The organism is Streptomyces sp. NPDC020884 (assembly GCF_044333935.1).
In the GTDB taxonomy this organism is placed as follows: Bacteria; Actinomycetota; Actinomycetes; order Streptomycetales; family Streptomycetaceae; genus Streptomyces.
Map to the genome: position 1 here is coordinate 113,523 of NZ_JBIRRY010000007.1, position 56,898 is coordinate 170,420.

Sequence of the window (56,898 nt, forward strand, 5' to 3'; positions counted from 1 at the left end):
TGGCGGGCGATATCCGCCTTGGTCGCGACCAGTCTTCTGATGATCGGCGTACCGTCGCTCACCGCCTCGGCGGCCGACGGTCCCAACCTCGCCGCGGGCCGGGCCGCGGCGGCGAGCAGCGGTCACGCCGAGTACGGCGCGTCCAACATCACCGACGGCAACCGGTCGACGTACTGGGAGAGCGCCGGAGGCGGACTGCCCCAGTGGGTCCAGACCGACCTGGGGGCGAGCACCCGCGTCGACGAGGTGAGGCTGACGCTCCCGGCGGGCTGGGAGACCCGCACCCAGACGCTGTCCCTCCAGGGCAGCGCGGACGGCACCAGCTTCGCGACCCTGAAGAACGCCGCGACGTACACCTTCGCCCCGGGAGCCGCCAACGAGGTCACCGTCGCCTTCCCGGCCACCCTGGCCCGCTTCGTCCGGGTGAACATCACCGCCAACAGCGGCTGGTCCGCCGCCCAGCTCTCCGAACTGGAGGTCCGGGGCGCGGGTGACTCATCGGCCGACCTCGCCGCGGGCAAGACCCTCACGGCCAGCAGCGGCAGCGGCTCCCGGGCCCCGGCCAACGCCAACGACGGCAACCGGGACAGCTACTGGGCCAGTGGCGACGACCAGTTCCCGCAGTGGATCCAGGCGGACCTGGGCGCTTCGCTGGGCGTGGACCGGGTGGTCCTGCGGCTGCCCGACGGATGGGCCGCGCGCAGCCAGACGCTGCAGCTCCAGGGCAGCGCCAACGGCAAGGACTTCACCGACCTCACCGCGTCCAAGGCGTACCGGTTCGACGCGGCGGGCGGACAGTCGGCGACGATCACCTTCGACGCCACGACCACCCGGTACGTCCGCGTCCTGGTCACCGCCAACACCGGTGCGGAAGCCGCCCAGTTGGCCGAGCTGGAGGTCTACGGTCCGACCACCGGCGACACCCGGGCCCCGACCGCCCCGGCCGACCTCGCCCTCACCGAGCCCGCCACCGGACAGATCCGGCTCACCTGGAAGGCGTCGACGGACGGCAAGGGCGTCACCGGCTACGACATCTACGCCGACGGCACCCTGCTGACCAGCGTCGCGGGCGACGTCACCACGTACACCGACACCCGCCCGGCCGGGCAGGACGTCAGCTACTTCGTCCGCGCCAAGGACGCGGCGGGCAACGTCTCGGGCAACAGCAACACCGTCACCCGCGACGGCGACACCGGCGACACCCAGGCCCCCACCGCACCCTCCGCGCTGGCGTACACCGAGTCGTCCGTCGGCACCGTCAAGCTGACGTGGCAGGCGTCCACCGACAACAAGGCAGTGACGGGCTACGACGTCTACGCCAACAACGTGCTGCGCGGCAGCGTCGCGGGCGGTGCGCTGACGTACACCGACACCCAGTCGGCGTCCACCACGGTCAGCTATGTCGTGCGGGCCAAGGACGCGGCGGGCAATGTCTCCGGCGACAGCAACACCGTCACCCGCAACGGGCAGAGCGGCTCCGCGTCCAACCTCGCCGTGAACAAGCCGATCACCGCCTCCTCCGTGGTGCACACCTTCGTCGCGGAGAACGCCAACGACAACAGCACCTCCACCTACTGGGAGGGCGCGGGCGGCAGTTACCCGGGCACCCTCACCGTGAAGCTCGGCTCCAACGCCGAGACCGAGAACGTCGTCGTCAAGCTGAACCCGGACAGCAGCTGGGGCCCGCGCACCCAGCGGATCGAGGTCCTCGGCCGGGAACAGGGCGCCTCGTCCTTCGACTCCCTGGCCGCCGCGAAGGACTACGCCTTCAGCCCCGCGTCCGGCAACACGGTGACCATCCCGGTCTCCGCGCGCGTCGCCGACGTCCAGTTGAAGTTCACCGCCAACAGCGGCTCCGGGGCCGGTCAGGTCGCCGAGTTCCAGGTCCTCGGCGCTCCGGCGGCCAACCCGGACCTCCAGGTCTCCGCCATCAGCGCTGCACCCGCGGCGCCGGTCGAGACGGACGAGGTCACCCTCACCGCGACCGTCCGCAACGCCGGAGCGCTGGCGGCCCCGGCGAGCAAGGTCGAGCTGCGGCTCGGCGGCACCAAGGTCGCCACGGCCTCCGTCGGCGCACTGGCGGCGGGCGCCTCCACCGAGGTCAGCGCCTCCATCGGAGCCCGGAACGCGGGCAGTTACGCACTGAGCGCGGTCGCCGACCCGGCAGACGAGATCATCGAGCAGAACGAGACCAACAACACCTACACCAGCGCCTCCCCGCTGGTCGTGAAGCCGGTCTCCAGCTCCGACCTGGTGGCCGCGGCGGTCGCCACCTCGCCCTCGGCCGCGTCCGACGGCGACACGGTCACCTTCTCGGTCGCTCTCAAGAACCAGGGCACGGTGGCCTCGGCGGGCGGCGCCCACGGGATCACGCAGAGCCTCCTGGACAGCAAGGGCGCCACGGTGAAGACCCTCACCGGCACCCACACCGGGGCCATCGCCGCGGGCGCCACCACCGCGCCGGTCTCCCTCGGCACCTGGACCGCGGCCAACGGCTCGTACACCGTACGGACCGTGATCGCGAACGACGCCAACGAACTCCCGGTCAAGCGCGAGAACAACACCTCCACCCAGGCGCTCTTCGTCGGCCGCGGCGCCAACATGCCGTACGACATGTACGAGGCGGAGGACGGCACGACCGGCGGCGGGGCCGAGGTCGTCGGCCCGAACCGGACCGTCGGCGACGTCGCTGGCGAGGCCTCGGGACGCAAGGCCGTCACCCTCGACGACACCGGCAACTACGTCGAGTTCACCACCCGGGCCTCGACCAACACCCTGGTGACCCGGTTCTCCATCCCCGACGCCCCGGGCGGCGACGGCATCGACTCCACGCTGAACGTCTACGTGGACGGCGTCTTCCTGAAGGCGATCGACCTCACCTCCAAGTACGCCTGGCTGTACGGGAACGAGACCGCTCCCGGCAACTCCCCGGGCTCCGGGGCGCCCCGTCACATCTACGACGAGGCGAACGTGATGCTGGGCAAGACCGTCCCGGCGGGATCCAAGATCCGGCTCCAGAAGGACACCGCCAACACCAGCACGTACGCGATCGACTTCATCAACCTGGAACAGGTCGCGCCGGTCGCCAACCCGGACCCCGCCACGTACACCGTGCCGGCCGGATTCACCCACCAGGACGTCCAGAACGCCCTGGACAAGGTCCGCATGGACACCACCGGCGCGCTCGTGGGCGTCTATCTGCCGGCGGGGGAGTACAGCACGGCGAGCAAGTTCCAGGTCTACGGCAAGGCCGTGAAGGTGGTCGGAGCCGGGCCCTGGTACACCCGCTTCAACGCCCCGTCCACGCAGGACAACACCGACGTCGGCTTCCGCGCCGAGGCCAGTGCCAAGGGGTCCTCGTTCGCGAACTTCGCGTACTTCGGCAACTACACGTCCCGGATCGACGGGCCGGGCAAGGTGTTCGACTTCTCCAATGTGTCGGACATCGTGATCGACAACATCTGGAACGAGCACATGGTGTGCCTCTACTGGGGCGCCAACACCGACAACGTCACCATCAAGAACTCCCGGATCCGCAACATGTTCGCCGACGGCGTCAACATGACCAACGGGTCCACCGACAACCTCGTGACCAACAACGAGGCACGGGCCACCGGTGACGACAGCTTCGCGCTCTTCTCGGCGATCGACTCCGGGGGAGCGGACATGAAGAACAACGTCTACGAGAACCTGACCTCGATCCTCACCTGGCGCGCGGCGGGCGTCGCCGTCTACGGCGGGTACGACAACACCTTCCGCAACATCCACATCGCCGACACCCTGGTGTACTCCGGGATCACGGTCAGCTCGCTGGACTTCGGCTACCCGATGAACGGCTTCGGGACCGAGCCGACGACGCTGGAGAACATCTCGATCGTGCGCGCGGGCGGTCACTTCTGGGGATCGCAGACCTTCCCCGGGATCTGGCTGTTCTCGGCCTCCAAGGTGTTCCAGGGCATCCGCATCAACAACGTGGACATCGTCGATCCCACCTACAGCGGGATCATGTTCCAGACGAACTACGTCGGCGGACAGCCCCAGTTCCCGATCAAGGACACCGTGCTCACCGACGTCTCCATCTCGGGTGCGCGCAAGAGCGGTGACGCCTTCGACGCCAAGTCCGGCTTCGGACTGTGGGCCAACGAGATGCCGGAAGCCGGGCAGGGGCCGGCCGTCGGCGAGGTCACCTTCAACGGCCTGAAGCTCAGCGACAACGCCCAGGACGTCAAGAACACCACCTCCACCTTCAAGATCATCACTAACCCGTAGTCGGGGGAGAGGCCGTACGCACGGCAAGGGGGCGCTTCCCGATGACGAGGAGGCGTCCCTTATGCGTGCAATCCTTGCGCTGATTAGTCAATTGTTTGCATTGCTTACGCTAGTCTTGCGGCATGACGCGACGACTTGCTCAGGTTGCCAAAAAGGTTGGGGTCAGCGAGGCCACGGTGAGCCGGGTGCTCAACGGCAAGCCCGGGGTCTCCCGGACCACCCGGCAATCCGTGCTGACGGCCCTGGACGTTCTCGGCTACGAGCGTCCCACCCAACTGCGGGGCGAGCGCGCCCGGCTCGTCGGCCTCGTCCTGCCCGAACTGCAGAACCCGATCTTCCCCGCCTTCGCGGAGGTGATCGGCGGCGCCCTCGCCCAGCAGGGCCTCACCCCCGTGCTGTGCACCCAGACCAAGGGCGGGGTCTCCGAAGCCGACTATGTGGACCTGCTGCTCCAGCAGCAGGTCTCCGGCGTGGTCTTCGCCGGCGGCCTGTTCGCCCAGGCCGACGAGGCCCACGAGCACTACCACCGGCTCGCCGAGCGCCGCATCCCCGTCGTGCTGATCAACGCCCCCATAGAGGGGCTCGACTTCCCCTGCGTCTCCTGCGACGACGCGGTCGCCATCGAGCGCGCCTGGCGCCATCTGGCCTCGCTCGGCCACGAGCGCATCGGCGTGGTGATCGGCCCCTCCGACCACGTGCCCTCCCGCCGCAAGCTCGCGGCGGCCCGGTCCGTCGCGGCGGCGACCGGCGGCCCCCTGCCCGAGGCGCACGTCGAGCGCTCGATGTTCTCCCTGGAGGGCGGCCAGGCGGCGGCCTCCCGGCTGCTGGAACGGGGCGTCACCGGCATCATCTGCGCCAGCGACCCCCTGGCGCTCGGGGCCGTGCGCGCGGCCCGCCGGCGGGGCCTCGGGGTGCCCTCCGACATCTCGGTCGTCGGCTATGACGACTCGGCGTTCATGAACTGCACCGAACCCCCGCTCACCACCATCCGCCAGCCCATCGAGGCCATGGGCCGGGCCGCCGTGGAACTGCTCTGCGCGGGCATCCAGGGCGGATCGGTCCCGCCCGACGAGCTGCTCTTCGAGCCGGAGCTGGTGGTACGGGACTCCACCGCGAAGGCGCCCCGCTGAGTCCGCGGATCGCGGCGCCGCCACGGCTGCGGCACAGTGGGCACATGGACGACCTCAACGCTCTCGCCGAGGAACACCTGACCGCGGCCCGTGCTTCCGCGCACGGCCGCAGCGCCCACCTCCTGCTCCAGCAGCCCCCCTTGCGGCAGACGGTGATCGCCCTCACCGAGGGGACGGCGCTCGACGAGCACAACGCGCCGCCCGCCGCCTCGCTCCTCGTCCTGCGCGGCAGCGTCCGCCTCACCGCCGCCTCCGGTGACGCCGAACTGCCGGCCGGCAGCCTGCACCCGATCCCGCAGGAACGGCACGGGCTGTTGGCGCTCCAGGACGCCGTGGTCCTGCTCACCGCCGTCAACGACTGATCGCCGGAGCCCCCCCCCGGCCGGCCGGAGCGCGCCGGGCCGCCCGGCGGGGAGGGGGTGTGCTTCGGCCGCGACGTGGCAGGAGAGGATCGAGAAGGGTAGGCGCGTCCGGGAACGGACACCTCGCGCCGCCCGCCGCGACCGCTCACGTCCCCGGAGTACCAGCTTGACCACCCAGACCGCCTCAGCCGCGGAAAGCACCGCCCCCGCCGCCGGACGCACCGGTCCGCCCCGCCGCTGGCTCACCGCCCTGCGCCGCACCCCGGTCTCGCTGTGGGACGACGACGTCTCCGACTGGGCCGCCGCCCTGACCTACTACGCCATCCTCGCGCTGCTCCCCGCGCTCCTCGTCACCGTCTCCGTGATCGGACTGGCCAACCCCGACGCGACCGGCGCCCTGATCGCCGACATCACCGCCTTCGCCCCCGCCGAATCCGGTGAGGCGCTGCGCCGTCCGCTGGTGGCGGCGACCGAGCAGCGCACCGCGGTCTGGGTGCTCGTGGCGACCGGCAGCGTGAGCGCCGTGTGGTCCGCGTGCAGCTACCTGGCGGTGTTCCGGCGGGCGATGCACGCCATGCACCACGTCCGGGACACCCGGCCCGCGCTGCGCAAGGCCCACATCATCGTCGCCTCGGCGATCGGGCTGCTGGTCCTGCTGATGACCAGCGCGTTCGCCCTGGTGCTGACCGGCCCGCTGGCCCGCTGGCTCGGCCGCCGCCTCGGACTGCCGCATGCGGGCGAGACCCTGTGGGCGGTCCTGAAGTGGCCGGTTCTGCTCTGCCTCGTGGCCTGCCTGATCCTGGTGCTCTTCCGCACCGGTCCGCGCTCGGCGCGCGGCATCCGCCGGGGGCTGCCCGGCGGGGTGCTCGCCGCCTTCCTGTGGCTGGCCGCCTCGGCGGGATTCGCGCTGTACGCGACCCGGATCGGGAGCTACAGCAGGCTCTACGGTTCGCTCGCCGGGCTCGTCGTCTTCCTGATCTGGGTCTGGTTCGCCAACCTCGCTCTGCTGGCCGGGGCGCAGTTCAACGTCGAGCTGGAGCGGTCCGAAGAGGACCGGGAGCCCGCCACGGCAGCGGAGGAGCCCGTCGAGGCGGCCGAGGAGCCCGTCACGGCAGCGGACAAGGCCGTCACGGTCGCAGAATGAGCCGGACCGGGTCGCCCTCCTTGGTCTCCATCCGCTTCACCGCCGCCGCCGCATCGTCCAGCGGCAGGACATCGGTGATCGACCGGGAGAAGTCCAGCCGGCCGCCCTCGGCGAGCCGCACGAGCTGTGCCACATGGTGTTCCTCCGAGCCGTAGTGCCCGAGAATCCGGTGCTGGAGGTAGCTGAAGCGCGTCCCGTCGGCGACCGTCAGCGGCTGGTCGGTCAGTCCCACCAGCACCAGCCGCCCCTTCGGAGCCAGCGTGGTCAGCGCCTGCTCGCGGACCGCGGGGACACCGGCGAAGTCGAACGCCGCCGCCAGGCCCGCGCCGCCCGTCGCCCCGAGCACCTTCTCGTGGAACTGCGGATCGGCGGGGTCCAGCGCCAGGTCGGCCCCGAACTCCAGGGCCCGCCGACGGGCCGCCGGGGCGGGGTCCACCGCGAGGACCGGGTGCGCTCCCACCGCCCGCAGCAACTGCACGGCGTGCGTGCCGAGCCCGCCCGCGCCCCAGACGCCGACGGCCTGCGCCGCCCGTACGTCGCCGGTGGCGGTCACCGCCGCCCACGGTGTCGAGACCGCGTCCGGGATGATCGCCGCCTGCTCGAAGGGCAGCGAGTCGGGCAGGGCGACGAGGGTGGACGCGGTGGCGAGGGCGTACTCGGCCCACCCGCCGTCGTAGTCCACGCCCCGGGTGTGCGTCCGGCCCCGGCGCACCTCGCCCGCCTGCAGCACCACCCGCGCACCGGCCGTCCAGCCGGTGACGTCGGGCCCGGACTCCGCCACGGTCCCGGCCACCTCGTGGCCCAGGGTGACCGTGTCCCCTTCCGGATACAGCGGGCTCAGTGTGCCGTCGACGAGGTGGACGTCGGAGAGGCACACCCCCGCCGCCTCGACCTTCACCAGCACCTCGCCGGGGCCGGGCACGGGCCTGGCCACCTCCGCCACGGTCAGGGTGCGGCTGGGGAGATGCAGACGCGCGGCGCGCATGCGTTCCATGACGGGTCCTCACGGCTCGGAGCGGCGACCTATCGCAAGTCGCCTTGCTTTGCAACGTAAGCCTGACTCCGCCCGTAAAGCAAGTAGCCTTGCGATACGGTTCCGGGGTGACCACCGAGAAGAGCCCCGCGCCGCTGCGCCGCCGGGGCGAACCCATGCGGCAGGCCGTCCTGGCGGCGACGGTCGACCTGCTCGCGTCGGAAGGACTCACCGGCACCACGGTCGCGGCGGTCGCCAGGGCGGCGGGGGTGCACGAGACCTCGGTGTACCGGCGCTGGAAGACCCGCGAGAACCTGCTGCTCGACGCCCTCGGCTCGCACGCCGACGACGCGTTGCCCGCGCCCGACACGGGGGACGTGCGCGAGGACCTGGCCCGGCTGATGTCGGCGGTCTCGGACTATCTCGCCTCGCCGCGGGGCGCGGCCCTGCTCCACCTCGGAGCCTCCCTCGAAGCGGGGCCCGTCGCGGCGGAGCGCCTGCCGTACTGGGACGCCCGGCTGGAGCGGGGCGAGGACATCGTGCGGCGCGGGGTCGAGCGGGGCGAGCTGGTCCCGGACACCGATCCCCGGCTGGTGGCCGAGACCCTGGCGGGGCCCTTGTTCGCCCGGGTCCTGCTGACCGGGGCGCCGCTGGACGAGGGGCTCGCGCGCCGGATCGTGGACCTGGCGCTGGACGGCGCGCGCCCCCGTCCCTGACCCGGGTCAGCCCTTGGCGCGGTAGCCGGCGACGATCGGCATGGTCTCGCGCAGCACCCGGACGCCGTCGTTGTCCGCGTCGCCCAGCCGGTGCCCGTTCCAGGTGTCCGTCGCGCTGGAGAACCGGCTGATCCGCCGGCAGTGGTCCCCGCACGCGGAGCGGTACGCCATGATCGTGTAGCGCTTGCCGTCCTCGGTGATCCAGCCGGTGTTGTACGGGCGGTTCCGGCTCACGCTCATCGAGCCGTCCGCGTTGCCCGCCAGCGTCGTACGGTCGTGGGCGAGGCCCAGGTTGTGGCCGATCTCGTGGCTCGCCGAATCCAGCTCGATGCCGTCGACGTCGACGACCGCGTAGGCGTACTCGTCCGTGGAGGCGTCGAGCGCGGGCGAGTAGTCCGCCGTGCCGCCGCCCCGCTCCGGCCGGTCCACGACGAGCGTGACCAGGTCGGCGCCGTACCGCGCCCGCTGCTCGTGCACCTGCCGTCCGAGCCCCGCCGACGCGTGGTCCTTGAGGGCGGCGTGGGCGGTGCGGAACTCCTCCGAGCCCTGGTAGTCGGTCGCCGTGTACGGGTGGACGACGCGGATGATGCCGCAGAGCCCGCCCGCCGCCAGGGACCGGTTCATCCGCGTCGCGATCCGCTGCGCCGATGCGGGCACCCGGTGCTCGCCGCCGACCCGCTTCGCCGCCTTCGGCGTGTAGAGGGCCAGCACATCGACCACGGGGCACTGCGCCGCGCTCGCCGCTCCCGCCGCCGAACGGGCCGTGACCGTGGCCGTGGCCGGCGCGTCCGTCGAGGCCGCGCAGAGCGATGCGCCGATGCCGACGGCCAGCGCTGCCTTCAAAAGGGTCGGGCGCATGGGGAGTTGACTCCGTCCGGAGGGGGCCGGCCCAGGGCGCTGCCCGATGGCTGAGGGTGCCTCATTTCTAACATTCGGTGCCGCGGCCCGCCCGTCGTGCCCGAAAGCGTTCGGCCGGCGTCCGTTCCCTGGCCAGAGGGGTGTGGCGGTGGGCAGCTGGGCAGGTACACCTGTGCGAACTCGCACGAGCGGAACGGCAGTCGGCGGCAGAGGGGCGTGTGTGACGTGACGGAACAGAGCGAACGCGAATGGCGGTTCTCCGACGACCGGGGGCAGCGGTCGACGGCACCCCGGCCGCCCGGCCGGGTGCTCGCCTATGTCCAGGCCGGGGCCACCCTGTGGGACCTCGGCATCCGGCCGGTGGGGATCTTCGGCTCCGACCACGACGGGCCGGACCCCGACCCGGCGAAGACCGGCACACTGCCGCTGGACCAGGTCGAGTACGCCGGTGCGGGCGCCGCCCTGGACGTCGATCGGCTGCTGAGCACCGGGCCGGACCTCGTGGTGGCCGTCAGCTACGGCGGCGGTCATGTCTACGGACTGGCCCCCGAGACGGCCAAGCACCTGGAGGAGCGGGTCCCGGTGGCCGTCCTCGACGTCAGTCAGGCCCGTACGTTCGGCGAGATCGGCGACCGCTTCGCCGAGCTGGCCCACTCGCTCGGCGCCACGGCCCGGCCGGGCGCGGACCAGGAGCTGGACGCCGCCCGCGAGCGGCTGCGCTCCGTCGTCGCCGCCGCGTCCGCCGACGCGCCCCGGGTGCTGGCCCTCTCCCCGGCCGGCCCGGACCAGGCGCATGTCGCACGCCCCCGGATGTGGCCCGAGCTGCGGGTGCTCACGGAACTGGGCGTCCAGGTCGTGGAGCCCGCCGAAGGCCCGGGGGCCAACTGGTCCACGCTCGACCGGGCGGACACCTTCGCGCTGCGCCCCGAGGTGATCCTCACCGACATCCGCGCCCATGCCGCCCCACTGGAAGAGCTGCGGGGAGGCGAGGGGGTGCCGACGCCCGTCGTCCCGTGGAACCCCGAGCCCCTTTACGGGCCCCGCGACCACGCCCGGTTCCTGGGCCTGGTCGCGGACGCCCTGGAGGCGGCGCGGGTGAGCTGAACCCCGGATGGCCAGGGGGCGGGGCGGGGCTGTCGGCGACCGGGCCGGCGAGCACCGTCTCGCCCGAGGTTTCCAAAAAACATTCTGCAAAAATACTTTGGGAAAGTGTCCTTCCCGTTCTACGCTGAGGCCATGGACAGCGAAGACGGCCGCCGCGTACTCGATCCGGCACAGGACGGGGCCGCCCTCAAGGCCCTCACCCACCCCCTGCGCCTCACCCTGCTCGGGCTGCTGCGGCAGCACGGCCCGGCGACCGCCAGCGAGCTCGCGGTCAGGACGGGGGAGTCCTCGGCGTCCACCAGCTACCACCTGCGGGTGCTCGCCAAGTACGCGTTCGTCGCCGAGGCCGAGCACCGCGACAGCCGGGAACGGCGCTGGAAGTCCGTCCACGGCATGACCTCGTGGAGCAACGAGGCGATGCACCGCAGCCCCGGCGGCAGCACGATCCTCAGCGTCCTGCACCGCCGTCAGATCGAGCACCTCCAGCTGTCGCTGGACCGCCACGAGGCGGATCTGGAGAGCGGCCGGCTGAGCCGGGAGTGGCAGGAGCCCTCGGGCGTCAGCGACTCGATGCCCCGACTGACCCCCGAGTCGCTCGCCGAGCTGTGGGAGGTGCTCCGGGCGAAGACGGACGAGCTGACCGCCCGTGACGCCGGGAACCCGCGCGCCGAGCAGGTCGTCCTGTTCACCGCCGGACTGCCGCTGGCCCCGGACCCGGTGGCGGATCCGGAGCGCACGGATGCCGCCGCCGGAACCGGCCCCGCGACCGACGGCGAAACCCCGGACGCCACCGCCCCCGGCAGCGCCGAATGACCGGCGGCCCGGTCGCCGCCCCGGCCACCGCCGGGCACGGCCTGGACGGTGCGACCGCGCGCCGCCGGTTCGTCACCGTCTCGTTCCTCTTCTGGCTCCCCATCAGCATGTCCATCGCGACAGGGGTGCTCCTCTTCACCGAACGGGGCATGGGCCTCGCCGCCATCGCCGGCTTCTACGCCGTGCACTCCCTCACGGCCGCCGCGATGGAACTGCCCACCGGCGGCCTCTCCGACGTCATCGGGCGACGCCCGGTCCTGGCCATCGCCGGGCTGCTCAACCTCGCCGCCTTCACCCTCATCGGCCTCGGCGCGGCAGGCTGGGCCATCGCACTCGGCATGGGCCTGATGGGCTGCGCTCGCGCCCTGTCCAGCGGGCCCGCCGAGGCCTGGTACGTCGACACCGTGCACGCCCACGCGGGACCCGACGCCGATCTGCGCACGGGCCTGGCGCGCGGCAGCTCCGCCGCCTCGGCCGCCCTCGCGCTCGGCACCCTGCTCGGCGGCGGGCTGCCCTGGCTGCTCGGCCTCCGCCCCGGAGTGGGGGAGTGGCTGGCCGACGCGACCGGCGGACTCGTGATCCCGCTCTCCGTGCCCGCCCTGCTCGGCGCGCTGCTCGAGGGCCTCTTCGTGCTCTACGTGCTGAGTGCGCTGCCCGAACCGCCCCGGCCCCGGACCACCCTGCGCGGGGTCGTGGGCGGAGTGCCCGCCGCCATCGCCGCCGGACTCCGGCTCGGCGCCCGGGACGCCCTGATCCGGCGCATCCTGCTGACCGCGAGCGCCGCCGGGGCCGCGCTCGCGGCCGTCGAACTGCTCACCCCGGGCCGGGCCGCCGCCCTCATGGGAACGGCCGAATCCGGGGCCCTGGTCTTCGCCGGGCTCGCCTGCGCCGGATTCCTGTGCTCCGCCCTCGGCAGTCAACTCGCCCCGCTCGTCGCCCGGTTCACCGGCGGCAGCGAACGCGCGGTGCTCGCGAGCCTCGGCATGGTCACGCTGGGGCTGACCCTGCTCGGCCTCACCGCCCACTCGATGAGCGCCCTCGCCACGGCGACCGCGGTCACCGGCTACGGCCTGGTGTACCTGGGCCTCGGAGCCGCGGGCCCCAACGAGAACGACCTGCTGCACCGCCGGGTCGACGCCTCGGGCCGCGCCACCGCCCTCTCCGTCCAGTCGCTCTCCCTGCAACTGGTCGCCGCCGGAGCCGGACTGGCCGCCGGAACCCTGCCGCCCGGCCCACTGCCCTGGCTGCTGGCCGCCGTGGCCGTGCTGGCCGGAGCCCTCCTCTGGGTCCGCCGCGTCGCCCCCGCGAAACCGCTCCCGGACGCCCCGGCGGGTACCGAGACCCCGGCCCCGGCACCGGTGTCGGCTCAGCCGTAGAAACCCTGCGCGGCCGTCGCCCGGCATCGCCGGCCACCGCGTCCGCCCCGCGACTACGCTGCTGCGGATCCGCGCCCGCTCCTCCACACGTCCGGAGGCCGAGCCGGCCCACCGGGACACCCGAGTCCCCCGTTCAGGAGACCCGACCCCATGTTCGACCACAGCGCCCTGCTGGTCGTCGGTGAATGCGTCGCCGACATCGTCCGGCTGCCCGACGAGGCCGCCCGGGTCCACCCGGGCGGCAGCCCCGCCAACGTCGCGTACGGTCTGGCCCGCCTCGGCCACCGCACGGTCCTGCTCACCCAGCTCGGTCCCGACGGGAACGGACGGCTCATCCGGGAGCACCTCGCCTCCGCCGGAGTCGACGTCCGCACCGACGGCTCCACCGCCCCCACCCCGTCGGCCGCCGTCACCCTGGACGAGGCCGGGCACGCCTCGTACGCCTTCGACGTCGCCTGGACCCTCGCCCCGGTCGCCGTCGGCCCCGCTCCGGCCCATGTGCACACCGGGTCGATCGGTGCGGTGGTGGAGCCCGGATCCGCCGCGGTCCTGGACATCGTCCGTGCCGCGCGGGCGACCGCGACCGTCAGCTACGACCCCAATGTGCGGCCCGGCCTGATGGGCGACCGCGCGGCGACCGTGCGCCGGGTCGAGGAGTGCGTCGGGCTGAGCGACCTGGTCAAGGCGAGCGACGAGGACCTGGAGTGGCTCTATCCGGGGGAGGAACCGGAGCGGGTCGCGACACGCTGGCTGGGGCGCGGGCCCGCCGTCGTGCTCGTCACCCGGGGCGGCGACGGGGCCCTGGCCGTCCTGCCCGGCGGCCGGATCACCGTGGAGGCCCCGGCCGTCGCCGTCGCCGACACCGTCGGAGCGGGCGACGCGTTCATGTCCGGGGCCCTCCACGCCCTCGCCGCGCACGGCCTCCTCGGCCCGGGGGCCCGGGACCGGCTGCACACCGTGGACCGGGACACCGTCGCCGACGTCCTGCGCCACGCGGTGGCCTCCGCCGCCGTGACCGTCTCCCGGGCGGGGGCCAACCCGCCGGGCCCGGACGAGCTCGGGGAGGCACTGGGGGCCGCCTCGGCATGACCCGTTCGGCGCAGTCGAACGCACCCTCGTGAGACGTTCCGCCGTTCGTCAACCCGATGCAGTACGACAACGGGATCGGGGCAACGGGTGTCGAGGAGACGGACGGCCGACAGCGGTACGGAGCCGGGGGCGCGGGCGGGCGTCTTAGCGGCCGGGGCGCGCACGGCGGTGCTGGAGGGCGTGGCCGGCTGGGTGCCGGGAGAGCCGGTCGGCAACGACCGGCTCCCCGCGGACTGGGACGTGGACGACGCCTGGGTCCGCCGCCGCACCGGCATCAGCAGCCGGCACCGCGCCGGACCGGGCGTCGCCACCGGGGACCTCGCCTTCGAGGCGGCCTCCCGGCTGCTGGCCCGCGCCCCGGCGACGGGAGCGGTGGACGCGCTGGTCCTCGCCACGGCCACCCCCGACCACCTCTGCCCCGGCACGGCCCCCGCGCTCGCGGCCCGGCTCGGGCTCGGCACCGTACCGGCCCTGGACATCGCAGCCGTGTGCAGCGGCTTCGTCTACGGCCTCGCCGTCTGCCACGGGCTGATCGCCTCGGGCCTCTACGGGCGGGTCCTGCTGGTCGGCGCCGACGTCTACTCGACCTGGCTCGACCCGGCCGACCGCTCGGCGGGCGTCGTCTTCGGCGACGGGGCGGGCGCGGCCCTGGTGGCGGCCGGGCGCTTCGGTGATCCGGGGGAGCTGCTCGCGTTCGACCTGGGCAGTGACGGCACGGGCTACGACCTGATCACCGTCCCCGGCGGCGGGGCCCGCGCGCGGGCGGACGGAAAGCCGCCGGGCCCGGACGACGGGTTCTTCCGGATGCGGGGCGGCACCGTCTACCAGCATGCCGTCGAGCGGATGACCGGCTCCTGCCGGACACTCCTGGACCGGGTCGGCTGGGACCCGGCCGAGGTCGACCGCTTCGTGCCGCACCAGGCCAACGCCCGGATCCTGCGCGCCGTCGCGGAGCGGGTCGGCATCGCGCCGCAGCGCTGCGTCACCCATCTGGAGCGGGTCGGCAACACCGGCGCCGCCTCCATCCCGCTGGCCCTGGCCGACGCGGCGGACGGGGGCCGTCTCCATGCCGGCGACCGGGTGCTGCTCACCGCCTTCGGGGGCGGACTGACCTGGGGTTCGGCGGCACTTCGCTGGCCGGGGACCCCGGGGACCATTTCCACGGATTCTACGGAAGGAACACAGCATGTCGCTCCCCGCTGATCAGGGCACCGAGGCCGCAACCGGCACCGCCATCGCGGTGACGGGGGTCGGCCTGGTGACACCCGCAGGGGCGGACGAGCACAGCTTCTGGGAAGGGCTGTGCTCCGGGCACTCCACCGCCCGGCGGTGCGAGGAACTGGCCGGTCTGCCGGTCGACTTCGCCTGTCCGGTCGACGGCATCGACCTGGACGCGGCGGTCGGCGGCCGGTCGGTGTGGCGGATGGCCCGGTTCGTGAAGCTGGCGCTGGTGGCCGCCCGGCAGGCCGTCGCCGACGCCGGCCTCGACCCGGCGCGATGGGACGGCAGCCGGGTCGGGGTGGTGCTCGGCGTGGGCGTCGGCGGAGTCTCCGTACTCGTCGACAACGCCGCCAGGCTGGCGGCCTCGGGACCCGAGGCGGTCTCCCCGCTGCTCGTCCCGATGATGATCCCCAACGCGGCGGCGGGCGAGGTCGCCATCGCGCTCAAGGCGGGCGGCCCGAGCCTCGCCCCCGCCACCGCCTGCGCCTCCGGGGCCACCGCGATCGCCGTCGCCCGCGATCTGCTGCTCGGCGGCAGCTGCGACGTGGTGGTGGCGGGCGGCGCGGAATCGGTGCTGACCCCGCTGGTGGTCACCGCCTTCGCCCGGATGGGGGCGCTGTCCACCCGCACCGGCGACCCGGCGGCCGCGTCCCGCCCGTTCGCCGCCGACCGCGACGGCTTCGTCATCGGCGAGGGCGCCGCCATGCTCGTCCTGGAGCGCGCGGCCGGGGCCCGTGCCCGGGGCGGCCGGCCGCGTGCGCTGCTCACCGGCGCCGGGTCCAGCACGGACGCCCACCACCCCACCGCCCCGGCCCCCGACGGGCACGGCGCCCAGCGGGCGGTCCAGGCGGCGCTCGACCAGGCGGGCTGGACGCCGGGCGATGTCGACCACATCAACGCCCACGGCACCTCCACACCCCTCAACGACGCCATGGAGACCACCCTCATCTCCCGGCTCTTCCCGCACCGGCCGCCGGTGACCGCGCCCAAGGGCGTCGTCGGGCACACCCTGGCGGCGGCGGGCGCGATCGAGGCGGTGGCCACCGTCCTGACGCTGGAACGTTCCGCCATTCCGCCGATCGCCAACCTGGACGCGCTCCCCGACGCCTTCCCGCTCGACTGCGTGACGAAGGAGCCACGTCACCAGCGGGTCGAGACGGCCCTCAGCCACTCCTTCGGCTTCGGCGGCCACAATGTGGCCCTCGCCTTCCAACGCGCCTGATAAACGGGGGCATTTCGGGACGGCGGGGGGTGTCCTCGCCGTTCCTTGATCGTTACTGTGTTGTGACCATCATGATGAACGACGCGGCCCCGCCGTCCACGAACGAGCTACTCACCGCAGTGCTCTTCGGGCCGAACTTCCGCCAGGAGCACGGCTTCTGGCGGCGGCTGCTCACAACAGAACCGTTTCGCCGCCCCGGTGGCGGCACCCCCGACGAACGACTCGCGCTCTCCTACCACCGGCTGCGTATCCTCAACGACGCGCTCGACAGCGGCGCGAGGCTGGCCGCGGACCCCCGCGCGCTGGCCGCCCTGCACGAGTGGCTCGGCCCCGTCGACCCGGCGCTGACCACCGTGGCGGGCATCCACTACAACCTCTTCCTCGGCAGTCTCCTGGACCACGACGCGGGCACGCTCCGCGACCTGTCGGACTTCCTCGCCCTGCGCCGCGTGGGCACCTTCCTCTGTACGGAGGTGGCGCACGGCAACGACGCGGCGGCCATCGAGACGACCGCGACGTACGACCGCGAACGCGACGGCTTCGTGCTGCACACCCCGCACGCCGGGGCGCAGAAGTTCATGCCCAACACCAGCCCCGCCGGGGGTCCCAAGTCAGGTGTGGTGGCGGCCCGGTTGCTCGCCGACGGCGCCGACCACGGGGTCTTCCTCTTCCTCACCCCGCTCACCGACGCCCACCGTGCCCTGCCCGGCGTCCGGGTGCGGCGGCTGCCCGCCCGGATGGGTTCCCCGGTCGACCACTGCCTGACCTCCTTCGACCGTCGCTTCGTCCCGCGCGACGCCCTGCTCGCCGGACAACAGGGGCGGATCGGCGACGACGGCCGGTTCCACAGCGAAGTACCCAACCGCAGAAGGCGGTTCCTCACCTCCATCGGCCGGGTCACCCCCGGCAAGCTCTCCATGAGCGCCTGCGCGGTCGGCTCCGCCCGGGTCACCCTGGCCATCGCCGTCCGCTACGCCGGCCACCGGATGATCTCCGGATCGCGCGCCGCGCCGCGGATCCCGGTGTACGCGCACCGCACCCACCACGGGCCGCTGGCCGGAGCGATGGCCACCGTCTACGCGATGAGCCTGCTGCACCGCAGGGCCCTGGACCGCTGGGAGTCGGCTTCGGGGGCCGACCGGGACGAGGCGGAGCGGCTGGTGGCCGTCGCCAAGGGGTGGATCACCTGGCAGGCGCGTGCCGTCATCGTCGAGTGCCGCGAACGGTGCGGCGCCCAGGGGCTCCTGGAGAACAACGGCATGACCGAGCTGTTCACCGGCATCGAGGGCGCGATCACCGCCGAGGGCGACAACCTCGCCGTCCACGCCAAGGCGGCGGCCGAGATGCTGTTCAGCGCCACCGCCCGGGAAGCGGCCGAGGACGAGGGTCCCGGCGACCTGGCCGACCCCGCCTTCCTGGGGCGGCTGTTCGCGGCGGTGGAGGACCTCTGGTTCACCCGCGCCCGCGAGCGGATGAGCGCCGCTCCGCCCGGCGACCCGCTCGGCCGCTGGAACGCCGCCTCATCGGCCGCGCTGCGCGGTGTCGAGGCGTACGCCTACCGGCAGGCCGACGAGGCGTACGCCGAGGCCGTCGCCTCGCTGCCCGAGGGTGAGGCGCGCGAACGGCTGAGGGAGCTGCGCAGGCTCTTCGCGCTCCGGTGGATCGCCCGCAACGGCGGGGATCTGCTCGCCGCCGGACGGCTGACCGCCGATCAGGTCACCTTTCTCTCCGACGCGGTGGAGGAGTCGGTCGCCACGGTGGCCGCCCACACCCCCGCCCTGGTGGAGTCCTTCGCGCTCCCCGAGCGCCTGATGTCGGACTGGCCGATCGCCGGACCCGGCTACGCGGACGTCTACGACGACCCCGAGGGGCCCTGGCACCGGGGTCGCAGGGCCGGAATCCGGGGCCGCACGGCGGAGTTCCGGCGGCCCGTCTGCGGCAGCAGGAGGCGTCCGCTGCGCGAGAAGGTGGCGGCGCTCGGGACCCGCGGGGTGCTGCTGGCGTACTGGGGAACCACCTCCATGCTCTCCCGATGGTTCGAGAAGCCGCAGGTGAGCGTAGACGAATCGGTTCGCCCCAGGGCGTAACCGGAAGATCGTCATCCAGTTACTTCGGGCGGTGGGTTGCTGCGTTCAACTACCTGCCGCTCAGAAGAGAAGCCGATGAGATGCCGAGGAGAGGAATCACCATGAAGACCATCCACCCCAAGATCACCGAGGTGCTCACCGGGACGTTCAAGGTGCCCGCCGCCGAGATCCTGCCGGAGTCCACCATGGACAGCCTGGAGATGGACTCCCTCGCGGTCGCGGAGTTCGCCGTCATCATCAAGGAGACGCTGGGCGTCGACGCCGACTCCGAGAAGCTCTACAAGGACGCCACGCTGGCCGACATCTCCGCGTACATCGACGCGGCCGTCGGCAGCGCGGCGGCCGAGGCGACGGTGCCGGTGAGCAACACCCGATGAAGCGACCCGCCATCGCCGTCACGGGGCTGGGGATGATCACCCCGGTCGGCCACACCACCGACACCACCTGGGACGGAGTCCGCGCCGGGGTGTCGCCCGCGCGCACCGTCCCCGAACTGCGGGGCTGTGCGGTCGACTTCGCCTGTACGGTCTCCGGCATCGACCTCGACGACGCGGTCGGCGGCCGGACCGCGTTCCGGATGGGCCGGTACGTCAAGTTCGCCGTCCTGGCCGCCCGGGAGGCGGTCGCCGACGCCGGGCTCGACCCCGAGCACTGGGACGGCGCCCGGGTCGCCGTCGTGGTCGGCACCAGCAGCGGAGGATCCGCCGGACTCACCGAACAGGCCGTCGCCCTGGAGCGGCGCGGCCCCGAGGCCACCTCGCCCGCGGCCATCCTGCTGACCATCCCGAACATGCCCGCGGCCGAGATCGCCATCCGGATGAAGGCCACAGGGCCCAGCCTGGCCCCCTGCACGGCCTGTTCGTCCGGGGTGACCGCGCTGTCGGTGGCCCGGGACATGCTGACGCTGGGCCAGTGCGACATCGCCATCGCCGGGGCCACCGAGTCGATCGTGTTCCCGGTCGCCATGACCGGCTTCGCCCGCTCGGGCGCGGCAGCGCTGCGGGACGGCGACCCCGCCCGCCTCTGCCGCCCCTTCGCCGCCGACCGGGCCGGGATCGTCATGGGCGAGGGCGCGGCCGTCATGGTCCTGGAACGGGCCGAGGACGCCCGCGCCAGAGGTGCCGCCCCCCGGGCGCTGATCGCGGGCACGGGCGCCACCACCGACGCCCACCACCCCACCAGCCCCCACCCCTCGGGGGAGGTCGCACGGGCAGCCGTCGACGCCGCGCTGCGCGACGCGGGCTGGGGGGCCGAGGACGTCGACCACGTCAACGCGCACGGGACGTCGACCCCCCTGAACGACGCCACCGAAGCAGCCCTCATCGGCCGGGCCTACCCGCACCGGCCGCCCGTCACCGCCCCCAAGGGCGTACTGGGCCACTGCATGGGGGCGGCCGGCGCCATCGAGGCCGGCCTGACGATCCTGACCCTCCAGCACGGGATCGTGCCCCCGATCGCGAATCTGGACGCCCCCGCGCCCGGGTTCGACATCGACTGCGTCACCAAGGTCCCGCGCGCGGTCCCGGTGCGCCGGGCCGTCAGCCACTCCTTCGGCTTCGGCGGCCACAACGCGGTGATCGCCCTTCAGGCCCCGTAACCCGCAGGCCCCGTACCCCTCAAGCCTCCTGACCCGCAGGTTCAGTAACGCTCAGGCTCCGTAACCCCGGGCCCGCAACCCCGGGCTCCGCAACGCCGGGCGGAATCCGCGGGGCCGGTGCGGCGGGCCGATCCCGCGCCGTACCGGCCCCGCGCACAGCGACCCACCGCACCGCCGCTGATCTGCGGGAAGGTGCGTGATAGCTTGCCGGGGCCAGTCGAACCCCAGCGACGGGGTCAGGGAATCCGGTGCGAAACCGGAACTGACGCGCAGCGGTGAGGGGGACGGGCGGGGCCACGGCCACTGGAGCACACGCGTGCTCCGGGAAGGCGTCCCGCCCGGACGAACCCGAGTCCGAAGACCTGCTGGCGCCCGCGCCCGCACCGGGGCACGGGAACCGTACGACGGGCTCCGCGGCTGGGCCCAGAGACACCGAGGTCCTTCGTGCTGCCCACGGACACCCCCGCCCCGATACGCACCGCCGCCCTGCTCGCGGCGGGACTCCTCCTGCTGACCGCCTGCGGCGGGGGCGGGAGCGCCGGGACCGCCCCGGGCGACCGGGCCGAGGGCTTCCCGCTCACCCTCGAGAACTGCGGGCGCACCGTCACGGTGAAGGCCCCGCCCCGGCGGGCCGTCTCCGTCGACCAGGGGTCGACCGAGATCCTCCTCTCGCTCGGGCTGGCCGACCGGCTCGCCGGCACCGCCACCTGGAGCGACCCGATCATGAAGGGCCTGGAGAAGGCCAACGCCGGCGTCGAGCGGATATCGGAGAACCGCCCCTCCTCGGAGAAGGTTCTCGACAAGGAGCCCGACCTCCTCACCGCCTCCTTCGCCTCGACCCTCGCCAAGGGCGGCGTCGCCCCGCGCGAACAGTTCGAGAAGCTCGGCGTCCCCACGTACATCTCGCCCGCCGACTGCACCGGCAAGGACAACAGCGGCGGCGGCGACGGAGCCCGTACCGCGCCGCTGACGATGGACAGCGTCTACACCGAAGTCCGCGAACTGGCCCAGGTGTTCGGCGTCCCCGAGCGCGGTGACGCCCTGGTGGGGAAGCTCCGGGCGCGGGTGGCCGGGGCCACCGACAGCGTCGACGCCTCCGGCGCGTCCCTCCTCTACTGGTTCTCCGACTCCAAGGCCCCCTATCTCGCGGGCTGTTGCGGCGCCCCCGGCGTCATCACCAAGGAACTCGGCGCGAAGAACGTCTTCGACGACACCCACGACGAATGGCCCCAGATCAGCTGGGAGACCGTCGCCGACCGCAACCCCGACGTCCTCGTCATCGGCGACCTGAGCCGCACGACGCAGACCGCCGAGAGCGCCGCGAAGAAGATCGAGTTCCTGGAGTCCAACCCGGTCACCCGGACGATGGACGCGGTCAGGAACCGCCGTTACGTGCTGCTCAGCGGTCAGGCCATGAACCCCACCATCCGGACGGTCGAGGGACTGGAGCGCGTCGCGGCCGGGCTGCGCGACTTCGGGCTCGCGGGGTGAACGGCGCGAACCGGGAGGCGAAGGAGGCCGGGAACGGGCCGGTGCGGGAGACCGGGGGCCGGGCGGTCAAGGAGGCCGCGGACGGGCCGGTGCCGCCGCCTTCCGTGCCGTCGGGCCCGGTGCGCGGCGGCGGTCCGCTCGCCGTGCTCCTGTGGGCCGGCGGGGTGCTGCTCCTGCTGCTCTCCGTCGCCGTCGCCGTGACCATCGGGCCCGCCCGGATCTCCGTCCCCGACGTCTGGTCCGCCGTCGCCGCCCACCTCGGGTTCGGCGCCTCGGACCTCAGCCCGATCCGGGACGGCATCATCTGGAACCTCCGGATGCCCCGCACCCTCCTCGCCGCCGTGTGCGGCGCGGGGCTCGCGGTGTGCGGCACGGTGATGCAGTCCCTGCTGCGCAACCCGCTCGCCGACCCCTTCGTCCTCGGCGTCTCCTCCGGAGCCTCGACCGGGGCGGTCGTGGTGGTCGTCCTCGGCGTCGGCGGGGGAGCGGTGTCGCTGTCGGCCGGGGCCTTCGCCGGGGCCATCTGCTCCTTCGCCCTGGTGCTGCTGCTCAGTCACACCCTCGGCGGCAGCACCGACCGGGTCGTCCTCTCCGGCGTCGCCGCGATGCAGCTCTTCTCCGCCCTCACCTCCTTCGTCGTGATGACCTCCGCCGACGCCGAACAGACCCGCGGGGTGCTGTTCTGGCTGCTCGGCTCGCTCAGCGGGGTGGGCTGGAGCGAGGTGGTCCTGTGCACCGCCGTCCTCGCCGTCTGCCTGGTCGTCTGCCTGGCCCACGCCCGTACGCTCGACGCCTTCGCCTTCGGGCAGGACGCCGCCGCCGCTCTCGGCGTGAACGTCGCCCGCACCCGGATCGTGCTGCTGTGCACCACCGCCCTGCTGACCGCCGCCCTGGTCAGCGCGGCCGGGGCGATCGGCTTCGTCGGCCTGGTCCTGCCGCACGCGGCCAGGGCCCTCGCCGGCTCCGGACACCGTCGGCTCCTTCCGGTCACCGCGCTCGCCGGGGCCGTGTTCCTGGTGTGGGTCGACACCCTCGCCCGGACCGTCCTGGACCCGCAGGAAGTACCGGTCGGCGTCGTCACCGCACTGATCGGCGTCCCCGCCTTCGTCCTCGTCCTGTATCGCACCCGGAGCACGCCATGAGCCCTGTGCCGCACACCGACGCCGAGGGCCTGCGCGCCGAACGGGTCGGCCGGGAGGCGGGCGGGCGGCTCATCCTCGACGGCGTGGACATCGCCCCGCCGCCCGGCTCCACCGTCGGACTCCTCGGCCCCAACGGCTCCGGCAAGTCCACCCTGCTGCGGATCCTCTCGGGACTCCTCGCCCCGGCCACCGGCGTCGTCACCCTGGACGGCGACCACCTCGCCGGCCTCGGCCGCCGCACCGTCGCCCGCCGGATCGCCGTCGTCGACCAGCACGCGGTCACCCAGGTCGATCTCAGCGTCCTGGACGTCGTCCGCCTCGGCCGCATCCCGCACCGGCGCGCCTGGTCGGCCCCGGACCGCACCGACGAGGACGCCGTCGCCGAGGCGCTGCGGCGCACCGGGCTCACGGACCGGGCCGGGCAGTCCTGGCACACCCTGTCCGGAGGCGAACGCCAACGCGTCCAGATCGCCCGCGCGCTGGCCCAGCAGCCCCGCGAACTCCTCCTGGACGAACCGACGAACCACCTCGACATCCAGCACCAGCTGGACCTGCTCGCCCTGGTCGCCGAACTCCCCGTCACCAGCGTCGTCGCGCTGCACGACCTCAACCTCGCCGCGATGTTCTGCGACCGGATCACCGTGATGAAGGCCGGCCGGGTCGTCGCCGGCGGCGTCCCCGCCGAGGTCATCACCGAAGAGCTCATCGAGGACGTCTACGGCGTCCGGGCGGTCGTCACCCCGGACGGGCCGGACGGACGCCCCTCGGTACGGTTCCTGCCGCGCCGCTGACCGCGGACGGCCCCGGACAGCCCGCCGGGCGGACTCGGAGTACGAGCCCGCCCGGCGGCCGAGGACGTGGGAGCGGCCGTGCGGCCACCTGAGGTGCTGCGGTCAGCGGCGTCGCCCCTGGCCGAACTCGCCACCGGCATCCTTGCCGGTGTCCATGTCCTTGCCGTCCGCGTAGTCGATCTTCTCCTTGCGGATCTCGGCGGAGACTTCCTTCTGCTCGGTGACCCGGTTGGTCTCCAGCCGGACCCGCTCCACCGGCACGGCCTCCTTGCGTACGGTGGCGCGCTCCGCGTGCAGGGTGACCTCGACGTCCTGCTCGCCGAAGTCCGTGGTCCCGGTGGTCTTCTCACCGGGCCGGAGCGGTTCGCGGACCACCCGGACCTCTTCGTGGGACACGGGCACGGTCCGGGTGACCTCCTCGGTCACCACGTACTTGTGCAGCCGCGCCTTGCCGCTCTCGTACTCCTCCTTGCCGACGTGCAGCTGCTCCTCGGAGCGGATCATCTCCTCCTTGCCGCTCATGTCGGCCGCCCGGCTCGTGCCCGCGCCGGCGCCCGCCAGCGGGCGTGCCGTGGTGGAGGCGTCCGTGTCGCGGTGCCTGCCCGTACCGCTGCCTGCTCCTGCCATGCCCGCTCCCGTCGTTCCCGCGCCGGCCGCCCCGGCGCTCGTTCCCGCGGTGGTCGCCTTGACGCCGGGGGCCGTTCCGGTCCCACGCGCCGTACCCGCGGCGCCTGCGGCGCCAGCGGCGCCCATCGCCCCGGTTCCGGCGGCGGTCGGCGCGTCCATGCCGGCCGACCGGTTGTCACCGCGCGTGCCGGACTTCTTGGTCAGGCCGTAGTGCCGGTACAGCTCCTCCTCCTCGGCGACGGAGAGGTGTGCGTCGGCGTCCACCCTCGGCGCGTCCTTGACGCTGTCCTTCGGATGGGCGACGTGCAGGTCGGAGCCCACTCGACGGGCTCCGGTGAGCGGGACAAAGCTCTCCTTCATGCCGAACAGGCCGGTCTTGACCGTCACCCAGTCGGGCTTGCCGGTGTCGTCGTCGACGTACACCCGGCCCACACTGCCGACCTTCTCGCCGTCGTTGTCGTACACCGTCAGACCGTCGAGTTCGCCGGAATCCGTGAAACCGTCAGCGGCTCCCATAACCGATTCCTCCTCTCGGGCACGCCCTGTGGCTGGCTCCACCGGAGGTGGCGCGTCCGGATTCCATCGCGCCTCAACCGCATGGTCGGTGCAACCGCCCGCTTGCCCGGATCGCCTGCCCCGGACGCCCGGTGCGGGGCCCCGCACCGGGCGGCGGCACCCGGCCGCCCCGGAACGCGTTAGGCCGAACGGGTGAGAGGCCGGGTCCGGCATATGATCGGCGGACCGTGGCGGCCGCAGGACGGACCACCGCCGACCCGCCGAGCCACCAGGGGTGCGCCATCTCCTCCGTACGCGTCCCGCTGCCCGCGCAACGCGGCGAACTGCGCGACCGGCACGAGGACGGACACCACCTCCACCACCTTCTCTGGCGGCTGGGACCCGGCGTCCGGGTCTGCAGCAGCGCGGTCCTCGGCGGCGGCATCGGTCCCCGGGCCTGGATCCTCAACGCCCAGGTCCCCGGTGGCTACCCACGCCGCGATCCGGACCACCACCTCGCCGAGATCGCCGCGGCGGAGGGGCTCACCGGCCCCGGCGCCGGGCTGATGACGGCCGCCGACGTCGCCGCGTACACGACCGGCCACGACGGCGGTGTCACGGCGACCGTTACCGCGGGCCTGGGCGTACGGGGCTGGGCGGCGGCCCCCGACACCGCCACCCGCACCCCTCGCCGGCCGGGGTCCCGGGAGGTCCCGGCGGCCCCGTTCCGGCCGGGCACGGTCAACATCGTCCTCACGCTCCCCGCCGCGCTCTCCGACGCCGCCCTCGTCAACGCCGTCGCCACCGCCACCGAGGCCAAGGTCCAGGCACTCCTGGACGCCGGGCTCGACTGCTCGGGCACCCCGACGGACGCCGTGTGCGTCGCCGCCCCCGAACCGGGCCCGGACGGCGGCGAACCCTTCGCCGGACCGCGCTCCGTCTGGGGCGCGCGGATCGCCCGCGCCGTGCACACCGCCGTACTGGCGGGGGCCCGCCCGGCGGCGTGAGGGAGCTCAGTCCACCGTCACCGGGTGCCGCACCACCGCGTCGAACAGATAGCCCTGGGTGTTGTGCGCGGTGGCCACCGGCTGCGTACGCCCCGAACGGTCGGTCGCCCGCGCCAGCAGCACGGCCGGTCCCCGCTCTCTCGGCACCCAGTCGGCCGTCCAGCGCACCCAGCTCCCGGCCCGCGGCTCGTCCCGCAGCCGGGCCCGCCGCCAGTGCGTCCCGCCGTCGGTGCTGACCTCCACCGCCCGCACGGGCGCCCCGCCCGACCAGGAACGCCCGGTCAGCAGCGCGCGCCGGCTGGCGCGGAACGAAGCGCCCGGGGCCAGCTCGAAGGCGCTCTTCAGGGTCTGCCGGGTCAGCGGCGCGCTTCCCTCGGGCGGATACCCCGGACCGAACAGCCGGTAGAGGCCCGTGTTCCACGGGGTGAGCAGCGGCTCGGCACTCACCTCGATGTCGCCGACCCACTTGACGTTGGCGATGCCCACCCACGACGGCACGATCAGCCGGACCGGAAAGCCGTGGTCGGGCGGCAGCGGCTCGCCGTTCATCTCGTACGCGAGCAGTACGTCGTCCAGCGCCTTCGCCGCCGGCAGCGGACGGCGCACCCGCCCCAGGTTCACCCCGTCGGTGACGACCTCCGCGTCCAGACCGCGCGGCAGGACGTCCACCGCGTGCCGTCCGATCCCCGCCCGGCGCAGCACGTCCGCCAGCCGCACCCCGCGCCAGCGCGCCGTCCCGATCGCCCCGAGCGTCCACGCGGTGCCGCTGACCGCCTGGCCCTGCTGCGAGGTGAAGAAGCTGCGCCCGTTGCCCGCGCACTCCACGAACGCGGTACGCGTCACCGACGGCAGGGCCAGCAGATCCGCGAAGGTGAAGTCCACCGGACCGCCCCGCAGCCCGTCGCCCCACACCGTCAGCTTCCAGTCGGCCCGCTCGATGCGCGGCGTGGCCGTGTGGTTGCGGACGAAGAACCGGTCGGCGGGGGTGAGCAGCCCGGTGTCCCGCAGGGCGGCGAAGTTCGTCTCCGCGTTGGTGCCGCGCAGCGTGAACAACTCCGGGGGCAGCGGCTTGACCACCCCGGGCAGCCCGCCGTCCGCCCGCACGGGTGCGGCGGCCGAGGCGGACGCGGCGGCCGAGGCCAGCGGCACGGCGGCACCGGCCGCCGCGACCAGCCTCAGCAGATCGCGGCGGTCGATCCCGGCGGAGCGTGCCCGGCCGCGGGACCACTGCCGCATCCGCATCCGGTCGTAGGCGTCTTCGGTCGGAACCGTGCTCATGGAAGCTCCTCGCAAGTCAGGTGGCGAAGGGAGAGGGGGAGGGGGAGACGGTGGGCGGCGCGGGACTCGGCTGCGGCGCCCGCGCGAGCAACTCCCTTACTAGCGTACCTACTTGGTCCGTCTCGAGAAGGAATCCGTCGTGCCCGCAGGGTGAGGCGATGGTGCGCGGAGCGCCCGCCCCCGGCAGCAGCGCGGCCAGCCGCTCCTGCTGCGCCGGAGGGTAGAGCCGGTCCGAGTCGACCCCCGCGACCAGCGCGGGCAGATCCGCCCGGCTCAGGGCACGGGCGATCCCGCCCCGGCCCCGGCCGACGTCGTGCCCGTTCATCGCCTCGGTGAGCGTCACATAGCTGCCCGCGTCGAACCGGCGCACCAGCTTGTCCGCGTGGTGGTCGAGATAGGACTCCACCCGGTAGCGCCCGCCGTGCCCCGGCACCTCCCCGGGCTGTGCCAGACCGCCGAAGCGGGAGCCGAGTTCGGCTTCGCTGCGGTAGGTGATGTGGGCGATGCGGCGCGCCTGCCCGAGACCCCGGTGTGGGCCGCCGCCCGGGGGCGCGTCGTGGTAGTCCCCGCCGTGCCACCCCGGGTCGGAGCGGATCGCGGCGACCTGCACCGAACCCCAGGCGATCTGCTCGGCGGACGCGGCGGCCGGGGCCGCCAGCACGAGCAGCGAACCGGTGCGCTCCGGCCTGCTCACGGCCCACTCCAGGGCGCGCATGCCGCCCATCGACCCGCCGACGACGGCCGCCCACCGGTCGATGCCCAGCACATCGGCGAGCATCGCCTCCGCCGTCACCTGGTCCCGCACGCTCAGGTACGGGAAGAGGGACCCCCACGGCGTGCCGTCGGGCCCGGGGGAGGAGGGGCCGGTGCTGCCCTGGCAGCCGCCCAGGACGTTGGGCGCGACGACGAACCAGCGGTCGGTGTCGAGCGCGAGGCCCGGCCCCACCAGGGCGTCCCACCAGCCGGCCGTCGGATGCCCCGGACCGGCCGGACCGGCCACATGGCTGTCGCCCGTCAGCGCGTGCAGGACCAGCACGGCGTTGGAGCCGTCCGCCGCCCGCTGCCCCCAGGTCTCGTACGCCAGGCGCACCCCCGGTAGCCGGACGCCGGACTCCAGGGGCAGCGGATCCTCGATCGCCGCCCAGCGGCGACGACCGGGCGGATCCCCCTCGCGCCGGCCTCCGGCGGCCGGCGCGAGGGGGAGCGCGCGGTGCGCGGCGCTCCGGTTCAGGACGCCGCCTTCGCCGCCCGGAAACCCGCCTCCAGGTCGGCCTTGAGGTCGGCCACGTTCTCCAGCCCCACCGACAGCCGCACCAGCCCCGGGGTGGCGCCGGTGGCGATCAACTGCTCCTCGGTGAGCTGGCTGTGCGTGGTCGAGGCCGGGTGGATGATCAGGCTCCGTACGTCCCCGATGTTGGCCAGGTGGCTGAACAGCTCGACCGCGTCCACGAACTGCCGGCCCGCCTCGGCCCCGCCCTTCAGCTCGAAGGCCAGCACGGCCCCGGCCCCGCGCGGCAGATAGCGCTGCCCGGCCTCGTACCAGCGGTTCGACTCCAGACCGGCGTAGTGCACGGTGTCCACCTCGTCGCGCCGCTCCAGCCACCGGGCGAGTTCCAGCGCGTTGGCGGTGTGCCGCTCCAGCCGCAGGCTCAGCGTCTCGATGCCCTGGAGCAGCAGGAACGCCGAGTGCGGCGAGAGGGCGGGTCCCAGGTCGCGCAGCAACTGGACCCGGAGCTTCACCGCGAAGGCGCTCGGGCCGAGGTCGGGCCAGTAGCGCAGCCCGTGGTAGCTCGGGTCGGGCTCGTGGAAGTCGGGGAAACGGTCGGCGTGCGCTCCGAAGTCGAACGTGCCGGCGTCCACGACCACGCCGCCGATCGTCGTGCCGTGCCCGCCGAGGAACTTGGTCGCCGAGTGGACCACGATGTCCGCCCCGTGCTCGATCGGCCGCAGCAGGAAGGGCGTGGGCACGGTGTTGTCGACGATGAGCGGCACCCCGGCCCCGTGCGCGGTGTCCGCGACGGCCCGGACGTCCAGTACGTCACCGCGCGGATTGCCGAGCGTCTCGGCGAAGAACGCCTTCGTGTTGGGCCGGACCGCCGCCCGCCACGCCTCCTGGTCCTCGGGGTCCTCGACGAACGTCACCTCGATGCCGAAGCGGGGAAGCGTGTGGCGGAAGAGGTTGTAGGTGCCGCCGTACAGCGACGGGGAGGACACGATGTGGTCCCCCGCCCCCGCCAGCGTCAGGATCGCCAGCGTCTCGGCGGCCTGCCCCGAGGCCAGCGCCACGGCGGCCACCCCGCCCTCGAGGGCGGCGACGCGCTGCTCCAGGACGTCCTGGGTGGGGTTGTGGATGCGGGTGTAGATGTTGCCCGGCTCGGCGAGCGCGAACACGTCGGCCGCGTGCTGCGTGTCGCGGAACACGAAGGACGTGGACTGGTAGATCGGCACGGCGCGGGCGCCGGTCGTCGGGTCCGGGACGGCGCCCGAGTGGATCTGCCTGGTCTCGAACGACCAGGCCGCGCCGGGGTCCTGCCGGTCCTGGTCCTCGGGGGTGTGGCCTGCGGTGACGGAGTCGAGGGGCTGGCTCATGTGATTCCTCGCACGGAGCGGTGACGGGCTGAGTACGGACCGTAAGCCGCGCCGGGCAGCCCCGGAAGCGTGTCGCCCGCATGGCCACGAACCTGCAATACAGTGGCAACGCACGGGCCGGCCCGGGGCATCGGGCGCCCCGGACCGGCCTGCCGTGCCGTCGTGGTTCAGCGGGGTGCGGGGACCTCCGCGATGGAACGCCCCGCCCATGCGGGCGCCTCCTCCGCGAGAGCGGCCAGCCGGTCCCGTACCGCGTCCGGGAACGGCGTCGTGCGACCCTCCCGTTGGTCCACGTGGAGGGCCAGCAGCTCGCCGGTCGCCACCGGAGCGTCGTTCGGCGCCGGTACGTCGTCGGGCGCGTCGAGCACGTACATCTCGTGGGCGAAGCGCACCTTCTTCGCATCCACGCCCAACAGGCGCGTGCGGACGGCGAGATGGGCGTCCTCGGCCACGTCGCGGAGATAGCGCAGGTGCGACTCGACGGTGTAGAGCGAGCAGCCGGTGCTCTCCCGGTAGCCGGCGTGCAGTCCGGTCTCGATCATCATCGCGTCGGTGGCGTACCCGAAGACCAGGACGTAGAACGCCTCGCTCATATGCCCGTTGTAGTCGATCCACTCGGGACGCACGGTCCAGCGCGAGAGGGGCAGACCGGTGGAGGCGTCCTGCGCGGTGTCGTCCTCGGGGTGCGTGTGCTCGCTCATCGGGTCGCCTCCTCGGCGGACCGGGGCAGGCGGCCCGTCGCCCGCAGCACGTCGATGACGCCCCGGTCCCGCTCGGCGACCAGATCCGCGATGCTCCGGCCGTCCGCCGCCTCGTCGCAGCCGGCCACCACCGCCTCGTACAGGGCGCGGTCCAGTTCGGGTGCCTCGAGCCGGGTCCAGGGCGACTTCAGCGAGGGGCCGAAATGGTCGAGCATGTGGGCCATCCCGCCCTCGCCGCCCGCGAGCGCGAACGTGAGCATCGGGCCCATCACCGCCCAGCGGAGCCCGGGTCCCTCGGTGATCGACGCGTCTATCTCCGCTACGGTCGCCTCTCCGTTGGCGACCATGTGCAGGGCCTCGCGCCACAGGGCTTCCTGGAGCCGGTTGGCGATGAAACCGGGCACCTCGCGTGCCATGGTGATCACGGACTTGCCCGCGACGGCGTAGAAGCGCGAGGCCCACTCCACCGCGGCGGGCGCGGTCCGTTCGCCGCCGACGACCTCCACCAGCGGGATGAGGTAGGGCGGGTTGAAGGGGTGCCCGACGACGAGCCGCCCGGGGTCGGCGGCCTCCGTCTGCATGTCCGTCATCGGATAGCCGGAGGTCGACGAGGCGATCACCGTACCGGCGGGCGCGGCGGCGTCCAGCCGGGCCAGCAGATCGCGCTTCAGGTCCAGCTTCTCCGGGGCGCTCTCCTGGACGAACTGGGCGTCGGCGACGGCCTCTTCGAGCGTCGCGGTGACGGTCAGCCGGTCCTGCGACGCCCCGTCGGCCAGGCCGAGCTGCTCCAGGGCGGGCCAGGCGGCGGCGATGAGCCGCCGCAGCCGGACGGCCGCGTCGGGGGCCGGATCCCAGGCGGTGACGTCGTAGCCGCGGGCGAGGAAGTGGGCGGCCCAGCCACCGCCGATCACTCCGGCCCCGACGCACGCCACACGGCGTACGGCCTCCGGGGCACAGGGGGCGGCGGGGCCGTCGGTCGCGGCGGCGGAGGGGGTGACAGTCACGGGCGACACTCCAGAAAGCAGAGGGAGGGAGGGGGGAAGGGCGCGGGAGAGGGGAGGGGCGCGGTGGTCAGGCGCGCGTGCGCAGGCCGAGCTTCTCGCGGGCCTCGTCGGGCGTGGCGACCCGGGAACCCAAGGACTCGGTGATCTGCACGGCGCGCTCCACCAGCTGGCCGTTGGTGGCCTTGACGCCCTTGCCCAGATAGAGGTTGTCCTCCAGGCCGACCCGGACGTGTCCGCCGAGCAGGATCGACTGGGCGGCCCAGGGCATCTGCATCCGGCCGAGCGCGAAGCTCGCCCACTGGGCGCCCTGCGGAAGCATGTTGACCATCGCCTGGAGGACGCCCGGGTCGGCGGGCGCGCCCCAGGGAATGCCCATGCAGAGCTGGAAGACGGTGGGATCGTCGAGCAGCCCCTCGGCGAGGAGCTGCTTGGCGAACCACAGCTGCCCGGTGTCGAAGATCTCCAGCTCCGGCCGGACCCCGAGTTCCTGGATGCGCTTCGCCCCGGTGCGCAGCATGTCGGGGGTCGAGACGTAGAGGTTGCTGCCGTCGCCGAAGTTGAGCGAACCGCAGTCCAGGGTGCAGATGTCCGGGAGCAGGTCCTCCACGTGCGGCAGCCGGTCCAGCCCGCCGACCAGGTCGGTGCCCGGGAGCTGACGTAGCGGTGCTTCCGGGTCGATGACCAGGTCCCCGCCCATTCCCGCGGTCAGGTTGATGACCACGTCGGTGCCGGTCTCCCGGATCCGCTCGACGACCTCGCGGTAGAGCCGGGGATCACGGGAGGGCGCGCCGGTCTCCGGCTCGCGGACGTGGATGTGGACCACGGCCGCCCCGGCCCCGGCGGCCTCGACGGCGGAGGCGGCGATCTGCTCGGGCGTCACCGGGACATGGGGGCTGCGGCCGACGGTGTCGCCGGCTCCGGTGAGGGCGCAGGTGATGATGACGTCCTGGTTCACGGGCATGCGAAGACGTCTCCTCTCGGGGAGTTCGGGGGTTTTGGGGGTTTCGGGGATTTTTTGGGGGCGGGGATGTGGCGGGGCGGGTGAGTTCTGCCGGTTGTCGTGCGGGTGTCAGTCGGCCGTGGGCGCGGTGAGGCAGGCGTCCACATGGGCGATCAGCGCGTCGTGCATGGACTGCGCGCCGGTGCCCGGGAGGCCGGGCTCGGTGGCCAGGACCTGAGAGGCCAGCCCGTCGATCAGCGCGGTGAGTGCGAGCGCCGTGCCGTCCGGGTCGACCGGCCGGAACACGCCCTGGTCGACGCCGCGGCGGATCACGTCGGCGACCGTCCCCCGCCACTGGCGGTAGTACTCCACGTGGAGTCGCCCGACCGTGGTGGACCGGGCGGCCTCGGCCCACAGGTCGAGCCAGACGCACCACTGCCGCCGTTGCTGTTCGGTGCGGGGCGTCTGGAGCTCGATCAGCAGGCGCAGCTCGTCCCCGGCGTGCCCGGCACCGGCCGTGGCGTCGGCACGCCGACGGGTGTCCTCGTCCATGCACCAGCGGACCGCCGCCTCGAGCAGTTCGTCACGGCCGGGGAAGTGGTAGTGGATCGCCGCGGTGCTGGTGTGGCAGGCCGTGGCGATGTCCGCGACCCGGACGGCGTGGAACCCGCGCTCGGCGATGAGCCGTACGGTCTCGCGCACGATCTGCAGAGGCCGGCCGCCCTCCGGTGCGGGCGCGGGCGGGCGGGCGGGCGGTGCAGAGCGCACGGGCGACGGCGTCGAGGCCGGGCCGGCCGTCGCACCGAGCAGCCGGCCGACGTCCACGCCGCCGATGTCCGCGATCCGGGCCAGTTCGGCGGCGGTGAAGCGGCGTGTGCCGTTCAGCGAACGGGACAGCTTCGACGGATCGATGACGATCCGCCGCGCGAACTCGCGGGCGCTCACACCCGCCGCGTCGATCACCTGCCGTACCTGTGCGGCCACCTCGTCCTGCTGCATGGTCAGCCACCGTAGCCATGTGTTGAGAAAACCTCAACACCAGGGGGCTTAACTCGCTCATGAGTAAGGCGTTGCGGTTCTGACTGATGCATCAGTCAGAACCGCAACGCCTGTACTGCCGACAGGGCACCGGCGGGACTCACTCCTGGGTGAGCATCCCGCTCCGCAGCTTCCCCAGCATCCGGGTCAGCAGCCGGGACACATGCATCTGCGATATCCCGAGCTCCGAGCCGATCTGCGCCTGGGTCATCTCCTGGCCGAAGCGCATGTCGATGATCCGGCGCTCCCGCTCGTCCAGTTCGCCCAGCAGGGGCGCGAGGGTGTGGAGATTCTCCACGGTCTCCATGGCGGGGTCCGGCTCGCCCAGCACGTCCGCGAAGGTCCGCCCGGCGCTCTGGCGGGGCCCGGCCTCCGCGGTGTCGGTCGGCATGTCCAGGGAGCCCGCCGTGTAGCCGTTGGAGGCGACGATGCCCTCCTCGACCTCGGACTCCTCGACCCCCAGGTCCTCCGCCAGCTCCTGCACCGTGGGATCCCGGTCGAGGTCGCCCGCCAGGGACTCCTTCGCCTTGGCGATGTCGACCCGCAGCTCCTGGAGCCGCCTCGGTACATGCACCGCCCAGCTCGTGTCACGGAAGAACCGCTTGATCTCGCCCACGATGTACGGCACCGCGAACGACGTGAACTCGACCTCCCGCGAGAGGTCGAAGCGGTCGATCGCCTTGATCAGCCCGATGGTGCCGACCTGGACGATGTCCTCCATGTCGCCGCTGCCGCGGTTACGGAAGCGGTTGGCGGCGAAGCGGACGAGGGACAGGTTCATCTCGATGAGGGTGTTGCGCGCGTATTGGTACTCGTGCGTGCCCTCCTCCAGGACCTGGAGGCGGTCGAAGAAGAGGCGCGAGAGCCGGCGCGCGTCCATCGGGGCGACCTTCCCGGCGTCCTCGATCCACGGAAGCTCCTCGACGGCGCCCGCCTGCTCCGTGCCGGCGGTCTGCGCGGTCTGCGCACTGTGCACGGTCATGTCGCGTCACGCTCCCTGGTCGGTAGGCCCTGAGGTCTGTTCGCCTTCCCAGGGGTACGACTCTCATGCGCAGAGGAGGGAGTTGATCTGGCCACGCGGCGCGAGTTGGCCGGAAACAGGCCTGGTTCGGCTCTGAGGTGCCGTCATGTGACGGGCGCGGGGCCCTGGAGGTGCACAGAACCGCCCCACCGGTACGGGGGAGCCCGGTGGGGCGGTCGCCACCAGAGTGCCACAGGCGGGGGGTCGTTGGGACCGGACCGGCGCGTATTGGCCTACGAATGAGTTGATTTCGCCGCTCATTCGCGCGGGCGCGCGCCGGGGCATCCGCGCACCGTCGTCCGTAGGCCGAGGTCGAACTCCCCGAGCGCGAGCAACTGGTCGAGGCTGCGGTCGAACGCATCGTGACGGCGTAACCCGTCACGATGCGTTTCCCAAGAAATACCCGGGCTGCTCTGCCGGTGGCAGAACACCGGCCGGACCGGGCTCGACGATCGCTACGGTCCTGTTTCATGAGGAAATTGACGACAATGACGACAATGACGACGGTGACGGCGCGAACGGTCGAGTATCCGGCCGACGGACTGACGATGATCGGGTACCTCGCGCTCCCGGCCGGTACCGGCCGCCGGCCCGCGGTGCTGCTCGGACCGGAGGGCATGGGGCTCAGCGACGTCGAACGCCGCCGGGCCGATACCCTCGCCGAACTGGGATATATCGCCCTGGCCTTCGACCTCCACGGCGGGCGCTATCTGGGCGACCCGGAGGAGATGCTGGCCCGTTGCCTGCCGCTGCTCGCTGATCCCGACCGGATGCGGGGCATCGGCCATGCGGCGCTCGACGTGTTGCGCACCGAGCCGCGGACCGACCCCGACCGGATCGCCGTCGTCGGCTACGGCACCGGGGGCGCCGTCGGGCTGGAACTCGGGCGCGACGGCGTCGGCCTGCGCGCGATCGGGACGGTCAACGCGACTACCACGGGCCGGCCGGGCGAGTCGGCGCACATTCGCTGCCCGGTGTGGGCCGGGGTCGGGTCGGAAGACCCGATCATGCCGCCCGCACAGCGGGACGCGTTCACCGCCGAGATGCAGGCCGCGGGCGTCGACTGGCGCCTCACGGTCTACGGCGGCGCCTTGCACGCCTTCCACCACCCGCCGGTCGACCACCCCGTGGTCCCCGGCGTCGGCTACCACCCACGGCACGCGCGGCGAGCCTGGCGCGACGTCGTCGACCTGCTCGCCGAGTGCCTGCCGGTGACGGAGGAGGATCGGGGTCATGACCCAGGTGAGCACGGTGACACCGGGCGCTGACCGTCCTCTCCCCTCGACCGAGCCGGACCGCGCGCCCCGTCGACCGAGCCGGACCGGGCGCCCCGTTGATTGCGGCAGATTGCGGCTGATTGCGGAGTCATGAACAGACTCCCCTCGCGGAATACGTGTCGGCTCCACCGGCTTTCCGTTCCTGGCGGGCGCACAGCTCCAGGCGCCGAGCACCCGCCGTCGAGGACCGCGCGACGCGAAGGACGGACGAGGAAGACCATGACCCAGAACCCCACCCGGCCCCGGCCCGACACCCCTTCCCGGCTCCATCCGCTGGACAACCCCGCCCGGTCCTCGCTCACGGGCCCGCACGCCCACTTCGCCGAGCGTCGCGGGCGCGTCCTGCGCTACCCCGTCGACGTCTCCCCGTGGCTCGCGCTTCCCGCGACCCCCGACGCCCAGGACTGGGCCGATGTCGCGGCGCTCGCGGGGGAGGACGGTTCCGTCGCGCTGACCGCGTTCCACGGGCCGCCCCCGCAGGACTGGGAGATCGGCTTCCGCGCCGAAGGCGTCCAGCTCGTCGCCGAATCGGTGGCCGCGGCGTCCGACCCGGAGGCGGTCCGGCTGGGCCCGGCGGACGTGCCGGAGATGCTCGACCTGGTGGCGCGCACCCGCCCCGGACCGTTCCTGCCGCGCACGGTCGAGATGGGCGTCTACCTGGGCATCCGCCGCAACGGTGCCCTGGTGGCGATGGCGGGGGAGCGGCTGCACCCGCCCGGCTGGACCGAGATCAGCGGTGTCTGCACGGACGAGTCCGTACGGGGGCAGGGGCTGGCGAGCCGCCTGGTCCTGGCGGTGGCGCACGGGATCCAGGAGCGCGGCGAAACCCCGTTCCTGCACGCGTCCGGGTCCAACACCGGGGCGATCCGGCTCTACACGTCGCTCGGCTTCCGGCTCCGCCGGCGTACGGAGTTCCTCTCCGCCCTCGCCCCCGCAGCCCTCCTGCCGGCCGACGCGGACCGCAGGCACTCGCTGCGCTGACCGGGAGCCCGGCGCGGGGCCCGGGAGCCCTTCCGTACGGCAGGACCTCAGGGGCCGGGGCACGGGTCGAAGGTCCCGGGCCGCAGGTCCCGTTCCGGGACCTTTGGCACCCGCTCGGGTCCTAAGCCCCCCTGCGGAGAGGCCCACGCCCCGGTCAAGCTGGAAGGGACCGGCCGAAACCGCGGGCGGCGCCGAGCGATCACCGGGAGGACAGGCCGTGGCCATGAGGCTGCCGGACATGGCACGGAAGCGAGGCGAGGCGCGGCGCGGCAAGGCCGCCGGAGCCGGCGCGGACGCGGGCATCGCGGCCGTGTCCCAGGGCCGGATCGGCAACGGGGCGCTGGTCTGCGGACTGGCGTTGCTGACCGCGCTGGTCGTGTTCCTCGACGCCACGACGGGCAACGACCTGCGGGTCGTGCCCCTCCTCGTGGTCGTCCCGGCGCTGGCCTCCGTCTACTGCAGCCTCCGCCAGACGATCTGGGTCGCGGTGTGGATCACCACGGTCGTCGTCGGCTTCCGGGCCGGCGCGGACGGCACCTTCTGGGACTTCGTCTTCGGCATCGGCTTCGCCGCCCTGGCCTGCGCCCTCGGGGTCGCCGCCTGCGCGGCCCGCATCCGGCACGCCACCGAGATGGCGCGGCTGCGGTCCGCCGCCGTCACCCTGCAACGCCAGATCCTGCGGCCGCTGCCCGTCGTGACCGACCACGTCTTCGCGTACGGGCTCTACGAGCCGATCGAGGAGGACCGCTTCGTCGGCGGCGACATCTACGAGGTCGTCGAGTCGCCCTTCGGGACCCGGGTGATCATCGGGGACGTCCAGGGCAAGGGGATCGCGGCCATCGGCGCCGGATTCGCGGCCATCGCCGCGTTCCGCGAGGCGGCGATCCGCGAACCCACGCTCACCGGGGTGGTGGAGGCGCTGGAGGACGCCGTCGTCCGGCACAACGCGTTCTCCGCCCAGACCGGTGAGGTCGAGCGCTTCGTGACCGCGCTGGTGCTCGGGTTCGACGAGGGCGGCCGGGTGGAGGCCGTGAACTGCGGTCACCTGCCGCCGCGCCTGCTGCACGACGGCCGGGCCTCGGCCGTCACGCTCCACCGGGCGTACGTTCCCCTCGGCCTCGCCGGGCTCAGCCTGGAGGCCCGTACGACCGAGTCCTTCGACTTCCCGCAGGGCGCGACGCTCCTGGTCGTCACCGACGGGGTGACCGAGGCCCGCGACGCCTCCGGCGCCTTCTATCCGCTGGACGAGCGGGTCACCCGCTGGGCCGGGCACGGGCCGCGCGAGCTGCTCGACGCGCTCCACGGCGACCTGGAGGACTTCTCCGGAGGCGTGCGGCGCGACGACGTCGCGGCACTCGCCCTGCGCCGCGCCCCCGCCGACGACAGGCACGGACCGGCTCCCGGCGAAGGCGCGGCCCCCGGCGAGGACGCAGACCCCGGCGAGGACGCCGCCCCTGGTGAGGGCGACCGGCGGCCCGCCGCGGTCTGAACTCCCTCCTGCCCGAGCGGCCCGCCCCGCACCCCTATCCCCACCCTCGATGTCCCCACGAGACGAATGTCGCGTCGGGACATTTTCAGGTGTACGGTGCATGTATGACTCCGGAACGGAACATCCCGGAACGGCGCAGTCGTAAGGCGCGCCGCACCCGCGACACCCTGGCGCAGGCCGCGTTCGACCTGGTGCTCGACCGGGGGCTGCGGAACGTGACGGTCGAGGAGATCGCGGAAGCCGCGGACGTCGACCGCCGTACGTTCAGCCGGTACTTCCCGAGCAAGGAGGCCGCCGCCCTCGACTCCCTGCGGGGTGACGGCGACCGCATCAACGCGGCGCTGCGCGCCCGCCCGGCTCCGGAGCCGCCGCTCCTCGCCTACCGCAGGGCGGTCCTCGACTGGCTCGCCGACCCCGAGGCGGAGCCCTGGCACCGCCGCCCCCGGATTTTCGACCTGCTGGTCGTCGCCGAGGAGGAGCCGACGCTCTACGCGGTCTTCCACCACATCCGGGTGGACGCCCAGGAGGACTCGGTGGCCATCGTCGCGGAGCGGCTCGACGTCGATCCGCGGCAGGACATCCGGCCCGCCGTGACCGTCGCGGCGGGGGCGGGCGCCCTGCTCGCCGCCCAGGCCGCCTGGGTGCGGGGGGGCCGGCCGGACGCGCTGCCCGCGCTGGTCACCGAGGCGTTCGACGCGCTCTCCGCCGAGCTGCTCGGCGAGCCGCGCCCCGGTCCGGAGCAGCACCGCGGCCCTACCAGCAGCACGTGCACCACCAGCACCACAGAAGAAGCAGAAGGAACAGAGGCAACCTCATGACCACCGACCGCACCGCCCGTACCACCCTCACCGACCACGCCGAGGCCGAATTCGCGGGCCGCACCGCCCTCGTCACCGGCGGCGCCTCCGGCATCGGCCTCGCCCTGGCCGGGCGGCTCGCCGCCGGCGGTGCGGCGGTCGTCGTCGCCGACTACGACGAGGAGAACGCGCGCAAGGCCGCGGCCGAACTGGAGAGCACCGGAGCCAGGGCCGCCGCCGTCGCGATGGACGTCACCGACCCGGCCTCCGTCGAGGCGGGTGTGCGGTTCGCCGTGGACACCTTCGGAGCCCTCCACCTCGCCGTGAACAACGCCGGCATCGGAGGCCCGAGCCTCCCCACCGGCGCCTACCCGGTCGAGGACTGGAACCGTGTCGTCGCCACCAACCTCAGCGGCGTCTTCCACTCCCTGCGCCACGAACTGCCCGCCATCGTCGCGGCGGGCGGTGGCGCGATCGTCAACGTCTCCTCCATCCTCGGCACCAACGGCTTCGCGGGCTCGCCCGCCTATGTCGCGGCCAAGCACGGCGTCGTCGGCCTCACCAAGACCGCCGCGCTCGAGTACGCCGCCCAGAACGTCCGGATCAACGCGGTCGGCCCCGGCTTCATCGACACCCCGCTCCTGCGGAACACCGACGCCGGCTCCCGCGAGCACCTGATCTCCCTGCACCCGGCCGGACGCCTCGGCACCGCCGAGGAGGTCGCCGAACTCGTCGCCTTCCTGCTCTCCGACAAGGCCTCGTTCATCCACGGCAGCTACCACCTGGTGGACGGCGGCTACTCCGCCCCGTGACCTGAAGTACATCGGGGACGCGAGGGCGAGAACGAGGACGACACGGGGACGAAGAGAACAAGGAAGAAGCGAGGAGACCCCATGAAAGCCGTTCAGTACCGAGCCGTCGGCGCCGCCCCCGAGGTGGTCACCGTCCCGGATCCCGAGCCCGGCCCGGGGCAGGTCCTGCTGAAGGTCACCGCCGCCGGTGTCTGCCACTCCGACATCGCCGTGATGAGCCGGCCCGCCGACCAGATTCCCTTCCCGCTGCCCCTCACCCTGGGCCACGAGGGCGTCGGCACGGTCGCCGCCCTCGGTGACGGAGTCACCGGCTTCGCCCTCGGCGACTCCGTCGCGGTGTACGGCCCCTGGGGCTGCGGCACCTGCGTGAACTGCGCCGAGGGCAGGGAGAACTACTGCCTGCGCGCCAAGGAGCTCGGCATCATGCCGCCCGGACTCGGCGCACCCGGCGCGATGGCCGAGTACATGATCGTGGACGACCCCCGCCACCTGATCCCGATCGGCGACCTCGACCCGGTGAAGACGGTGCCCCTCACCGACGCCGGACTCACCCCGTACCACGCGATCGTGCGCTCCCGGGCGAAGCTGGTGCCCGGCTCCACCGCCGTGGTCATCGGCACCGGAGGCCTCGGCCACGTCGCGATCCAACTGCTGCGCGCCATGACCGCCGCCCGGGTGATCGCCCTCGACGTCACCGAGGACAAGCTCGCCCTGGCCCGGACCGTCGGCGCGCACGAAGCCGTCCTCTCCGACAAGAAGGCGGCCGCCCGCGTCAGGGAGCTGACCGGCGGGCTCGGCGCCCATGTGGTCCTCGACTTCGTCGGAGCGCCGCCCACCGTGGCGACCGCCGGAGCCGTCGCCCGCGTCGACGGCGACGTCACCATCGTCGGCATCGGCGGCGGCGCGCTCCCGGTCGGCTTCGGGACGCTCCCGTACGGCGCCAACGTCAGCGCGCCCTACTGGGGCTCGCGCAAGGAGCTCGCCGAGGTCCTCGACCTGGCCCACGCCGGGGCGGTGGACGTCCATGTGGAGACGTACTCCCTCGACGAGGCCCCGCTCGCCTACGAGCGCCTCCACGACGGCAGGATCAACGGCCGGGCCGTCATCCTCCCGGGCCGCTGACCTCCGCCCCCTCCCCGTCCGGTCCCGGTCCCGGCCCCCGCGCGGTGCGCCGGGGCCGGGACCGGACGAAAATTCCCGGTGCGCCCGGCCGGCCACCGTTAGACTGGCCGACATGGGTTCGTACCGCTTCTACTTCTTCCGCTGATTCCCGGCCCGGACGGCCGCCGCGCGCCGCGCCACGCGTTCTGCTGAGACGCCCCGGTGACGTCGCCGTCATCCCGCGCGCCCGCCGCCGTCCCCTCCGCCGTCCGGCATCCACGCCCCGCCGCGCCGCGCCTCCGTGCGCCCCGCCGCGGGCCGTCACCCAGGGAAAAGGCACCCATGCACCCCCAGCGCGACCGCGCTCAACTGGCCATGAAGGACGTCTCCAAGGCGTACGGGGACCGCTCCGTACTCGACCAGGTGACCCTCACCGTCCGGCCCGGTGAGAAGACCGCCGTCATCGGCGAGAACGGCTCCGGCAAGTCCACCCTGCTCCGGCTGCTGGCCGGGGCCGAAGCGCCGGACACCGGCGAGATCACCGTCCGGTTCCCCGGCGGCACCGGCTACCTCGCCCAGACCCTCGACCTCGACCCGGCCGACACCGTGCAGGACGCCGTCGACGCGGCCCTCGCCGAGCTGCGCGCCCTCGAACACCGCATCCGCGAGGCGGAGGCGGGCCTCTCGGACCGGAAGCCGGGGGACCCGGGACCCACCGACGCGGAACTCGCCGCGTACGGAGACCTCCTCACCGCCTACGAGGACCGCGACGGCTACCGGGCGGACGCCCGCACCGAAGCGGCCCTGCACGGCCTCGGCCTCGCCCACCTCACCCGGGACCGCGCTCTCGCGACGCTCTCCGGAGGCGAACAGTCCCGGCTGGCCCTCGCCTGCGTCCTGGCCGCCGCCCCCGAACTGCTGCTGCTCGACGAGCCGACCAACCACCTCGACGCCCGCGCCGTCGGCTGGCTGGAGGACCACCTGCGCGCCCACCGGGGCACCGTCGTGGCGATCACCCACGACCGGGCGTTCCTGGAGCGCGTCACCTCGGTGATCCTGGAGGTCGACCGGGACCTGCGCGCGGTCACCCGGTACGGGGACGGCTGGGACGGCTACCGCACCGCCAAGGCCGCCGCCCGCCGCCGCTGGGCCCAGGAGCACGAGGAGTACCTGGCGGACCTGGCGCGCACCGAGGAGCTGGTCGAGGCGGCCGGAGCGCGGCTCGCGGCCACCGGAGGGGACCCGAAGCAGGGCTTCGGCAAGCACCGCCGATCGCACGAGGCCAAGCTGTCCGGCCAGGTCAGGGCCGCCCGGACCCGGCTGGACGCCCTGCGCAGGGCCCCCGTGCCGCCCCCGCCCCGCCCGCTCGCCTTCACCGGCCGCCCGGCCCTGGCCACCGCGACCGGCACGGCGGACCGCACCGCCACGGCCGACGGACCCGGCACGGCGGACCGCGCCGCAGCCGTCACCGGCACGGCGGACCGCGCCGCAACGGTCGACGGACCCGCCACGGCAGACCGCGCCGCAGCCGTCCCCGCGACCGGCACCCGCACGGCGGACCGCGCGAGGACCCTCGTGGAGCTGGACTCCGTCTCCGTGGGCGACCGCCTCCACCTCCCCTCCCTGCGCGTGGAATCGGGAGCCCGCCTCCTGGTGACGGGCGAGAACGGGGCGGGGAAGACCACCCTCCTGCGCGTCCTGGCGGGCGACCTGACCCCCGACGCGGGCACGGTCACCCGCCACGCCCGCATCGGCTACCTCCCGCAGGAGCTGCCCGCCCGGCCGACCCGGCGCACCCTGCTCGCCACCTTCGCGGCGGGCCGCCCCGGCTTCCCCGACGAGTACGCCGACGATCTCCTCGCCCTCGGACTGTTCCGCCCCGAGGACCTCGACGTGCCCGTCGCGTCCCTCTCCGTCGGCCAGCAGCGGAGGCTGGCCCTGGCCCGGCTGGTGACCCGTCCGGCCGATCTGCTGGTGCTGGACGAGCCGACGAACCACATCGCGCTCAGCCTGGTCGAGGAGCTGGAACAGGCCCTCGACCAGTACCGGGGCGCGGTCGTCGTCGTCTCGCACGACCGCAGCTTCCGGGCCCGCTTCACCGGCGACATCCTGGACCTGCGGGCCGGCCGGCCGACTCGGGAGACGCCCGTCTACGCGTCGGGGGAGGCGGCCGCCCCGCGCACCTGAGTACGCAACCGCTCCACGAACACCCGCTGGCCGGCGACGAGCCGCTCGGCGGCCTGCTCCGGCGTGCACCAGGCGAACCGGTCCATCTCCGGGAACTCCTGCTGCACGCCGGACCCGCGCGGCCACTCCATCGTGAACGTCCCCGGCACGACGGACGCCACGTCCAGCTCCGCCTTCACGGCCCATACGGTCACCGTCTTGCCGTTGCGCTGCCGGGACTCGCCCAGCCCGATCCAGTCGCCCGCCGGGACCGGCACCCCCAGCTCCTCCGCGAACTCCCGGCGGGCCGCCGCCTCCGCGCCCTCCTCCGGTCCGTACTCGCCCTTCGGCACCGACCAGGCGGCCGTCTCCCGGCCCGCCCAGAACGGCCCGCCCATGTGACCGATCAGCACCTCGACATCCCGCTCGCCCCCGCCCTCCCTGATCCGGAAGAGCAGAAGCCCCGCACTGCGCCTGCCTGTCGACATGTCGTCAAGTCTGCTGCGACAGGGCGCGGGGCGCCACGCGGGTGCGGCGGTGCACGGCGCTGCGTGGCCGTGGGGGAGTGCAGGGTCCTGCGACGGGACCCCGCACCGACCGGCCTCACCCCGACGGCACGGCCTAGGTCTTGCGGTAGCCGTACGCCTCGGCGGCCGCCGCCTCCACCGCCGCGAGGTCGCCGCCGGCCGAGGCGGTCACCACGGCGGCCACCGCGCCCTCCACGAACGGCGCGTCCACGAGCCGGGTGTCCGCGGGCAGCTCGTCACCCTCGGCCAGCATGGCCTTCACCGTGAGGACCGCGCTCCCCAGATCGACCAGGACCGCGACGCCCGCACCCCGGTCCACCGAGGCGGCGGCCCGGCCGATCAGCTCCGCGCTCGTCCCGAGCCCGCCGTTCGGCAGCCCGCCGGCCGCGGCGACCGGCGCGGTCACCCCGCCGGCGGCGAGGCCCTGGGCCAGCTCGGCGACCGATTCGGCGACCGGCCCGCTGTGGGAGACCAGCACGATGCCCACCTGCCGCTCGCCGCTCACGCGCCCGCTCCGTCCGCTGCCGCCGCCAGGGCCTCGACCAACAGCGCCGCCGAGGTCGCGCCCGGATCCTGATGCCCGATGCTGCGCTCGCCGAGATAGCTGGCCCTGCCCTTGCGCGCCTGCAACGGCACCGTCGCCACGGCGCCCGCACGGGCCGCGTTCGCAGCGCCGTCGAACGAGGTGGCGAGGGCCTCCGCCGCCGGCAGCAGCGCGTCGAGCATCGTCTTGTCCCCGGCCTGGGCGCCGCCCAGCTGTCCCACCGCGGCGACCCCCGCCGCGAACGCCTGGGCGAACTGCTCCTGTGTCACCTCGTCATCGTCCCCGAGCGCCTTGCCCGTACGGCGCAGCAGCGTCCCGTACAGCGGGCCCGACGCCCCGCCGACGGTGGAGATGAGCTGCCGTCCGGCCAGCGTGAGCACCGCACCGGGGGTGACGGGGGCGTTCTTCTCCAGCACCGCCGTCACCGCGGTGAAGCCGCGCTGGAGGTTGCTGCCGTGATCGGCGTCCCCGATCGCCGAGTCCAGCTCCGTCAGATGGTTCGCCTCACGCTCCACGGACGCCGCGACAGCGGTCATCCAACGGCGGAAGAAGTCGGTGTCGAGCACATGATCTCCTGTTCCTCGGTCCCGCCCGGAACGGATCGTCCCGGCGGCACGGGCTGTACGGCCGGCCCGGACCGGGCCGCGTACCTGGCTACCGGATCCCGCCGACGGCTCAGCAGCCCCAGCGGAGCGCGGCCGTCCGCACGGGCGCGTCCCACAGCCGCAGCAGTTCCTCGTCGACCTGGCACAGCGTCACCGAGCAGCCTGCCATGTCCAGCGACGTCACATAGTTCCCCACGAGCGTACGAGCCACCGTGACCCCTCGCTCGGACAGCACGCGCTGGACCTCGGCGTTGAACCCGTACAGCTCCAGCAGCGGTGTCGCCCCCATGCCGTTCACCAGCGCCAGCACCGGGCCGGTGGGGCGCAGGTCCTCCAGCACCGCGTTCACGGCGAAGTCGGCGATCTCCCCGGAGGTCATCATCGGCCGCCGCTCACGCCCCGGCTCCCCATGGATCCCGATGCCCAACTCCAGCTCACCGGACGGCAGATCGAAGGTGGGGCTGCCCTTGGCCGGAGTGGTGACGGCGCCGAGCGCCACCCCGAAGCTGCGCGAGGCCCCGTTCACCTGCCGCGCGACCGCGGCCACCCGCTCCAGCGGGGCCCCCTCGTCCGCCACCGCTCCGGCGATCTTCTCGACGAACAGCGTGGCACCCGTACCGCGCCGCCCGGCGGTGAACGTACTGTCGCTCACGGCCACGTCGTCGTCCACCACCACCTGGGCGACCTGGATCCCCTCGTCCTCGGCCAGCTCGGCGGCCATCTCGAAGTTGAGCACGTCACCGGTGTAGTTCTTGACGACGAACAGCACCCCCGCCCCACTGTCGACGGCCGCCGACGCCCGCAGCATCTGGTCCGGCACGGGGGAGGTGAAGACCTCCCCGGGGCAGGCGGCCGACAACATCCCGGGCCCGACGAACCCGGCGTGCAGCGGCTCGTGCCCGGATCCGCCCCCGGAGACGATCCCCACCTTCCCGGCCACGGGCGCGTCCCGCCGGACGACGACCCGGTTCTCCACATCGACGGTCAGCTCGGGATGCGCGGCCGCGATCCCCCGCAGGGCGTCGGCGACGACGGTCTCGGGAACGTTGATGAGCATTTTCATGTCTGTCTCCTGGCGAGCGTAGGGGAGGCCTGGTCGGCGTGGCGCCCGTGAGCGATCGGGCCGGAGCCGGTGTGTGTCCCTCCACGATCCTGCCGACAAGCCGCGTTCGACGCCATCTGCGGAACGAGTTGCGGAGTTTGGTCCGGACAGTGGACGCATTCCCCACGTGCGGCAGAGCCCCTGCGCGCCGAACACCACGTGCGGCGCGCAGGGGCCTCCTGGGCCGGTTGTCCTGTCGCGGGCGAGAGCCGCTCCTCCGCGCTGGGCCGGTGCGCGTCAGTCAAGCAGGCTCCCCGTCCGCGGGACGATGGGACGCATACACGGAAGACCGGGCTTCCCGGGTGCGTGGGTGTGGTGGATCATCCCATCCGACCGCGGCGAGCTCACGAGCTTGAGTCTCCAGCAGGGGGAGACCGGAGAGTGGGGACATGAACGGCCACACGCTCTACTCGATCGGCGAGCTGGCCCGGCGGACCGGTACCACGGTGAAGACCGTCCGGTTCTACTCCGACCGCGGACTCGTGCCGCCTGCCGACCGCAGCCCGGCCGGCTATCGCCTCTACGACGACGGCGCCGTCGCACGCCTCGATCTTGTGCGAACCCTGCGCGACCTGGGAGTGGACCTCGCGTCCATCCGAAAGGTCATGGACCGGGAACTCGCGCTGTCGGAGGTCGCCGCGGCACATGCCGACGCGTTGGACGTGCAGATCCGAATCCTGCGGCTGCGGCGTGCAGTTCTGACCGCCGTGGCGAAACGCGGGGCCACCCCTGAGGAGACACATCTGATGCACACACTGGCCAAGCTCTCCGAAGGCGAACGCCGACAGCTGGTGGGCGAATTCCTCGACGCCGCGTTCGGCGGTGTGGGGACCGGCTCCATGTTCACGGGAGTCATGCGCTCGATGACTCCGGAACTGCCGGACAACCCCGATACGGAGCAGGTCCAGGCATGGGTGGAACTGGCCGAGCTGTCCCAGGATCCGGACTTTCGCGCCCTCGTACGGCAGATGGCCCGGGACCAGACCGCCGGGTACGTCCAGGGTGGCCCACCCGTGCCGCACAGCAACCTGGCTGCGATCGTCCGTGACCAGATCGCCCCGGCCGTGGCGGCGGGCATCGACCCAGCCTCACCTCAGGCCGATCCGATCGTCGCGGTCCTCATGACCCGCTGCGCCCATCTGCTCGACTGCCGAGACGACGCAGAGTCCCGGTGGCAGCTCCTGGCCCGGCTGGAGCGCGTGAACGATCCCCGCAGAGAGCGGTACTCGTCGCTGCTCGCCGTGATCAACGGCTGGCCGGGTCCGGAGAGCCTGCGGCCGGTGCTGGACTGGTCCGTCCACGCTCTGCGGGCCCGGACGCAGGGATGACGGAGATCAGTGGGGTGCGGGCTCAGGAGCGGGGTCGGGCGGCAGGAGACCGGTTCGCCTTCGCCCGTCCTTGCCCAGCACCTTCTGGAGGGCTGACCTGCCGTGATCCGCTCCGCTGCACTATGTCGACATGCGAGGTGATGACGTCCATTCGGCTGGTGAATGCGACGCGTGCCGTGGAAAGAACACTTCTCTCCGGTAGCGTCGGCGGAGATCCGGGTCACAGAAGTGACCCTTGTCGAATTCCGGCTTTGTGAGGCATTTCCCTTGACCCTGTCCATTCGCAACCAGCTCCCCGGCACCGTTACCGCTGTCACCACGGGCGAGGCCATGGCGTCGGTGAAGGTGCGCCTGGCCGGCGGCCAGGACATCACCGCTGCCATCACCGCCGACGCGGTCAGGGACCTGGAGCTGGCCGAGGGATCTGCGGTCAAGGCCCTCGTGAAGTCGACCGTGGTCGCACTCGCCACCGGCCGGGTCGAAGGGCTCTCCATCCGCAACCAGCTCGCCGGCTCCGTCACCGACGTGGCGACGGGCGGTGCCATGAGCTCCGTGAGGGTCTCCGTCGAGGGCGGCGAACTGACCGCGGCGATCACCAAGGACGCTGTCGAGGACCTGGGCCTGAAGGCCGGCACCTCCGTCGTCGCCCTGATCAAGTCGACCGAGATCTCCCTCGCTTCCGCCTGATCACCCCCGCCGCGCGAGAGGGCCGAACACCCTGCCGGGCGAAGAGAAGACCGTGGACAGCAACACGGTCCGGTTGTCCTCCTTCCCCTGGCTCCTCGCCGTCATTGTCGTCGCCCTCCTCCTCGCCCTCGGCCTCCTCCTCTTCCTCAGGCGCAAGCGACTGCGCGCCCGGCGGCGACGTCGCGCAGCGGAGCGCACCGCGCTGCGCGCACTGTGGAGGGAACTGCGGGCGGGGAGCCCGCCTGCCGATGCCACCCAGGACATCCGGGCCGACAGAACAGGACACCCGTAGCCGCACCGGTGGAATTCGGCTCGTTCAACGCCTGTTTATCGATTCTTGATGGCGGCCACCTACGATCGTCCGGCTGGTTCCGCGCCGATCCGATACGGGTGCGCTGCAGGGCACGAGCCGAATTCACCTGGGGGAACGACATGCTCCGCATTCACTTCACCGAGGTGGATCTGGCGAGGACCCGGCTCGCCTCCGCTCCTGATCCGCTCTCCGAGATCGCCGCGAGTCTGCACCGGTTCCAGTCCCGGAGGGGAAGGTGGGCCTTCGCCGGGTGGTACCGCACGACACGGCAGCAACTGCGGGAGAAGGGGCTGGAGCGCGCCCTGCGGAGTGTTCTGCTGCCCCTGTATCCAAGGGCGGCGTACTACCCGGATTTCCTCACCCCGATCGGTGGGGCGGGCGGGCTGGACGGGGGCCTGGAGTCGATTCTGGCGACGCCTCCGCAACGGGTCATGGCGGAGATGGCCATCCTCGACAGGACCGTCGGAGCACCCGCGTGGGCCGGGCAACTGGCCGGGCTGGAAGCGCGCAAGGAGTTCGTGGGCGTGCTGCGGGCGTACTACGACGTCGTCGTCGCCCCTCACAAGGAGCAGGTGCGGGCGCGCATCGAGGCCGAGCGGGCGGCCCGCTGCCGTGGGCTTCTCGACGGCGGAGTGGAGGGCATGCTCTCGGGGCTCGGGCCCATGATGCGCTGGCGCCCTCCCGTCCTGGAGGTCGCCTACCCCAGACAGGCGGAGGACCGGGACCTGTACCTGAACGGGCGTGGACTCACCCTCGTCCCTTCGTACTTCAACTGGGGCGAGCCGGTCGCCTTCGCCGACCCGGGGCTGCCGCCCGTTGTCTGGTACTCGCTGCTCCATGAGCCCGAGGTCCACTCCGTGGCCGGCGGCGCCCCCGAGCAGCCCCTGGTCAACGTGCTCGGGCGGGCCCGAGCGGTCGCCCTGCGCGCCGCGTCCACCGGCGCCACGACCGGCGAGATCGCCCGCGCTGCCGGAATATCGTCCTCCGCCGCCAGCAGACACTCCACCGCGTTGCGGGACGCGGGCCTCGTCACCACCGTGCGCCACGGCCCGGCCGTCCTGCACACCCTCACGCCCACGGGCGCGTCCCTGCTGCGCGCGGCCACCCGGAGAGAGCCGCCGGGGAACGGGTGAGCGACGAGAACAGGCCGGCGGCACATGCCGGACGAACTAAACAAGGTCCGCGCATACTCCATCCGATCTGGTGAAAACCGCAGATCAGGGCTTTGATGCACCCAGATTGCCCACCAGGATGAGGTCGCCCAGCCCACCCCTCACTCCAGGAGTACGACCATGTCCTCGACGACCGAGCCCAACGTCGGTTCGTTCACCCTCGGTGGTCTGCCGACCGCCGAACCCGCCGGGCCGATCGAGGTGCCCGAGCACGAAGAGTGGACCCTGCCGAACGGCTTCGCGTGGGTCTTTCCCGGCGAGGGCAACCGCGACGGCCTCGTCCGGCCCGTGATCATGGCCGATGGCTTCAACCTCGGCCGGAGCAAGCTCGAGGTGCTCTACCAAGGGCTGGAGAAGGGCAGTTTCCCGTTCGTCACCGAGCTGCGCCGGCGCGGCAGGGATGTGATCCTCCTCGGCTTCGAGGAGCGCAGCGCCTCCATCCTGGACAACGCGGAAGCGGTGGTGGCCGCCGTCCTGCGGGCGTCCGCCGAGCAGTTGGGCGACGCACGTCTGGTCGTCGGCGGCTTCAGCATGGGAGGCATCGTCACCCGCTACGCACTCGCCAAGATGGAGACGCAGCGGATGGACCACCGGACCGCGCTGTACTTCTCCTACGACAGCCCGCACCGCGGCGCCTCCATCCCCGTCGGCGTGCAGGCCTTCGCCCACTTCATCCCGTTCCCGAACGACTTCGCGAAGCAGATGAACAGCCCGGCCGCGCGCCAGATGCTGTGGCAGCACTACGACAAGGACACCGAGAAGATCACGGTCGCCCCGGAGCGAACGGAGTTCCTGGCCGCCCTGGAACGGGTCGGCAACTGGCCGCAGATGCCGATGAAGATCGCCGTGGCCAACGGCCGTGCCGACGGCGTCGGGCTGCCGGACGTCACGCCCGGCGAGGTCGCGCTGCGGATCGACCGGATCTACCCGGGTACCACCTTCTACACCCAGGCCCAGGGCGACGACGTGACGGCCGCCTATCTGAACCGCAGGTTCCCCAAGGCCGACAAGACCGTCGCGACCAACGGCTTCCCGGAATCGGACGGCGCACCGGGCGGGACGCTGCACACGTACAAGATCCTCGCCGACGCGATGGAGAAGCTCGGCGGCAAGGCGGACCTGCGGCACGAGGACGTGTGCTTCGTCCCCTCGGTCAGCGCGGTCGCGATCCGCGACATCGAGAAGCAGGACGACCTGTACGCGAACATCGACCGGCTGAGCCAGGAGGAGAGCGAGGTGGACGACTTCCTCTGTTCGTCCACGACCACCGCGCACACCGCCGTCTCCGCAGAGCTGTGCACCTGGATCATGGACCGGCTCCCCGGCTGATCCCCGTCCCGCCCTTCGGGTGGGGGCCGCGGCTGCCGTCCGTTCGGACCTGCGGGCGGCAGCTTCACCGCGTCACCGTGGTGCGGGGCTCACCACCCCGTCCACAGCAGGTGGTTGATCAGCAGAGCCGGAACGGCCGACGCGACCAGCCAGTACCGCACTGCCCGGCGGGGCAGCAGCGCCGCGGCGGGCAGCAGCCACAGCAGGAAGGGCTGCCAGATGCGCTCGGTCTCCGCCTTGCTCATCCCGGAGAGGTCCGCGGCGAGCAGCGCCGCCAGCGCCGCCAGGACGAGCAACGCCAGCCGCCCCTCCGGGGAGGCCGGCGCGCGGCCTCTCCGCAGCGCCCGTACGGCCCCGGGCGCGGCCACCGCGCTCCGGCGCAGCCCGGCGAGGGCGGCCAGCCCGGCCGCGAGCGTCGCGCAGGCCAGGTTGGCCCAGACCCAGTAGCCGTACGGGCGGACGCCGCCCGCACCCTGGTAGTAGCGCTCGACCAACAGGTGGTAGGCGGTCCACCAGTTGAACCCGGCGAGCGTGAAGGCCACCGGGACCACCAGCGCGCCGAGCAGGAACAGCGGCACCGGGCGGGCGGTCCGGGCGAGCACCAGCACCGTCAGCAGGACCGCCGCCATCAGGCCCAGCCCGTAACTGAGGTAGCAGGTCCACCCGAACAGCAGACCCCCGCCGACCGCAGCCACGGCCGGGAAGCGGACCCGGCGGGTGGCGGCCAGCGCGAGCAACGCCACCGACCAGGCGGCCACGGCCGCGAAGTAGCCGTCGGCGGAGACGCCCGCCCAGACGGCGGCCGGGGCGAGGACGAGGAAGGGCGCGGCGCGCCGGGCCAGGCGCTCCTCGGCCAGCACGCGCACGGTGATCAGGGCGGCCAGCACCCCCGAACTGCCCACCACGACGCAGAAGACGGCCGCCCAGGCGCCGCCGCCGAGACCGATGCGGTCCAGCCACACGAAGGTCAGCGTCGCGCCCGGCGGGTGCCCGGCGATATGGGCGGGCCAGTTGCCGGGCTCGCCGATCACGATGTGGTTCGTGAAGTCGCGCAGGGTGGCGGGAATGTCCTCGAAGCGGTCGATGACCCGCAGGTATTCGTGCTTCGTGGTGAGCCGCTTCGCGATGCCACGGTGCCAGCCGTCGATCAGCGCCATCGAGAAGACCCAGGCCATGGACCCTGCCCAGGCCGCCGCCAGCAGTCCGCGCCAGGGCAGCCGGGCGGCGAGCGGCGGGCCGAGGGCGACCACCGCGGCCGCCATGATCAGGGCGGCCGGGGTGCCGGGACCCAGGTGCGGGTCCCAGGAGGCCAGCAGGGGCGGCCACTGGGCGCGCAGACTCCCGTCCCGGGCCTGGATGGCGTGGCCGATGACCACTGCGGCGGTGACCAGCAGCACGCCCGCGGCGGCGGCGACCAGGTCCAGCCGGTCCCCGCGCAGGGGGCGGGCGTCGGTGCGGTCCGGCGGCGCGGGCGGGCCGTGCCCCGTGCCGCCGACGGTGTCCGTGGGGGTGGCGTCCTCGGTCTTCACGTTGGCACGCTATGCACACCGGGCGGCTATCGGGCGGTACGGCAGGGCCGCGTCATCGAACCGTCAGATTCCCTCTCCGGGGTCCCTCCCGGTTCCTCTCCCGGCTGCGCCGGTCCCTCTCCGGGTTTCCTCCCCGGTCCTTCCACCGGCCGTGACGTCAGAATTTCGTCATGCGTCGCATCCGCCCGGCGGCGGTGTTCCCGCCTAGCGTCTGCCTCATGCCCGAACGCCGTCGGATCCCTGCCCTCCCCGACTCCCTCCGCTCCCTGCGCACACCCGCCGACCCAGGATTCTGGCGCAGCCCCGTGCGCGGCGTGCGCTTCACCGCCGTGCTCGGCGTCGTCCTGCTCGCCGGGCTCACACTGCTGTTCGTCACCGGTCTGCTCTCGTACGCCGCCTACAACCCGGACCTGAACCGGGTCAACGACAAGACCCCGGGCAAGGGATGGCTCGGCTTCTATCTGTTCCCCTGGCCGACCGGCCCGCACTGGCTCTACCGGCTGACGCAGGGCCTGCACGTCACCGTCGGCATCGTGCTCGTGCCCGTCCTGCTCGCCAAGCTCTGGTCGGTGATCCCCCGGCTCTTCGCGCTGCCGCCCGCCCGTTCCGCGGCCCACGCCCTGGAGCGGATCTCGCTGCTGCTGCTCGTGGGCGGGGCGCTGTTCGAGTTCCTCACCGGACTGCTCAACATCCAGCTGGACTACCTCTTTCCCGGGTCCTTCTACACCCTGCACTTCTACGGGGCCTGGGTCTTCCTCGCCGGATTCATCACCCATGCGGCCCTCAAGACGCCGCAGGCCGTACGGGTGTTGCGGAGCGGCATCCCGCGCGGCGGCCCGGACCCCCTCGCCGCCCCCGACCCGCTGCCCGCCACCCTGTCCCGGCGTGGCGCGCTGGCCCTGGTGGGGGCGGGTTCGCTGCTTCTGCTGGTCACCTCGGCCGGCCGCAGCTTCGACGGGCCGCTGCGCCGGATCGCGCTGCTCACCCCGCGCGGCGGCACCGACCCGGGGCCCGGACCGAACGCCTTCCAGATCAACAAGACCGCCGCCGCCGTACGGATCACGCCCGCCGACACCGGTGAGCGCTGGCGGCTGACCGTACGGGGCCCGGCCGGGGAGTTCCGCTTCTCCCGGGCCGAACTGCTGGCCATGGAACAGCACGGTGCGGCGCTGCCGATCGCCTGCGTGGAGGGCTGGTCCACCTCGGACCAGCAGTGGCGCGGAGTACGGCTCCGCGACCTGGCCGCGCTCGCCGGATATCCGGACCGGCCGCCGGGCGTGTTCGTGGAGTCGCTCCAGCGCAGCGGCTCCTTCCGCCTGGCCGCGCTGCGCGACAACCAGGTCCGCGACGGCCGTTCGCTGCTCGCGCTGGAGGTGAACGGCGCGCCGCTGTCGCCCGACCACGGCTATCCCGCCCGGATCATCGTCCCCGCCGCGCCCGGGGTGCTGAACACCAAGTGGGTCGAGACCCTGACGTTCGGAGAGCTGTGATGTCCACCCGAGCCGTGCCGCCCGCCGACGCACCCCGTCGCTCGCGCTTCTCGCCGCGCCGGCTCTACGGCGAGGGCCCGCTCCACCTGCTCCTGCTCGCCGCCACGTTCTGCCTGGCCGGCTACGCGGGCGTACGGCTGCTGGACGGGGACACCGTCGGGGTGCTGCTCTGGTTCGCCGGGTCGGCCGTCCTGCACGACCTGGTGCTGCTGCCGGTGTACGCGGGGGCCGACCGGGCGCTGCGCGCCGCGCTCGGCCCCCGGACGGCGCTGGTGAACTTCGTCCGGGTGCCGGCGCTTCTCTCCGGTCTGCTCCTGCTGATCTGGTTCCCGCTGATCGCCCGGCGGACCGAACGGCGGTACGAGGCCGCCGCCGGCACCACCCCGGACGTCTACTGCGGCAACTGGCTGCTGATCACCGGCGCGCTGTTCGCGCTCTCCGCGCTCTGGCTGCTCGTCAGGGCGCTCCGCTCCGGTACGGGACGGCGCAGCGAGACGAACGTCCGTCCCTCCGCACCCCACTGATCAGCCGTACGCCAGCCGCACGCGCGGGCGTGCCGCAGCAGGGCCGGCGTCCCGATCCGCGCCCAGGGGAACGGCTCGGCGGCGTCGTCGTGTGCGGCGGCGGGGGCCGTCCTCCCGGCCGGTGCGCCCCGGCCGTCGTCGAGACGGACCCGGACCCGTTCGTCCACGTCGACGGGGGCGGTCTCGGCGATCAGCAGCCCGCCGGCGCCGAGCAGATCGGCCGCCCGGTCCAGCAGGGCGGCCGGGTCGCCCCCGATGCCGATGTTGCCGTCGAGAAGGAGGAGGGTGCCCCAACGGCCCTCCCCGGGCAGCGGGTCGAACACGCTGCGGAGCAGCGCCGCACCGCCCAGTCCGCGCGTGCGGGCCACCGCCGCCTCGCTGACGTCGATGCCCAGCGCCCGGTGCCCGAGCGAGGCCAGCTCGGCGACCAGCCGCCCCGGCCCGCAGCCGATGTCCAGCACCGGCCCCTCGCACCGGTGCAGGGCGGACAGGTCGGCGGAGCCCGCGCCGGAGCACCAGCGCTCCACCTCCAGGGGCAGCAGCCAGCCGTCGCTCCGGCGGAGGAACAGCGGACCGCGGCCGGTGCGCAGGGCGTTGGCGTACGGGTCGGCGCCCCAGGGGGCGGCGCGGGTCGCGCCGGATCCGGTCGGCGGGTCGCACGGGTGCGTCCCGTTCCCGGCCGGGTCCCACGAGCCCTGCGGGTCCGGGACGTCGGCGGATTCGGGGGAGTCGGCGGGGGCCGGTGCGGCCGGCCCGGACGGGGGCAGGGTCGTACTCATCGCACCCCCGCCCCGGTCAGCCGGCCGAGCGCCGCGGCGAACCGGCCGCCGGGCGCGGCCGAGGCGACCCGGTGGGCGTCGGCCGCGGTGTCCACATCGACCAGGACCGGCAGATCGCGCACCGTGAGCCCCGCCTCCACCAGCCTGCGCCGCTGCACCGCACCGGTCTCCGGGACGGACATCGGCACCCCGCGCAGCAGGGCGGGATCCGGTTCCGCCAGGCCCAGGGCCCAGAATCCGCCGTCCTCGGCCGGACCGAACCAGGCCCCGGCGCCCTCCCAGGCGTCCGGGGCGAGAGCGGGGGCGAGCAGCGCGGCGGTGATCTGCGGGGTGTCCATGCCGACCAGGAGGGCCGGCCCCGTACATCCGCCGAAGGCCGCCGCGAGCCGCTCGTCGAGGCCGCCCGCGCTCTGGGGCGTCACCTCGAAGCCCGGCGGGACCCACGGGCCCGGCCGCCCGTCGAGGACCAGGACACGCCGCCGGGCGGGCAGGGCGAGCACGGCGTCCAGGGTGTCCGCGAGGGCCGCGGCGGCGAGCTCGGCGGCCTCGACGGGGGAGAAGGGCGGGCAGAGCCGGGTCTTGACCCGTCCGGCCACCGGTTCCTTGGCGATGACCAGGATCTCCGTGGGTCCCTGACCGCCCGTGGGACGGCCTCCGTCCCGGTACGTGTTCATCGGACGGCCTCCGTCTCCGGGCGCGCGGCCCGGCGGGCCCCGCGGTCCGCCGGCGGCTCCCGCAGGACGCCCCGCATATCGCTCACCGCCTGCCAGGTCCCGCGCCAGGTGCCGGTCACCTTCGACTTCCCGGTGCGCGGCCGGTAGGGGACGTCGCTCTCGGCCACCCGCAGCCCGGCGTCCGAGGCCCGGACGACCATCTGGAGCGGATAGCCGCTGCGCCGGTCGGTGAGGTCCAGGGCGAGCAGATCGCTCCGGCGGGCCGCCCGCAGCGGGCCGAGGTCGTGCAGGCGCAGACCGGTGCGGCGGCGCAGCATCCGGGCCAGGGCGAGATTGCCGGCGCGCGCGTGCGCCGGCCAGGCGCCCCGGCCCTCGGGGCGGCGGCGGCCCAGCAGCAGATCGCACTCGCCGTCCGCGATCCGCCGCACGAATCCGGCCAGCAGCCCGGGGTCCAGTGAGCCGTCGCAGTCGCAGAAGCAGACGAACTCGGCCTCGGCGGCGAGCAGCCCGGCGTGGCAGGCCGCGCCGAACCCCCGGCGTTCCTCCGTGACGACGTGTGCGCCGAGGGACCGGGCGATTTCGGCCGAACCGTCGGTCGAGCCGTTGTCGACCACGATCGCGCGCCAGCCGTCGGGGATGCGATCGAGCACCCAGGGCAGTGCGGCCGCCTCGTCGAGGCAGGGCAGAACGATGTCGGCCTCGGGGAGGCCGGAGTGCGGAGCGGGCGGTTGCGGGGGAGTGGCAGAAGAATCGGTCACCCGGATCACCCTACGGAGGCAACTCCGACATTTAGGTCATCAGGTTCTTACGAAACATGGACATCGGCCGGATGGGGGTCCGCCGGACCCCGGACCGCCGGAAGCGGGTGCCACAGTGGAGGCCATGGAGAACACCCCGCCCGCCCGGCACCCGGCGTCCGTTCCGCAGGGGGTGCGCGGTCGGGTCCTCGTCGTGGACGACGACCCGACCGTCGCCGAGGTCGTCGTCGGCTATCTGCACCGCGCCGGTTACGCCGTCGAACAGGCCGCTGACGGGCCCGCCGCGCTGAGCCGGTTTGCGGCGCACCGGCCCGACCTCGTCGTCCTGGACCTGATGCTCCCGGCCATGGACGGGTTCGAGGTCTGCCGCCGGATGCGCGAGCAGGGGCCGGTCCCGGTCATCATGCTCACCGCCCGCGGCGACGAGGAGGACCGCATCCTCGGCCTGGAGACCGGCGCCGACGACTACGTCACCAAGCCGTTCAGCCCGCGGGAGCTGGTCCTGCGCGTCGATTCCGTACTGCGCCGCGCCCGGACCGCCGTCCCGGCGGCCGAGGCCGGACCGCTGTCCGGCGGCGGGCTGAGCCTCGATCCGGTGGCCCGGCAGGCCTACCGCGACGGCCGCGGACTGGCCCTGACACTCCGGGAGTTCGACCTGCTCGCCTTCCTTCTCCGGCACCCCGGAAAGGCGTTCGGGCGGGATGAGCTGATGCGGGAGGTCTGGGGCTGGGACTTCGGCGACCTCTCGACGGTCACCGTCCACATCCGCAGGCTGCGCGGCAAGGTCGAGACGGATCCGGCCCGTCCCCGGCTGATCCGCACCGTGTGG

The 56,898-nt window shown here is 73.3% G+C and carries 51 protein-coding genes and 1 riboswitch (2 of these 52 running past the window's edge); of the genes, 32 read left to right on the top strand and 19 right to left on the bottom strand.

Annotation, left to right across the window (positions count from 1 at the left end; genetic code table 11):
• From ACH4UK_RS22070 to ACH4UK_RS22085, 4 genes are all read left to right on the top strand, one after another.
• Positions 1-4,269: the 3' portion of a discoidin domain-containing protein gene (locus ACH4UK_RS22070; protein WP_398358712.1), read on the top strand. 21 nt of this gene lie to the left of the window's left edge; the window shows 4,269 of its 4,290 coding nt (coding positions 22-4,290); its start codon lies off the left edge, out of view; its stop codon occupies positions 4,267-4,269.
• Positions 4,270-4,391: 122 nt separating this feature from the next.
• Positions 4,392-5,399, top strand: a complete 1,008-nt coding sequence (locus tag ACH4UK_RS22075) for a LacI family DNA-binding transcriptional regulator (RefSeq protein ID WP_398358714.1) — start codon at positions 4,392-4,394, stop codon at positions 5,397-5,399.
• A gap of 44 nt (positions 5,400-5,443) precedes the next feature.
• On the top strand, positions 5,444-5,761 hold the full coding sequence (locus tag ACH4UK_RS22080) for a cupin (protein WP_398358716.1): 318 nt from the start codon (positions 5,444-5,446) through the stop codon (positions 5,759-5,761).
• A gap of 166 nt (positions 5,762-5,927) precedes the next feature.
• Positions 5,928-6,905, top strand: coding sequence for a YihY/virulence factor BrkB family protein (locus tag ACH4UK_RS22085; RefSeq protein ID WP_398358718.1), 978 nt, complete (start codon positions 5,928-5,930; stop codon positions 6,903-6,905).
• On the opposite strand, the gene ACH4UK_RS22090 is transcribed toward ACH4UK_RS22085, so the two are convergent.
• Positions 6,889-7,899, bottom strand: coding sequence for a zinc-binding dehydrogenase (locus ACH4UK_RS22090; RefSeq protein ID WP_398358720.1), 1,011 nt, complete (start codon positions 7,897-7,899; stop codon positions 6,889-6,891). The two genes, ACH4UK_RS22085 and ACH4UK_RS22090, sit on opposite strands and share 17 nt — an antisense overlap.
• 107 nt (positions 7,900-8,006) lie before the next feature.
• On the opposite strand from ACH4UK_RS22090, the gene ACH4UK_RS22095 reads away from it, so the two are divergent.
• Positions 8,007-8,594: a TetR-like C-terminal domain-containing protein gene (locus ACH4UK_RS22095; protein ID WP_398358722.1), complete on the top strand. Its 588-nt coding sequence runs from the start codon at positions 8,007-8,009 to the stop codon at positions 8,592-8,594.
• Between the two features lie 6 nt (positions 8,595-8,600).
• Here the strand turns inward: ACH4UK_RS22095 and ACH4UK_RS22100 are convergent, their stop codons facing one another.
• Entirely contained in the window at positions 8,601-9,452 is an 852-nt protein-coding gene (locus tag ACH4UK_RS22100; protein WP_398358724.1) for a M12 family metallo-peptidase, read from the bottom strand.
• A gap of 225 nt (positions 9,453-9,677) precedes the next feature.
• Here ACH4UK_RS22100 and ACH4UK_RS22105 point away from each other — a divergent pair, with 225 nt between their 5' ends.
• From ACH4UK_RS22105 to ACH4UK_RS22160, 12 genes are all read left to right on the top strand, one after another.
• Positions 9,678-10,556 (top strand): ABC transporter substrate-binding protein, encoded by an 879-nt coding sequence (locus ACH4UK_RS22105; RefSeq protein ID WP_398358725.1) that lies wholly within the window; start codon positions 9,678-9,680, stop codon positions 10,554-10,556.
• Positions 10,557-10,688: 132 nt separating this feature from the next.
• The gene (locus ACH4UK_RS22110) at positions 10,689-11,369 is read left to right on the top strand and encodes a helix-turn-helix domain-containing protein (protein ID WP_398358727.1); all 681 of its coding nucleotides are present in this window, start codon (positions 10,689-10,691) and stop codon (positions 11,367-11,369) included.
• The gene (locus ACH4UK_RS22115; RefSeq protein WP_398358729.1) at positions 11,366-12,745 is read left to right on the top strand and encodes an MFS transporter; all 1,380 of its coding nucleotides are present in this window, start codon (positions 11,366-11,368) and stop codon (positions 12,743-12,745) included. Before ACH4UK_RS22110 ends, ACH4UK_RS22115 begins: the two co-directional genes overlap by 4 nt.
• 150 nt (positions 12,746-12,895) lie before the next feature.
• Positions 12,896-13,834: a carbohydrate kinase gene (locus ACH4UK_RS22120; RefSeq protein WP_398358731.1), complete on the top strand. Its 939-nt coding sequence runs from the start codon at positions 12,896-12,898 to the stop codon at positions 13,832-13,834.
• 87 nt (positions 13,835-13,921) lie between these two features.
• On the top strand, positions 13,922-15,037 hold the full coding sequence (locus tag ACH4UK_RS22125) for a beta-ketoacyl-ACP synthase 3 (protein WP_398358733.1): 1,116 nt from the start codon (positions 13,922-13,924) through the stop codon (positions 15,035-15,037).
• Positions 15,021-16,277, top strand: coding sequence for a beta-ketoacyl-[acyl-carrier-protein] synthase family protein (locus tag ACH4UK_RS22130; RefSeq protein ID WP_398358735.1), 1,257 nt, complete (start codon positions 15,021-15,023; stop codon positions 16,275-16,277). The genes ACH4UK_RS22125 and ACH4UK_RS22130 overlap by 17 nt, the downstream gene beginning before the upstream one ends.
• A 74-nt stretch (positions 16,278-16,351) precedes the next feature.
• On the top strand, positions 16,352-18,364 hold the full coding sequence (locus ACH4UK_RS22135) for an acyl-CoA dehydrogenase (protein ID WP_398359238.1): 2,013 nt from the start codon (positions 16,352-16,354) through the stop codon (positions 18,362-18,364).
• Between the two features lie 101 nt (positions 18,365-18,465).
• Positions 18,466-18,741: an acyl carrier protein gene (locus ACH4UK_RS22140; RefSeq protein ID WP_164619385.1), complete on the top strand. Its 276-nt coding sequence runs from the start codon at positions 18,466-18,468 to the stop codon at positions 18,739-18,741.
• On the top strand, positions 18,738-19,961 hold the full coding sequence (locus ACH4UK_RS22145; RefSeq protein ID WP_398358737.1) for a beta-ketoacyl-[acyl-carrier-protein] synthase family protein: 1,224 nt from the start codon (positions 18,738-18,740) through the stop codon (positions 19,959-19,961). Before ACH4UK_RS22140 ends, ACH4UK_RS22145 begins: the two co-directional genes overlap by 4 nt.
• 197 nt (positions 19,962-20,158) lie before the next feature.
• A riboswitch (cobalamin riboswitch) is annotated at positions 20,159-20,346 on the top strand.
• Positions 20,347-20,405: 59 nt separating this feature from the next.
• Positions 20,406-21,452, top strand: a complete 1,047-nt coding sequence (locus ACH4UK_RS22150) for an ABC transporter substrate-binding protein (protein ID WP_398358739.1) — start codon at positions 20,406-20,408, stop codon at positions 21,450-21,452.
• Positions 21,453-21,541: 89 nt separating this feature from the next.
• Positions 21,542-22,594, top strand: coding sequence for a FecCD family ABC transporter permease (locus tag ACH4UK_RS22155; protein ID WP_398359239.1), 1,053 nt, complete (start codon positions 21,542-21,544; stop codon positions 22,592-22,594).
• Positions 22,591-23,385 carry an ABC transporter ATP-binding protein gene (locus tag ACH4UK_RS22160; protein ID WP_398358741.1) on the top strand — a complete coding sequence of 265 codons (795 nt, stop codon included), beginning with the start codon at positions 22,591-22,593 and terminating at the stop codon, positions 23,383-23,385. The genes ACH4UK_RS22155 and ACH4UK_RS22160 overlap by 4 nt, the downstream gene beginning before the upstream one ends.
• Before the next feature lie 102 nt (positions 23,386-23,487).
• Here the strand turns inward: ACH4UK_RS22160 and ACH4UK_RS22165 are convergent, their stop codons facing one another.
• Complete coding sequence (locus ACH4UK_RS22165; protein WP_398358743.1) at positions 23,488-24,528, bottom strand: PRC and DUF2382 domain-containing protein; 1,041 nt, start codon at positions 24,526-24,528, stop codon at positions 23,488-23,490.
• Positions 24,529-24,755: 227 nt separating this feature from the next.
• Between ACH4UK_RS22165 and ACH4UK_RS22170 the strand changes: the two genes are divergently transcribed.
• Positions 24,756-25,514 carry an adenosylcobinamide amidohydrolase gene (locus ACH4UK_RS22170; protein ID WP_398358744.1) on the top strand — a complete coding sequence of 253 codons (759 nt, stop codon included), beginning with the start codon at positions 24,756-24,758 and terminating at the stop codon, positions 25,512-25,514.
• A gap of 6 nt (positions 25,515-25,520) precedes the next feature.
• Here the strand turns inward: ACH4UK_RS22170 and ACH4UK_RS22175 are convergent, their stop codons facing one another.
• From ACH4UK_RS22175 to ACH4UK_RS22210, 8 genes are all read right to left on the bottom strand, one after another.
• A complete protein-coding gene (locus tag ACH4UK_RS22175) occupies positions 25,521-26,792 on the bottom strand; it encodes a sulfite oxidase (protein WP_398358746.1) in 1,272 nt (423 codons plus the stop codon).
• A gap of 16 nt (positions 26,793-26,808) precedes the next feature.
• The gene (locus ACH4UK_RS22180; protein ID WP_398359241.1) at positions 26,809-28,023 is read right to left on the bottom strand and encodes a homoserine O-acetyltransferase; all 1,215 of its coding nucleotides are present in this window, start codon (positions 28,021-28,023) and stop codon (positions 26,809-26,811) included.
• Entirely contained in the window at positions 28,020-29,381 is a 1,362-nt protein-coding gene (locus ACH4UK_RS22185) for a bifunctional o-acetylhomoserine/o-acetylserine sulfhydrylase (protein ID WP_398358747.1), read from the bottom strand. The genes ACH4UK_RS22180 and ACH4UK_RS22185 overlap by 4 nt, the downstream gene beginning before the upstream one ends.
• A gap of 167 nt (positions 29,382-29,548) precedes the next feature.
• The gene (locus tag ACH4UK_RS22190; RefSeq protein WP_398358749.1) at positions 29,549-30,082 is read right to left on the bottom strand and encodes a thioesterase family protein; all 534 of its coding nucleotides are present in this window, start codon (positions 30,080-30,082) and stop codon (positions 29,549-29,551) included.
• Positions 30,079-31,086, bottom strand: coding sequence for a 3-hydroxyacyl-CoA dehydrogenase NAD-binding domain-containing protein (locus ACH4UK_RS22195; protein ID WP_398358751.1), 1,008 nt, complete (start codon positions 31,084-31,086; stop codon positions 30,079-30,081). The genes ACH4UK_RS22190 and ACH4UK_RS22195 overlap by 4 nt, the downstream gene beginning before the upstream one ends.
• A 67-nt stretch (positions 31,087-31,153) precedes the next feature.
• Positions 31,154-32,047, bottom strand: a complete 894-nt coding sequence (locus ACH4UK_RS22200; protein WP_398358753.1) for a 3-keto-5-aminohexanoate cleavage protein — start codon at positions 32,045-32,047, stop codon at positions 31,154-31,156.
• Positions 32,048-32,155: 108 nt separating this feature from the next.
• Positions 32,156-33,025: a TetR family transcriptional regulator C-terminal domain-containing protein gene (locus ACH4UK_RS22205; protein WP_398358755.1), complete on the bottom strand. Its 870-nt coding sequence runs from the start codon at positions 33,023-33,025 to the stop codon at positions 32,156-32,158.
• Positions 33,026-33,164: 139 nt separating this feature from the next.
• Entirely contained in the window at positions 33,165-34,046 is an 882-nt protein-coding gene (locus ACH4UK_RS22210) for a SigB/SigF/SigG family RNA polymerase sigma factor (RefSeq protein ID WP_398358757.1), read from the bottom strand.
• Positions 34,047-34,582: 536 nt separating this feature from the next.
• On the opposite strand from ACH4UK_RS22210, the gene ACH4UK_RS22215 reads away from it, so the two are divergent.
• From ACH4UK_RS22215 to ACH4UK_RS22245, 7 genes are all read left to right on the top strand, one after another.
• Complete coding sequence (locus tag ACH4UK_RS22215) at positions 34,583-35,353, top strand: dienelactone hydrolase family protein (RefSeq protein ID WP_398358759.1); 771 nt, start codon at positions 34,583-34,585, stop codon at positions 35,351-35,353.
• 228 nt (positions 35,354-35,581) lie between these two features.
• Positions 35,582-36,343 carry a GNAT family N-acetyltransferase gene (locus ACH4UK_RS22220; RefSeq protein ID WP_398358761.1) on the top strand — a complete coding sequence of 254 codons (762 nt, stop codon included), beginning with the start codon at positions 35,582-35,584 and terminating at the stop codon, positions 36,341-36,343.
• 238 nt (positions 36,344-36,581) lie between these two features.
• On the top strand, positions 36,582-37,832 hold the full coding sequence (locus tag ACH4UK_RS22225; RefSeq protein ID WP_398358763.1) for a PP2C family protein-serine/threonine phosphatase: 1,251 nt from the start codon (positions 36,582-36,584) through the stop codon (positions 37,830-37,832).
• A gap of 104 nt (positions 37,833-37,936) precedes the next feature.
• Positions 37,937-38,650, top strand: coding sequence for a TetR family transcriptional regulator (locus tag ACH4UK_RS22230; RefSeq protein WP_398358765.1), 714 nt, complete (start codon positions 37,937-37,939; stop codon positions 38,648-38,650).
• Positions 38,647-39,441: an SDR family NAD(P)-dependent oxidoreductase gene (locus tag ACH4UK_RS22235; protein WP_398358766.1), complete on the top strand. Its 795-nt coding sequence runs from the start codon at positions 38,647-38,649 to the stop codon at positions 39,439-39,441. The genes ACH4UK_RS22230 and ACH4UK_RS22235 overlap by 4 nt, the downstream gene beginning before the upstream one ends.
• A gap of 81 nt (positions 39,442-39,522) precedes the next feature.
• Positions 39,523-40,563: an NAD(P)-dependent alcohol dehydrogenase gene (locus tag ACH4UK_RS22240; protein ID WP_398358767.1), complete on the top strand. Its 1,041-nt coding sequence runs from the start codon at positions 39,523-39,525 to the stop codon at positions 40,561-40,563.
• A gap of 321 nt (positions 40,564-40,884) precedes the next feature.
• A complete protein-coding gene (locus ACH4UK_RS22245) occupies positions 40,885-42,729 on the top strand; it encodes an ABC-F family ATP-binding cassette domain-containing protein (RefSeq protein ID WP_398358769.1) in 1,845 nt (614 codons plus the stop codon).
• Here the strand turns inward: ACH4UK_RS22245 and ACH4UK_RS22250 are convergent.
• The 4 genes from ACH4UK_RS22250 to dhaK form a co-directional block, all read right to left on the bottom strand.
• Positions 42,693-43,196: an NUDIX domain-containing protein gene (locus tag ACH4UK_RS22250; RefSeq protein WP_398358771.1), complete on the bottom strand. Its 504-nt coding sequence runs from the start codon at positions 43,194-43,196 to the stop codon at positions 42,693-42,695. The two genes, ACH4UK_RS22245 and ACH4UK_RS22250, sit on opposite strands and share 37 nt — an antisense overlap.
• Before the next feature lie 133 nt (positions 43,197-43,329).
• Positions 43,330-43,740, bottom strand: coding sequence for a PTS-dependent dihydroxyacetone kinase phosphotransferase subunit DhaM (locus ACH4UK_RS22255; protein ID WP_398358773.1), 411 nt, complete (start codon positions 43,738-43,740; stop codon positions 43,330-43,332).
• Positions 43,737-44,345, bottom strand: coding sequence for a dihydroxyacetone kinase subunit DhaL (dhaL, locus tag ACH4UK_RS22260; RefSeq protein ID WP_398358774.1), 609 nt, complete (start codon positions 44,343-44,345; stop codon positions 43,737-43,739). Before dhaL ends, ACH4UK_RS22255 begins: the two co-directional genes overlap by 4 nt.
• 109 nt (positions 44,346-44,454) lie before the next feature.
• Complete coding sequence (dhaK, locus tag ACH4UK_RS22265) at positions 44,455-45,447, bottom strand: dihydroxyacetone kinase subunit DhaK (protein WP_398358776.1); 993 nt, start codon at positions 45,445-45,447, stop codon at positions 44,455-44,457.
• A gap of 428 nt (positions 45,448-45,875) precedes the next feature.
• On the opposite strand from dhaK, the gene ACH4UK_RS22270 reads away from it, so the two are divergent.
• From ACH4UK_RS22270 to ACH4UK_RS22290, 5 genes are all read left to right on the top strand, one after another.
• Positions 45,876-46,814: a MerR family transcriptional regulator gene (locus tag ACH4UK_RS22270; protein ID WP_398358778.1), complete on the top strand. Its 939-nt coding sequence runs from the start codon at positions 45,876-45,878 to the stop codon at positions 46,812-46,814.
• 267 nt (positions 46,815-47,081) lie between these two features.
• Positions 47,082-47,501, top strand: coding sequence for a molybdopterin-binding protein (locus ACH4UK_RS22275; protein WP_398358780.1), 420 nt, complete (start codon positions 47,082-47,084; stop codon positions 47,499-47,501).
• A gap of 52 nt (positions 47,502-47,553) precedes the next feature.
• Positions 47,554-47,793, top strand: a complete 240-nt coding sequence (locus tag ACH4UK_RS22280; protein ID WP_398358782.1) for a hypothetical protein — start codon at positions 47,554-47,556, stop codon at positions 47,791-47,793.
• A gap of 140 nt (positions 47,794-47,933) precedes the next feature.
• Complete coding sequence (locus tag ACH4UK_RS22285) at positions 47,934-48,947, top strand: ArsR family transcriptional regulator (RefSeq protein WP_398358783.1); 1,014 nt, start codon at positions 47,934-47,936, stop codon at positions 48,945-48,947.
• A 159-nt stretch (positions 48,948-49,106) separates the two neighbouring features.
• Entirely contained in the window at positions 49,107-50,315 is a 1,209-nt protein-coding gene (locus ACH4UK_RS22290; RefSeq protein WP_398358784.1) for an esterase/lipase family protein, read from the top strand.
• A gap of 89 nt (positions 50,316-50,404) precedes the next feature.
• Here the strand turns inward: ACH4UK_RS22290 and ACH4UK_RS22295 are convergent, their stop codons facing one another.
• A complete protein-coding gene (locus ACH4UK_RS22295) occupies positions 50,405-51,844 on the bottom strand; it encodes a hypothetical protein (protein ID WP_398358786.1) in 1,440 nt (479 codons plus the stop codon).
• A gap of 218 nt (positions 51,845-52,062) precedes the next feature.
• Between ACH4UK_RS22295 and ACH4UK_RS22300 the strand changes: the two genes are divergently transcribed.
• Complete coding sequence (locus ACH4UK_RS22300; protein WP_398358788.1) at positions 52,063-53,334, top strand: molybdopterin-dependent oxidoreductase; 1,272 nt, start codon at positions 52,063-52,065, stop codon at positions 53,332-53,334.
• A gap of 391 nt (positions 53,335-53,725) precedes the next feature.
• On the opposite strand, the gene ACH4UK_RS22305 is transcribed toward ACH4UK_RS22300, so the two are convergent.
• From ACH4UK_RS22305 to ACH4UK_RS22315, 3 genes are read right to left on the bottom strand one after another with little or no spacing between them, the layout of a single operon-like run.
• Complete coding sequence (locus ACH4UK_RS22305) at positions 53,726-54,637, bottom strand: class I SAM-dependent methyltransferase (protein WP_398358789.1); 912 nt, start codon at positions 54,635-54,637, stop codon at positions 53,726-53,728.
• Positions 54,634-55,311: a DUF2064 domain-containing protein gene (locus tag ACH4UK_RS22310; protein ID WP_398358791.1), complete on the bottom strand. Its 678-nt coding sequence runs from the start codon at positions 55,309-55,311 to the stop codon at positions 54,634-54,636. The genes ACH4UK_RS22305 and ACH4UK_RS22310 overlap by 4 nt, the downstream gene beginning before the upstream one ends.
• Positions 55,308-56,069, bottom strand: coding sequence for a glycosyltransferase family 2 protein (locus tag ACH4UK_RS22315; protein ID WP_398358793.1), 762 nt, complete (start codon positions 56,067-56,069; stop codon positions 55,308-55,310). Before ACH4UK_RS22315 ends, ACH4UK_RS22310 begins: the two co-directional genes overlap by 4 nt.
• Before the next feature lie 124 nt (positions 56,070-56,193).
• Between ACH4UK_RS22315 and ACH4UK_RS22320 the strand changes: the two genes are divergently transcribed.
• On the top strand, positions 56,194-56,898 hold the 5' portion of the coding sequence (locus tag ACH4UK_RS22320; RefSeq protein ID WP_398358794.1) for a response regulator transcription factor. Its footprint extends 69 nt past the window's final position; only the first 705 of its 774 coding nucleotides appear in the window; it begins with the start codon at positions 56,194-56,196; its stop codon lies off the right edge, out of view.

Excerpts from the sequence above, each read along its gene's own strand:
- ACH4UK_RS22075 (WP_398358714.1), top strand. The coding sequence starts at position 4,392 with ATGACGCGACGACTTGCTCAGGTTGCCAAAAAGGTTGGGGTCAGCGAG.
- ACH4UK_RS22080 (WP_398358716.1), top strand. The coding sequence starts at position 5,444 with ATGGACGACCTCAACGCTCTCGCCGAGGAACACCTGACCGCGGCCCGT.
- ACH4UK_RS22090 (WP_398358720.1), bottom strand. The coding sequence starts at position 7,899 with ATGGAACGCATGCGCGCCGCGCGTCTGCATCTCCCCAGCCGCACCCTG.
- ACH4UK_RS22100 (WP_398358724.1), bottom strand. The coding sequence starts at position 9,452 with ATGCGCCCGACCCTTTTGAAGGCAGCGCTGGCCGTCGGCATCGGCGCA.
- ACH4UK_RS22110 (WP_398358727.1), top strand. The coding sequence starts at position 10,689 with ATGGACAGCGAAGACGGCCGCCGCGTACTCGATCCGGCACAGGACGGG.
- ACH4UK_RS22115 (WP_398358729.1), top strand. The coding sequence starts at position 11,366 with ATGACCGGCGGCCCGGTCGCCGCCCCGGCCACCGCCGGGCACGGCCTG.
- ACH4UK_RS22120 (WP_398358731.1), top strand. The coding sequence starts at position 12,896 with ATGTTCGACCACAGCGCCCTGCTGGTCGTCGGTGAATGCGTCGCCGAC.
- ACH4UK_RS22130 (WP_398358735.1), top strand. The coding sequence starts at position 15,021 with ATGTCGCTCCCCGCTGATCAGGGCACCGAGGCCGCAACCGGCACCGCC.
- ACH4UK_RS22135 (WP_398359238.1), top strand. The coding sequence starts at position 16,352 with ATGAACGACGCGGCCCCGCCGTCCACGAACGAGCTACTCACCGCAGTG.
- ACH4UK_RS22140 (WP_164619385.1), top strand. The coding sequence starts at position 18,466 with ATGAAGACCATCCACCCCAAGATCACCGAGGTGCTCACCGGGACGTTC.
- ACH4UK_RS22145 (WP_398358737.1), top strand. The coding sequence starts at position 18,738 with ATGAAGCGACCCGCCATCGCCGTCACGGGGCTGGGGATGATCACCCCG.
- ACH4UK_RS22160 (WP_398358741.1), top strand. The coding sequence starts at position 22,591 with ATGAGCCCTGTGCCGCACACCGACGCCGAGGGCCTGCGCGCCGAACGG.
- ACH4UK_RS22165 (WP_398358743.1), bottom strand. The coding sequence starts at position 24,528 with ATGGGAGCCGCTGACGGTTTCACGGATTCCGGCGAACTCGACGGTCTG.
- ACH4UK_RS22175 (WP_398358746.1), bottom strand. The coding sequence starts at position 26,792 with ATGAGCACGGTTCCGACCGAAGACGCCTACGACCGGATGCGGATGCGG.
- ACH4UK_RS22185 (WP_398358747.1), bottom strand. The coding sequence starts at position 29,381 with ATGAGCCAGCCCCTCGACTCCGTCACCGCAGGCCACACCCCCGAGGAC.
- ACH4UK_RS22190 (WP_398358749.1), bottom strand. The coding sequence starts at position 30,082 with ATGAGCGAGCACACGCACCCCGAGGACGACACCGCGCAGGACGCCTCC.
- ACH4UK_RS22200 (WP_398358753.1), bottom strand. The coding sequence starts at position 32,047 with ATGCCCGTGAACCAGGACGTCATCATCACCTGCGCCCTCACCGGAGCC.
- ACH4UK_RS22205 (WP_398358755.1), bottom strand. The coding sequence starts at position 33,025 with ATGCAGCAGGACGAGGTGGCCGCACAGGTACGGCAGGTGATCGACGCG.
- ACH4UK_RS22210 (WP_398358757.1), bottom strand. The coding sequence starts at position 34,046 with ATGACCGTGCACAGTGCGCAGACCGCGCAGACCGCCGGCACGGAGCAG.
- ACH4UK_RS22215 (WP_398358759.1), top strand. The coding sequence starts at position 34,583 with ATGACGACGGTGACGGCGCGAACGGTCGAGTATCCGGCCGACGGACTG.
- ACH4UK_RS22220 (WP_398358761.1), top strand. The coding sequence starts at position 35,582 with ATGACCCAGAACCCCACCCGGCCCCGGCCCGACACCCCTTCCCGGCTC.
- ACH4UK_RS22225 (WP_398358763.1), top strand. The coding sequence starts at position 36,582 with ATGGCACGGAAGCGAGGCGAGGCGCGGCGCGGCAAGGCCGCCGGAGCC.
- ACH4UK_RS22230 (WP_398358765.1), top strand. The coding sequence starts at position 37,937 with ATGACTCCGGAACGGAACATCCCGGAACGGCGCAGTCGTAAGGCGCGC.
- ACH4UK_RS22235 (WP_398358766.1), top strand. The coding sequence starts at position 38,647 with ATGACCACCGACCGCACCGCCCGTACCACCCTCACCGACCACGCCGAG.
- ACH4UK_RS22240 (WP_398358767.1), top strand. The coding sequence starts at position 39,523 with ATGAAAGCCGTTCAGTACCGAGCCGTCGGCGCCGCCCCCGAGGTGGTC.
- ACH4UK_RS22245 (WP_398358769.1), top strand. The coding sequence starts at position 40,885 with ATGCACCCCCAGCGCGACCGCGCTCAACTGGCCATGAAGGACGTCTCC.
- ACH4UK_RS22250 (WP_398358771.1), bottom strand. The coding sequence starts at position 43,196 with ATGTCGACAGGCAGGCGCAGTGCGGGGCTTCTGCTCTTCCGGATCAGG.
- dhaK (WP_398358776.1), bottom strand. The coding sequence starts at position 45,447 with ATGAAAATGCTCATCAACGTTCCCGAGACCGTCGTCGCCGACGCCCTG.
- ACH4UK_RS22270 (WP_398358778.1), top strand. The coding sequence starts at position 45,876 with ATGAACGGCCACACGCTCTACTCGATCGGCGAGCTGGCCCGGCGGACC.
- ACH4UK_RS22285 (WP_398358783.1), top strand. The coding sequence starts at position 47,934 with ATGCTCCGCATTCACTTCACCGAGGTGGATCTGGCGAGGACCCGGCTC.
- ACH4UK_RS22290 (WP_398358784.1), top strand. The coding sequence starts at position 49,107 with ATGTCCTCGACGACCGAGCCCAACGTCGGTTCGTTCACCCTCGGTGGT.
- ACH4UK_RS22300 (WP_398358788.1), top strand. The coding sequence starts at position 52,063 with ATGCCCGAACGCCGTCGGATCCCTGCCCTCCCCGACTCCCTCCGCTCC.
- ACH4UK_RS22305 (WP_398358789.1), bottom strand. The coding sequence starts at position 54,637 with ATGAGTACGACCCTGCCCCCGTCCGGGCCGGCCGCACCGGCCCCCGCC.
- ACH4UK_RS22310 (WP_398358791.1), bottom strand. The coding sequence starts at position 55,311 with ATGAACACGTACCGGGACGGAGGCCGTCCCACGGGCGGTCAGGGACCC.